Consider the following 57,671-nt stretch of genomic DNA (forward strand, 5'->3'; position numbering starts at 1 on the left):
CGCGACTCTATCCACTAGCATCTGGCTTGCTATATCGCCAGCACTGTGTCCACCCATTCCATCGGCAACCACCCAAATATGCTGCTCTGTCATATCCAACAGAGCATCCTCGTTATAAGGGCGTACTTTTCCTGCGTGCGATTTAGCAAAGGTAAAATAGTTCCAATTCATTCTTCTATCCTACCAATTCCACTTTTTCCAGCCGCCATCAAGCATGGCTGAAAACTGACCAATTGAAGGAAATCCACTAGTAATGAACATGCATGGTTCAACCTTCGTTGAACCTTCAGTCCACCAAAAACATGGTTTACTCAATTTTTCTTTAATGAGGTAATTCAAAAGCGTATTTTGATCAGTATTGCCGTGATCATGAAAAACTGTAGATATTTGGCTTTGATAAAGAAACTCTAGAGGCCTCACTTCACTTGTTACATTCGCAACGAGGTCATTTTTTTCTTGAGTACTCTTATGCCAAACATCAAAGACAAAGTCGTCCTCAAGTACTGAAAGAGCAAGAGCGGCACTGTCCTCTGTCCAAGCTCTGTCACCCCAATATTGCGCAGCTTCACCTTTTACGGCACGAGCTATAGTAAAGAAAAAGTATCTACCGCATGCATCAACACTAGGAATCATGCTACCAATGTAGGTTGAGTCTTCTAAATAGCTAATATCCAAAGCAAAGTGCCACACAGGAGCCGTTAAAAAGTGCTCATTCCAGCTTTCACCCAGTTGTTCCCTGCTGACTGCAATAACCGCCTGTTGCCAATCATGCCAACGCTCCGAGAAATCTTGTGATAAACCATCTTTCACAAAGTCCCCTTTTGCGGGCATTTTACCGATATAGCCCCAGCCTGATGTTATAAGGTTCGTGGACATCTGAACCTCTCCATTTCATTTGACCAAAAAGGATTAATGGCACTAGAAGGAATAAGCTCTAGCTGCACCTTATTTCCCTTTAAATCAATCATAACTATATTGTCTTTACGCGATTCTGGCCTTGCTTTAAGTGATTGATCCAAAAGCTTGAATATGCCCCACTCACCTTCATAGGTATGCGCAATTTCGCGTTTAGATTCAGGTGGTGTGAACACAATTCGAGTCTGATCTTGACCGGCAGGCCAACTCAACGATTTAGCTCTTGCTGGTCCATGCTTATAAACCAAATCTTGTCCACCCAACTCTAAGACAAATCGAGTAATGTGCTGGTCTAGATAAACAGGCTTCATCCCAAACTCTACGCGTAAGGAATTATCAGATTCAAAGAAAGACTGCCTGATACGTTGCGCTCTTTGAAAGACCATTAGTGTTTCTGGGCGAACTCCAATTTCCTTTTCTAATCGCCAACGACTTTTCGAAGTATCCACAAACGGTTCGAGGTATTCTTGGAAGAATGCGTCAAGCGTACCTCCATAACCAAAGAATCGCTTAAAGTCTTTCAATCTAACTTCTCTGCTCGCGTTGGGCTCGAATGGATATCTGCCAGCAATAGTCCGCTGATAAGGGCGGACCACTTGTGTTACCCAAAGTTGATTTAGATGATCCTTCGAACCGCTCTCCGCAAACTTAACCGACTCTTGAGAAAGCTCACCTAGCCATTGATTAAATGGTCTCGGCAAAAGTTCTTTAGCACGAGCAAAGGAAGCTGCGACATCTTGTGTAACGGTTCCATCTAAAATACTTTTGTAGGCAATTTTCTGATTGTTACCAGAGCTTGATAAGTCACTTAAATACGAACGCAAGTTAACCATTGCTTGTTGAATATCATCAAAGTCTTGCTCACCAAGGCGTAAGATCTCTGAAAAATGCGATTCGACTTCTTTACCTGGCAGAGCAACATTGAAACCGTTTTCTTCAGGTAAATACATGTCTAGTCTATCTGCCGTATTTGAAAACTTAACTTTGGCAACTTTACCAGCAACTTCAGAAGCGGCTTTTTGATTTTCTGACAATGATACTTTTGATAGAGCAACCTCTTTTTGGATTGCTCTCAACAAAGATTCGATTGGTCTTTCAACTCCAGATAAAACCCTCGCTTGCTCTGTCGCAAGTTCTAGGCTCGGAGCCTGCTTCAATTGAATATCTTCGATCAACGTTTTCCATTCATTAACATAATCTTGATAGTATCGAGACTGAACGCCTTGGATGGCACTATCTTGATCAATTTCATGAGCCTTAAGATCGTCACCATAAACCCAGTTCTCTTCCATTAAGCTTTTTACTGTACGGTTGATCTGAATCTGAAAAATGCTATGAAAACCATTGTACGTGTAGAAACCCGAAATGCCTTGTGATAGCGGTTTTCCACTAGCTCGCTCGAACTGCTCAAGCCCTTTAGGTCCCAATACATCAGTCAAGCGAAATGAAGGTACATGACTCTTAGAAAATTGTATTTTCATTCGCTGATAAGCACGTTCAGGTAGAGACATTTGAGTCAACACTTCTCGAGCACTCGTCACGGCAGCAGTGTTGTAAGTAAAGCCTTGTCCATCGTTGCCTAATAAATATTGAGTGTGCTGTAGCAAACGTCTTCTTAAGTCTGCGTTTAGCTCACCCGGATATTGACGTTCGAAATAAAAGTTAAACCAAGCCAACACTTCATCTTGTTGATATTTGTCTGGATTGAATAACATCAAATACGTTTTTAACGTTTCGTACAAATACTCACGATGCTGTTGATTGCTCTCCATTTCTGACACCAAGCTATCAAGAAGCAGAGGGGCGTAATATTGGGTCAAAGCATCAGAATATGCATTGTTTGCCGCCTGAGACACTTTGTCTCCTTGATAGAGACCAAACCTCTTTACAGAGTCGGCATCACCGTAGTCGCTTTGCTTTCCGAGAGGAAGCGTCATCAACCTATCTAATGTTTCTACAGCTGAAACAATATCCGCTTCAAAATCTAAACTTTGAGCGCCAATCATTGCATCAATATGGCTCGCTTGTTCATTGGTATCGACAATTAACTGTGAGTTCCACTTATAACTCATAAACCAAAGCGCAGAAGCTCCTAGCAGTAGCGTTGTACATCCAATGTAAACACCTCGACGCATCCAACCTGACTGCTTTTGATAGTGACGATTAACTGTTCCTAACAGTTGCTCTTTGAAAATAACCTTGTCAAAAAGATTCTTTACGAAATAACTATGAGAACCAGTCTGACTCTTTGCTAGAGCTAAACGATTTAACCCAAGTCCATTGGTTGATTCATTCATCAGCTTATCGACTGGTAAGCCTTCTTGAACCGAACTCAACATAAACACACCACGAATCAAGGCAGGCTCTTCAAAACTGTTTTGTGCAAAAATTTCAGCTAAAAACTCGTCAAGATTAGCTTGTAGCACTCTTAATTGCTTTGGAAATTCAAAGATAAGCGCGCGTTTATCTAAATCGTCCTCTGTTTCAAGTATTCTAAGCATACGGGCATCAAGGCGCTCCAACATGCCATGAAATTCTTTGTTGAATAGAGAAATAACGCCTCTTTCATCATCCACTTCACGAGGGAACATGAAACCAAATAATTCCTCTCGCTCTTCCTTACTTAAATCGGCAAAAAACTCATTGAAACCGGCAACTAAATCCATTTTGGTGAGCAATACGTAAATCGGAAACTGCATGCCTAACTGGTTTTTCAGTTCTTGAAGTCTCGACTTAATTGCTCGAGCATGAAGACTTCGCTCGGTTCGAGTCTGAGACATCACGCTGGCTAAACTTATCGTAACAATCGCACCATTAATTGGTCTTTGCGTTCTATACTTTTTCAACAATCCTAAGAAACCATGCCACGCTTTAGAGTCGACCTTTTCTTGACTGTCTTGTGTCGTATACCGGCCAGCCGTATCTATAAGAACTGCTTTATTTGCAAACCACCAATCACAGTGGCGAGTGCCACCTACACCGGCAATAGAGTCAGAGCCAAGGCTGTCTCCTAATGGAAACTCTAACCCCGACTGCTTTAATACGGTTGTTTTCCCCGTTCCAGGAGGGCCAATCAACACATACCACGGTAAGTCATACAAGCTTCTCTTGCCTTTGTGTGTTTTCGTCACTACTTTGACAGCTTGCTCAATACGCTCGCGCATTAAGTCAATTTCACTTGCCGCTTCTTTATCTGATAGGCTATCAACCTCAAGCAACGTTTGAATACTTTCGTCTTCTTTCACCTTTTGCTTATGCTGCTTGGTAACGTTAAATATCGCCCAAAGCAACACCAACACTAGAATAGTGACTAGCCGTTGAAAGTCACTCTTTAGGGGCTCATATCCCGCTATCGCAATAAGTGGACCAACAACCCAAATGAAAATAGAACAAGCAGCGACACCTATAAGACCGAGAAACCATCTTTGAGTAAATATTCTGCCAATTTCTTTAATACGCATCTCTATCTACCTATTATTAATTCGCGACAAGAAGGTCGATTTCAATCCGGCGGTTAATAGCTCGGTTTTCATCACTACTGTTTTCAACTAATGGTCTTGCATCCCCCAATCCCTCGGGTATCACTCGCCCTTCTAATGCACTATTCGAGATCAGTTGTTCAGACATAGCAGTGGCTCGAGCTAATGATAGGTGCCAGTTCGAGGGATATTTACTCGTGAAAATAGGCCTATCGTCGGTGTGACCAGTAACAATGATCTTGCCTTGGGTCGACTCCAATGTTCTCGCAAGCTTAGAAATAACGGGTTGGATGTAAGCGACAACATCAGCACTACCTGATTCAAATAGATCTTGAGACTTTAACGAAATTCTTACCCTGTCTTGCAGCGGCTCAACATTGATTAGCCCCTTACCGATCTCAGTTGCTAGATACATTGAAATCTTTTCTGCAATTGGCGCTGATTTTGATTCTGACGTTGCATCTTGGTTAAGTTGTTGCGGTTGAATCAAATTGACTAATTGAGAAAAGGTGCGATTGGATGCCTTATTTAGCTCATAACTAAAATACATATATATGCAGACCAATAGTGCCGCCGTTACAGAACATACAACCCAAAGAGGAGCTCTATCAGAAGCCTTTGAGCCATTCAAAATGTGTTGGTCGATACTATTGCTTAGTTCCTGAGGGACTCCTCTCCCATAAGTCTTAAGAGTAGCAATAACCTGTCTTCTCAATTTCCGGTGCGATTCCAGTCCATTTTTTTCTAAACGGTATTGACCCAGAAACCCGAGAGATAAGCACACATACATTAGTTCAAGCAAATCTAAGTTCACATCTGGTTTCGCCATGCACTTATCAAGATGCTTAAAGAACGCTTCCCCACCTTGACTGCTAGCATAGAAGGAGCTAAGTAATGAATCGTGACTCCAGAATGAATTCCCACCCCAATTGGTGTTAAGGACAACTTCATCTAGTGAACAGCATAAACAATAACGAGCTGTATCAATGGTATCCAAATCAACGTCATGCTGACGTAATCGGTTCTCATAATCTCTAAGCTTTTGTGCCAATGTCTCTTTTAGAAACAACGGATCGGAATGAGTCGCTGTCGAGCGAATTTGACCGATAATAGATAACAGGCCATTCGCCTCTGCTAGTAGAGAGTTATTCCCATAAGCGACCACTGAATCATTGTTCACCAATTCAGGACTTTTTGAGATAACTACGGTATTATCCACAGACTTTTCTGATTGTGGTTTCGATGCGGGTGCTCTTCCACCCGGTGTTGGTTTTACTATCGTTTGTTCCATACAGAGCGCGCCTATTGATTAATACTCCAAAGCTCAAGTTCAGCATTCGGAAAATGCCCTGATAGGTGAAGCGCAATACCGCCACTATCTTTTAGCCTCATCCAAAATGGCCCTTTCTTGACAACTTCGAAATAAACATAGCCCGTTTGGTAAGGAATCTGTCTCGGGACGACACTCAACGGCACTACGTTTATACCGTTGATCTGATTATTAATTAGATCGCGAATCTGTTCTGCCGGGCCAAACTTGAGTTGCGCTGGGACCAGGCGTCTTATTTCATCTGTTGTGGTGTCTGCTTTAATTGCTAGCACAAATTGGCATGACTCAAGCAAGCGTTTATCTGGAAGCGGCGTCACTTGAATACCGTATTGGCGAGGCTCCAACGGAAGTTTGGTCGCAGTTTGGTCAAGGACAACACTGAGGTACTGACTGAGTATCTGATTCAACTCGCTATAGACACTTGATACATCTAAGTGATCATACGCAAGCAAACTTGGGACTCTTTTAGTTTTATTAGAAAAAGTGGCTAACTCACCAATGTAACCTTTAAGTGTCGTCGCTAATTCCAGTGGATGTAACCTATCTAACTCACTGAAATGCTTTAACTTCGCCTCATATCGGTTCAGCATTTGGAGCATGATGAAATCAACAGCAGATGCCGATGCAGATTTACCCTTAATCAAGCGCTGTGCAATAACGTCAGCACGCATCTTTGTCATCGCGATAACGTTACGTAGATAAGCTGACATAACTTTGTCGCTAAGGAGGTTGATAAGCGGAGGAACGTACTCATCGTCTAGTATAACTTCCCCTTCAGGAGTTACCTCTTTGATCCTTAAGATAGGTAACTCCACATAACCCGCTAATTTGTCATTACTCGCTTTCAACTCTAGGTTAAGGGCTGCAACTTGGATGGTTTCTTCATCTTGTCCTGTAAGGTTATCTATCACGTCGATATCTTGAAGTACATAACGAGAGACGATCGATTCGCTTACATCCGAAACGTTTTTACCTGTAACACTTGAAAGAGGGAGAGTTATTTTTACTAACGTATTTTCAGTGTTTTTATCAATAAGTAGAGGCGAAACTGAATCGTTGGATATTAACGTATTAACCAACGTCATATCTGGCAAAACAGCTTCAAGATGCTCAAGTTCAATAAGACCATCTTTTAGCGCGTGTTTTTTTACTCGACATTTCCAAACTCCCCAATTGTAAGCCCCACCTAACTGATGTAAGCCCTTGAATTCTTGAGAGGTTGCGCGTTCTTGTTGTTGGAAGTGCTGGGGACGTAAAAACATTCCTTCGCACCAAGCCGTCTTGGAGTATTGCGTCATTTATAATTAGCCAACTAAACGTTATTTAACGACCAAAGACAGATCTTCTAACAATACTTGATATGTGTTGTAACCGGTCTTATCCACTTTAATGACTTGTCGCCAATTTGAGTTTTCAATATCTCGAAACGCTACGACAATGCCTAAATATTCTGTCTTTGGAGACATACTTGCTTGATATGTTTCTTTCTGACCTGGAGTTAATGAAACTTCATATTTATTCACTAAATCAGGTCCTAAGACTTTTTCACTTTCTTCATAAATAGAAAAAAAGTCCTGGCTTTCGAAAATGGTATTTGACGTTAATTCAAATACATACACCACTACAGGAGAAGGCCTGCCGTTTGAATCAGGATTAATGTTATGACTTGCTGCTATTTCTAAATCTGAGTATGGATCAACAACTAGGTTCGCTGCTGAGCACCCAAATAAAGCTATTGAAATTAATAACAAAATATATTGGTAAAACTTTTTCATCACCCTAATTCCTAGCCTTTGTTTTTTAATGCTAATTCATAGTGCTTAGCGAAGTCTTCTAAATAGAACGGAGACTCTTTATTGATAATATCATCGGATAACTTTTCATGAATATCCTCAAACCTCTTCCAACTTTGAGCATATTTTCTAGCTGGAATAACCATATTAATAACCGTGTCTTTCGCTAAAGCATCTGAGTATATAGAAGTAGGTTCAACAAGTGACATAACACTCGAAACCGTACCTTCAACACCTTTCATTAAGGCTTGCTCATGACTTTCGATGTCATTAAATGCTTCTTTAATGGCTGCATTTGGCTTTAAGAAGCTAGCGGTTTGACGGTTATATAAGTTATGAATCGCATCTTCTAAGTTTGCAGAAAACTTTAAAGGGTTATTTTCTGACTTACGAAATGCGGTATGACTAAGTCGATTTGTTTGTTTAAACACTGCTCTGTTATGCAGTGTTTCCATTAAACCAACTAGCATCAAAGAAAATGACTCCCCCAGTTGTTCGAACCATTCCTCTCGGTTATCGCTGGGAATCATCATTGGATCTATACCCACCCCTCTAACAAAAGCCGCAAGTTCACCCCCATTGGTATCAAAGTTGGGAGTCGATAGGTGTTCTGATTGTCGGTTAACTTTCGGTAAAGTTTCAGATACGGTGCTCTGTTTTTCGGGCTTTGGGATATCAATAAAATCATCGACTAAACCAATATCTAGCTGAAAGTCAGAAGGAACACTTTCGTTTAAGAGTTCACTAGCACTAAGGCCTAGGTCAACAAATTCTGCTTCCGATGGACTTGAGACTACTTCAGGGGGTGCGCTAGAAAGACTTTTACTTGTCTCAAGACTGAATACATCTGTATCTGTTTGAATAGAAACTGAAATTTGATAATCCCCTAAGCTAACCATATCGTCATCGCTTAGTGCTATTTCATTTCCTTGACCCACAGGAGTTACAGCATTATTTACAAAAGTACCATTAGTTGAGAGGTCTTTTATCAAGTATTTGTCACCAAACTTAATCAGTTCTCCGTGGGTTCCGGATACCACTCTTTCAGGATCTGGTAGTGTCCAATCACATTGTTCAGACCTACCAAATGTAACCTTGGCATGTTCATCACTTGATTCAAACACGAACTCACTCTCAATCTCTGGAGTAAATTTGTGAAAACTTGTTATGGTTAAAACCAACTTCATGTAAACCTCGCCAAAGACCTGCTAGATATTATTTTTAATTTTATTATTAACTGCTTTCTTATTAACAGTAAGATTAATAAAAATCTTAATACTGCCATTGAAAATCATGCACGGAATAATGAATCATTTTTTTATCAAAGCAATCACGTATTGTTCAACAATTTTAATTATCCAACCAAGTTCAAATTTTTGACACTTAGACTTTCATCAATAAAAAAACGAATGTTAGTTTGGCCGAGAAATTCTAACATAATGACTTTTCATTGAGCAGAAAGGTATATATTCCCCCATCATTTATACGGAGTTCTTGTGATGGAAGACAGTAATAAAAACAATTCTATAAATAACGAAGAAATCGGAGATAAAACTAAAATTGTAAAGACTCAAAAACGAGACAATGCAATTAAATCAACCAAACTCACTAATAATGAAACCTCCGTTAAAAATAAAAATGAAACAAATACAAAACTGTCTCAAAAAGAAAACACTCCGTTAGTTAATAAGAAAAAAAACAATAAAGATGACTCATTAAATAATAACAAAGATGTTATTAATGAAAGCTTAATAGGAACGACCGTTAAAAATCGGTATGAAATTGAGTCGGTTATTGGGCATGGTGGGCTTTGCGATGTTTACTTAGCTAAAGATAAGATTCTTGAATCTTCAGGTTCAGAGACACCCTACGTTGCGTTAAAAATATTACAGAAAGAGTTTGCTTCTCAACCAGAGACTGCACGTATGTTAATACGTGAAGCTCAACAAACTCAAAGGTTAAGCCACCCTAATATCATTAGGGTTTTTGATTTTGGTGTTGATGGCGAAATATACTTTTTAGTTATGGAGTATATTAACGGAGAAACATTAGAGAGTTTAATACAGCGTTCTAGGCCGCATGGGCTGAAGTTTAATGCAACTTTATCAATCCTAAATCAGGTACTCGATGCACTCTCATATGCTCACTCTCTTGGTGTAGTGCACGCCGACCTAAAGCCCGCTAATGTGATTTTAACGTCTGAGGGTAACGTTAAGTTGCTTGATTTTGGTGTCTCTAAAACTCATCAATTAAAGCAGGATCAATATGCGGCTAAACGTAAATCCGAAAATATTGAAACGCTTGGTTATACTCCCAACTATGCATCACTCAACCTGTTATCCGGTAAGGAACCGAACTTAAGCGACGATATGTTTGCTCTATTTTGTATTGCTTACGAGCTATTGAGTTGCAAACACCCTTACGCAAGAACTCCAGTTAATGAAGCTCTCAAAAAGAAGATCAAGGTCTCTAAACCAACTAACATGCCTGCATCTAAGTGGCCAATATTTTCAAGCGTATTTTCAACTGGCATCATTCCGAACGAGCTGACCCCTGAGCAGTTGAAACGCAAATTGAATATGCGCTATTGGCCTATCGCTAGCGGCGCGGCAGCGAGTATATTATTAGTTAGCGGCATTGTATTTGGTTATCAGCAGCAACAAGAAACCATCACCAATTTGGAAACCGTTATTAGCAAGCAAAATGATCAAATTGCCGGACAAGAGTGGCAGCTTGATACGCCAGCAGAAAAAAGTTTGGCACTGATTGATAGTGAAAAAAGCTTACATCCAGTCGTTAAGGCTGGCTTATTACGCTTACACAAGACCTATATTCTCAGCGAGTTTGAATCTGAAATTGATCAGGTTTTGAATTCTGATGCCAACAACTACCCGAATTATGATGAAATTGAGTCCATACTTGATAAAGCAAAAACCTACTACCCTGACTCACATAAAATAGAAGTTCTTGCCTTAGATATTCAGTCAAGCAAGCACTCCACGTTACTTTCGATAGCAAGGCAAATCAACAGTCAACTTGAAAAGTCTCGGTACAGTAAAGAAGATGGCAGTAAATCCATCTATGAGCTCAAGGATGAGTTAAATCAGATTCATCAAGGTTATCCTTTCACGCCAAGTTCGTTATCTAGCGATGTTTTCGGTCAGCACCTCACTGAAGCACTCCAAAAGAAAGACGCAGCTGCACTTGTTGCTCTTATTAAGGTTGGGAACACCTTCTTTTCAAACGTAGAAGAGCATCAAGAGAACTTACAGATAAGTAATGCGATGAAAGATGCAGTGCTGGAAATGAAATTATATGAGACAGCGTTAGATTCCAACAGCCCTCTACCGTTTCCAGAAGATGCCGCTAGAATCCTGTTCCAAGAAGAGTTTGAAAACTTTTATTCTCGCCTAGAAAAGGCAAGGACGACAACTCATCTCGATAACTTGGTGAAGGATGTGGATCTGTTCTCGAAAAACTTTCCTATTGGTTTTCAGGATGTTAACGATTTAAGATTCAAAACTGCTGATAAATACTTACGCTTCTCCGATATACTACTTAATAAGCGAAGGACTTCAAGCGCAAGACGCGCTATGAAGAAAGCCAACGAGCTTATGAAGCAAATAGAACAGGACTCTAAGCAAAGCTAGTAATACAAAAGGGACGCGAGTCCCTTTTTTGCCGCAGATTACTTGCCAATATGCAACTAGATTGCTAGTTTATACTTGTACTTAATGAGGAGAGTTAGCCTTGACTGAAGGAATAGTCAAAGTTGGCGAACGTCTGGCGTCCGTATGTAACGATAGCCTTAAACTAGGACTGCAAGACACTTACCGACTCAGCGTTTTACGTGGAAACGTCCCCTTTGCTACTTGTGTTAAAAACACGCGAGTTGAAGTTTTTTCATCCCTACATTTCGACCATTGCCGTTTGGATATAAGTCAAAATATCTTTAACAATGACTTTCTTTTTGTAAGTTTATCTCAAGCGACAAGCAAACTATTTCTGCTCAAATACTGGTTATGCCATTCATACCTTCGGCTAAGCCTTCTTTATCCGAAACATTCCTCTACCTCAACGTTTAATAGGGGTATACATGATTAATTTTGATGTTCTCAATACATACATGGATAACGACGTAGATCTCATCGTCACTGTTTTTTCTACATACCTTGAAGATCACACGAGTGATATAGAGCGTATAGATGAGCTATATGCAAGCAGATGTTGGTCAGAACTCTATCTATTAGCTCATAGTTTAAAGGGCATTCTAGAGAGTTTCGGAGAAGACACCGCGGTCATTGCGTTTCAAAGAATAGAAGAAAAAACCAGAAACGATACAGCGCCAGATAGCTCAGATATAGCTATAGTTACTAAAGAGCTAGCTGCAATTAATCAACAAATCTTCGCTTACTTGAAGAATATGCAATAAAGAAATTCAAGGCTTAACTGGGGGAAATATGGCAATGAATAATAGCAATTTCAGGGAGTTGATTGAGTCTCTCAAAGACCTAACACCAACTCAAAAAAGGTACTTACTTAGCCGTACAAAGATGGCGCTAGATGATGAAAGTAATATGTTAAACATCAGTGATATTCTAACACCAGAAGAGTTGGAGGCGTTACTATCACCGGCACCAACAACGAATACAAAATAACAATGATATACAACGCAACCGTCAGATTAACGCTAGGGACCAAGTGAAGGAAATCGACTTTGCTTGGTTGTTAGTTTCTCTCCCTATTCCTTTTCACTACAACAAACGTATTGTTTTCGAAACCTTTTTCCAATTTAAACAGGTCAGATAATTGAGCGACTAACATCAGTCCGCGACCAGAGGAGGACCAACTATCGTCATCCATTAAGTTAGGTGCCTCAATCTGTTTGTTTTTATGTTGGATGAACGTCTTTTCATTGATCGGCGCTCCGCAATCAGAGACTCTCAGTTCCACGAAACCGGACACTTGGTCATCCCCAACCCTACACTCCACTTCAATTGGCAGGCCTTCTATTTCACTGTAAGAATGAATATAAGCGTTATTCATGAGCTCAACGACACAAAGCTCCAATGATTGAATTGCATTTAAGGGGATTTGATGACCCATCAAAAACCGAACAACGTCTTTGCTCGCACTTCGTGAGTGAGTAAGGGAGCTCCCGTAAGTTCGTTTAAATTCGCTCTTTGACATTCTTTTCCTTAAATCGAGCCTCTCACCATGCCATTTTACCTGTAAAAGGCTGGCATCATCATCAAACTCATCTTCGTTATGCCAAGATTGTACTTTTTTAAAGACGTCTCCCACTTGGTCTTCAACTGTCAGCGTGCAAACAGCTTTTATACTCGATGCCAATCGTTGTAGTGAAAACATCTCCTCACCCTGCCTCGCTTCAATCAAACCATCCGAATAAAGCCACAATGCATCGCCCTCATCCAGACTAATTTGGTTACCGATATATTCCATCGGCTGCATTGCACCAACGATAAAGTTATCGTCACCTATCTGTTCCATCGTTTTCGTACTCGCTCGCCAAACTAAGATCCTGGGGTGGCCAGCCGTGCAATAGCTAAGTCGCCCTGATTTTGTGTTAAGAATGGCGTAAGCCATAGTAAAGTAAAGTTGACTGTTTCTAGTTTGCTGATAACGCCGATTTAGCCGTTCAATCACAGATGCAGGCTCACTTACGCAATAGCCGTCATCTCTCAACTCCATCGTGATCGAATCAGGCCCCTGACTTTGAGATAGCGTCTGTTGAATAGAAAAAGCCATCAAAGCTGGAGAAATACCATGACCAGAAACATCAAATACATAAAACGCAACATGTTGTTCATCGAGCTCCAAATACCCCAACATATCACCACCAATCTGGGAGCAAGGTTTGTAGACATAACTAAACTGTATATTTTGGATAGTTGATTCAGAAGGGAGTAGTTGCTCCATCAGATGACTCGCAGACTGCAGGTCTTGGTGAATTGTTTGATAGGCCGCATCTAGTTCTTTATTTCTCTCAACGAGTTTGTTGTGCAGTTCTAAAGTACGAAACCCCGCACGGATTCTGGCCTGAAGTTCCTCTACAGACGTCTTCTTATCTACGAAATCATCTGCGCCAGCATCAATGCCTTTCACGATCGAACTTTGGTCATTTCTAGAAGACAGTAGAACAAAGAAAATGTAACGTTCGCTAACTTTAGATTTTAATTGGCGACACAATTCAATACCATTAATTCCAGGCATCATTAAATCACTCAGCACAAACTGAATATCAGGGCGGTGGGTTAGCACCTCAAGCGCCGCTCGTCCGTCTTCAACAGCAAGCACTTCATAGCCTTGCTTTTCCAATGCACTGCTGATGTAAAGCAGGACTGTTTTACTATCATCGACCAAAAGAATGGGTTTCATCTTCCTCCTTAATACGGTTGCTTTACTGGCTAACGCAAAACACTAGTCACTGACTGCTCATTTCTAAAACGGCTGTAGTCTTCGGCTAATAATTGGTGTTGATATCGAGTGTAAGACAACGCTTCATTAGAAATTAGTATCTGATGCTCTTTTTCGATTAACTGACTTTGCAGCCTTTCAATCTGTTCATTCTGCTGTGTGTAATTGAGGTACAGTGCGAATAGACCAAAAACCGAAACCATTAACAGGGCGATTAGAATATTATTGATAGTTTTCACTTGAATATTCATGACCTCTCCTTGTCTATTATTAGACTTTCCATGATGAAAGAGAGCGTCTACGGACCAAGAGCTCGAGGCTCTAAAACGCAACGAAGCAAATTGAGGTTGTTTTTCCAATTATAGGCGATAGGAGAAAAAATAAGAAAAATCTGAAAAAATTTGAATATCCTGCTGAGTTAAGAATCGGTAAGGTAGTAGCAGCGAGCTATCATCCACTCGCTGCAATACATTAACTCTGAAATGCAGGTCTAGCTAAAATTTGGTTATACCATCGAGCAATGTTTGGCGACGTCGATAGTACATCAATTTCTAGGCCTTTAATTGCGAAACTGATCAAGATAAAGCCTGTTATATCGACAATAGTAAAATGGTCTACGGCGATAAAATCATTATGTTCAAGACGCTTGTCTAAGACAGGCAGAAATTCATAGACGCGTTGTTTTGATTCTTCGCCCCATGCTTCAACGCAACGTTCTCTGTCTCCATAAACTCCGGTCATGTTTCGAAACGCCTGAAATGCCGCATTTAGTCCTTGGAACTCCACCACACGATGCCACATTTCCACCTGAGCACGTTCAAGCTGGTTAGCACCAAACAGCGCCAGATCATTTTCAAACGCTTCATCTAGGTAGCGACAAATCGCAACGCTTTCACAGATCGTCGTACCATCATCCAATTCCAGCAGAGGCACTTTGCCGTTCACGCTTTTCGATTTAAACGGTTCAGATAGGTTATCGCCCTCACGAACGTTCAGCGCAATTCGCTCAACCTCGCCACCGATTTCCTTTAGAAAAATGCTAACTCGCTTACAACTTGGAGTCATTGCGGTTTCATAGAGCTTCATTTCACATCCTTTTATCTTTTTCTAACCGATTGGTTAGGATATACTGTAGCCAGTTTATAAACGATCAGTCAAGAACTTCACTATCAAAAATTTTCAAACAGTTGTGGGTCTGTTTGCTGAGCGAGATTTTTGATGCCGTTTGTGAGTTCACATGAATTTGGAGGCTGATACCCAAGAATAGATGGGTATTCATCATATTGGTTCAGTTCTAACGCTAGAGGTTCTCTGTACCATCCCTCCAAAGCAATTTAATTACCCGATAAGCAGACCCAGGCAGGTAATTTATGGCAAGAAAAGCCAACTTCGACCGAGATGAAAAGCTTCTCGTGGCTATGGATGTGTTTTGGCGCAAGGGCTTTGCGAACACGTCGATCTCGGATCTCACCGACGAGTTAAACATCAACCGCTTCAGTCTTTACAACACCTATGGTGACAAGCAACAGCTCTACTACGAAGCGCTCGATACTTACTTAAAAAAGGTCTCGCTACCGTCACTGAATGATTTGGAAAAAGACGATGCGTCTTTACCTGAGTTGGAATCGTTCCTTAAATCTTTTGCTGAGCTGCAACGCAAACGCAACTGTGGGTGTTTTATCCAAAATGCGTTGATTGAGCACGCTGGTGGAGACGATGATGTACTGCGTAAAGGGCATTTTTTGTTTGACCATCTTATCGACATCATTGCGGATGCGCTGACCAATGCACAAAAAGAAACCTTAGTGCCGAAAACGCTGAAACCAGAAGAGCTTGCTCGTTTTGTTCTCAACAACATGCAAGGCATGCGCGTGCTTGGCAAAGCCAAACGTTATGCCGACTTGGATACCGCGCTTTCCTGCTTACTGGTTTTGATTAGGAAATAACATGTCGATTGAAGTGATAGCAGTACGCCTTACCAAAGGCATGGACTTAAAGCTGAGCCTAGCGAAATTGGTCGAGCAGCATGGTATCAAAGCAGGCTCGATTGCTTCATGCGTTGGCTGTATCTCTCACCTCAACCTTCGTTTGGCAGGTGCAGAGAGTACGTTAACCAAACAAGAGCCATTTGAAATCGTCTCTGTGATGGGAACACTAACGCCTGAGCATCAGCACGTTCATATCTCAGTGTCTGATCGTGATGGACTAGTTTGGGGTGGGCATTTGCTGGAAGGCACAGTGATTGATACTACCGCAGAATTGATCATCCATTCTTACTCAGAACTTGAGTTTACCAGAACGATGGACGACTCGACTGGCTATACCGAGCTGAAAGTAAATCCTTCCAAATAGTAAAAAGCTCCAGAGCCATACTGTGCTGTCTCTGGAGCTTTATTCGCTTGTCTCTTACGCTAAGAATTTACTCATATCGAGCAAGCTAATTTCGAGGATCATTCTTCGGCTAAATAACAAACCTGATTATCGTCGATCGTTACTTGCCACGTTTTTAGACAGTGCGCTTCGTCTTCCAAACATTGCCCACTCTTTAAACTGAAGTGCTGTTTATACAGTGGTGATGCAACACACATCTCACCATCAATATCACCGACAATCCCTCGACTCATTACATAAGCCTTACCTATTGGGTCCCAGTCCTGAACAGCGTAAACACCGCTATCTGGAATGTAGAACAACGCCACATGCTCGCCTTCAATCAATACAGTAGCACCGATAAACGGCATTAAGTCATCAAGCTGACACAAATTCACTTTGGTTAACGCTGCCATTTACACCTCCTGTTTCACTGGAATACGCTGACCGCGCACACGCTGGTACGGCAAGACTTTGCTGCCCGACGTGCTGTTCAAGAAAGGACGGAAGCGTTGCAATTTTTGAGGATTATCCAACGTACTCTTCCACTCACATTGATAGGTATCTACGACGCGCGCCATTTGTTCATCCAACGAGTCACATAGATTCAGAGAGTCATCCAAAATCACTTGTTTAAGGTAATCTAAGCCCCCTTCCATGTTCTCCATCCACACCGACGTACGCTGCAAGCGATCTGCGGTGCTGACGTAGAACATCAATACTCGGTCGATCATGGTGATCAACTCTGATTTGGATAGGTCGGATGCAAACAAATCAGCGTGTCGTGGTCTCATGCCGCCATTACCACAAACGTATAGATTCCAGCCGTTTTCGGTGGCGATCACCCCAATGTCTTTACTTTGCGCTTCTGCACACTCGCGAGTACAGCCCGATACGGCAAACTTAAGCTTATGGGGCGCTCGCAATCCTTTGTAGCGGCTCTCTAACTCAATAGCTAATCCGACCGAGTCATCAACACCATAGCGACACCAAGTAGAGCCGACGCAAGATTTCACGGTGCGCACCGATTTACCGTAGGCATGCCCTGTTTCAAAACCAGCATCAATTAAGGTTTGCCAGATTTCAGGAAGCTGTTCTAACTGCGCGCCAAATAAATCCACGCGCTGACCGCCAGTGATTTTGGTGTACAGATCGTATTGCTGAGCAACTTCGCCTAGCACGATGAGTTTGTCTGGTGTAATTTCGCCGCCCGGAACACGAGGTACAATTGAGTAAGAGCCATCTTTTTGCAGGTTTGCCATAAAGGCATCGTTAGAATCTTGCAGAGATTGATGTTGAGGCTCCATGATGTGTTCATTCCACAAAGAAGCAAACACAGATGCTGCTGTTGGCTTACAAATATCACACCCATGCCCTTTGCCATGCAGTGCAATTAAGGTATCGAAGTCTTTGATCTGTTCCACTTGGCAAATATGAAACATCTCTTGGCGACTTAACTCAAAGTGCTCACAAAGGTGGTTGTTAACCTCTACCCCCATGGCTGCCAATTGAGTATCCAATACCGACTTCACCATATTGCTACAGCCACCACAGCCAGTACCGGCTTTGGTGTTCGCTTTAAGGTCCGTCAGGTTGGTGGTGCCAGCTTGAATCTCGGCAACTAAGTCGCCTTTTGTGACGTTGTGACAAGAACAGATGATGGCGCTGTCTGGCATCTCTCCGTCCAGCATTCCGGTATCAAACAGCAGGTTCGCCGCGTGGTCTGGCAGGACTGTTTTGTTCAAATAACACTGTAAGAGCGCATCGTAGTCGCTGTTGTCACCAACGAGAATCGCACCAAGCAATTGAGTGCCACTCGCATCAACTACCAGCTTTTTGTAGATGCCTGCGACCGCATCTTGCAAGACCATTTCTTGAGCACCTTCGGTTTGCATTTGTGCATCGCCGATAGACGCCACATCCACCCCAAGTAGCTTGAGCTTGGTGCTCATGTCTGCGCCTTTAAAACCTTCGCTTGGCATACCAGTCAAGACATCGGCAGTGGTTCTCGCCATGGTGTAACCGGGTGCGACCAAACCAAAGATCTTCTGCTCCCAAAGGGCACATTCGCCAATCGCGTATATGTTCTCATCGCTGGTTTGGCATTGGTTATTAATCACAATGCCGCCTCGCTCGCCTATTTCTAGCTCAGCCAGCCTTGCCAACTCATCTTGAGGGCGAATACCTGCGGAAAAGACAATCACATCCACTTCGAGAGGATCTTTGTCTTTAAACACCATGCGATGCTTAGCCGTTTCACCATCGCAGATTCGTTCCGTACCCGTTGAGGTGTGAACGGTTAGCCCTAGCGCTTCAATCTTCTCTTTTAGCACTAAGCCAGCACCATCATCTAACTGTACGGGCATCAGGCGAGGTGCAAACTCAATGACGTGAGTTTCTAGCCCCACTAGTTTGAGTGCATTTGCCGCTTCTAAACCCAACAAGCCGCCACCAATCACTGCGCCTGTTTTTGCGCCTTCACATGCCTTTTTGATTTGTGAAAGGTCATCAAGCGTGCGGTAGACAAACACATTGTCTCGGTCTTTACCTTCAATTGGAGGCACAAACGGGTAAGAACCGGTCGCGAGCACGAGTTGGTCGTAACCCAGCACATCTTCACCATCAAGCAGAATACGCTTTTGCTCTCTGTCGATGCCTGTTACTTGGCTGCCAAGTACGAGTTGGATGCCATGCATGTCGTACCATTCTTGGTTACTCAGCATCAAATCATCATGAGACTTACCCGCAAATAAAGAAGAAAGTTGTACACGGTCATACGCGATAAAGCGCTCTGCACCAATCACGGTAATTCGGTGCTCCAAATGTGCATTTTTCTGCACCAATTGCTCGACAAGGTGTTGCCCGACCATACCGTTACCTACCACAACAATGTGGCTTAATGCGTTCTTTACTGGAATCGTTAAAGGACTATTCATCACTGCCTCCTTATGCCGTTTGCGCTGCGGTTTTGGGCTTGCCTTCTTTCGAAGCAGGAATCTCGACTTTGGATTGCTTCTCGTAAAGGAACTTCAGCACCGCTTGTCGACACTTCTGATACTGCGCATCATCTGCCAGTGCGACACGCTCGCGAGGACGCGGTAGATTCACTTCCAACACTTCACCAATGGTCGCTGCCGGACCGTTAGTCATCATCACGATTTTGTCGGATAGCAGCACCGCTTCATCCACGTCATGTGTAATCATGATGACGGTATTGTTTAACTCGGCTTGAATCTTCATCAGTGCATCCTGTAAATGCGCACGAGTTAACGCATCCAACGCGCCAAATGGTTCATCCATCAATAAAACCTTTGGTTGAAGTGCCAGTGCTCTCGCAATGCCGACTCGCTGCTTCATACCACCCGAGATTTCATCCGGCTTTTTGTGCGCGGCATGCTGCATTTGAATCAGCTCCAAGTAGTGATTCACTTGTTCCTGAATCCACGCTTTGCCCTTTTTGCCTTCAATTTGTTTTACAGCTAGCTCAACGTTTTGATATACGGTGAGCCAAGGCAATAATGAATGGTTTTGGAACACCACTGCGCGGTCTGGTCCCGGTCCAGCTACTTCTCGTCCATCGACGATCACGCCGCCGTCTGTTGGCATGTGTAGCCCTGCGACTAAGTTCAATACCGTTGATTTACCACAGCCAGAGTGACCAATTAGGGATACAAACTCGCCTTTATTGATTTGTAAATCGACGTTGTTAAGCGCGATGAACTCGCCACCTGGCGTTGGGAATCGCATCCCTAAACGCGTTAGATCTAATAATGCTTTTTCCATGATCTTTTCCCTTATCTCAACGCTTGTTGTTTATTCCAAGACAGCCACTTTTGAAGTTGCAACATGCCTCTATCGAGCATCAATCCAATAAAGCCGATTGTGATGACTGCGACCATAATACGACCCAATGATGCCGAGCTGCCGTTCTGGAATTCATCCCAAACGAACTTGCCTAACCCAGGGTTCTGCGCGAGCATCTCTGCTGCAATCAATACCATCCAAGCGATACCTAAAGAGAGACGTAAACCGGTGAAGATCATTGGAATGGCAGAAGGTAAAACGATGGTACGAATGTGCTGCCACCACGAAAGTTGGAGCACTTTGCTCACGTTGATTAAGTCTTTATCAACGCTCGTTACACCCACAGCGGTATTAATCAGCGTCGGCCATAAGCTACACAGCGCCACGGTGATCAGAGAGTTAATGAACGACTTAGCAAACATCGGGTCATCACTCACATAAGTGGCACTCACCACCATAGTAACGATAGGCAGCCATGCCAAAGGTGATACAGGCTTGAGCAATTGAATGATTGGGTTGAACGCTTGATACAGCCCTTGATTAAGACCAAGCACGATGCCAAGTGGAATCGCGATAACCGTCGCCAGCAAAAAGCCCGCGGTTATAGTCACTAAGCTTGTTATGATTTGATCGAAGAACGTCGGTTTACCTGTGTAAGGACGAATCTTCACTTCCGCGTCTGGATTCTTCGCTAACTTCGCAGCATTGCGCTTTTCCTGACGCTCGATAAACGCTTGTTCCTTTTCTCGCTCTTGCCAATGGTCATCGACAAGGTTGCTGAACTGCTGAAAAGTTTGCACAGGCCCCGGTAGCGTACCTAATGAGGTTTGCACTTCTCTCGCTGCTAAGTGCCACATTGCCAAAAAGATCAGCAAACCAATGACGGGCAAAAGTACCAACCGACTTCGGTTCACTACCTGCTTAGCAGGAAAAAGGGAAATGACATTACTAGACATACTCACTCCTAAGAAATTTACATCCTTGTTGCCACAAGCGAATCCCCTCGCCTGTGGCGTTTATCGTTATGGTTAAACCTTGTCTTTTCCTTTAAGCCCGATAGAGAACTTCTCTAGATATTTATTTGGCTCGCGACCGTCATAAACGATGTTGTCGATAAAGTGTGTTTGTGGCGCACGGAAACCATCTTCAGCACTGAAATCTGGGAAGTCTTTTTTGCTCAACACACCATCTTCAATAAGCGCTTGAGCCGCTTGTTGGTAGATATCTGGACGGTAAACCTCTTTCGCCACATTCATGTACCAATCATCGGATTTCTCGCTTGAGATCTGTCCCCAGCGACGCATTTGGGTCAGATACCAAATCGCATCGCTGTAATACGGATAAGTGGCGTTATGACGGAAGAACACGTTGAAGTCTGGCACGTCTCGTTTGTCGCCTTTCTCGTATTCAAATGTGCCCGTCATTGAGTTGGCGATAACTTCGGCATCCGCTCCAACGTATTCGCTTTTTGATAGCATCTTCACTGCTTCTTGGCGGTTGGCATTGTCGTTTTCATCCAACCAATGTGCCGCTCGAATCAAGGCTTTCACTACGCGAATGTGCGTGTTTGGATACTTCTCAGCCCAAGCTTTAGAAACACCAAACACTTTCTCTGGGTTGTTCTTCCAGATCTCGTAATCGGTCACGACTGGTGTACCGATGCCTTTAAATACGGCTTGTTGGTTCCATGGTTCGCCTACGCAGTACCCTTTGATCGTGCCCGCTTCCATTGTTGCTGGCATTTGTGGTGGCGGTGTAACACTCAAAAGAACGTCAGCATCCAACTGACCACTGTTGTCACCGGATTCTGGTGCATAAAAACCTGGGTGAATCCCACCTGCCGCTAGCCAGTATCGCAACTCATAGTTGTGCGTCGATACAGGGAACACCATCCCCATATTGAATGGTTTGCCTTTATCCAGATAGCTGTCGACCACAGGCTTCAATGCATCCGCTTTGATTGGGTGAACAGGTTTGCCATCTGGTTGCTTTGGAATGTACTGCTTCATCTGCTCCCAAGTATCATTGGAAACCGTGATTGCGTTGCCGTTCAAATCCATACTGAACGCGGTAATCACTTCTGCTTTTGTGCCGACACCAATCGTTGCGCCCAATGGCTGACCAGCAAGCATGTGCGCGCCAGCAAGCTCACCATCGATGACTCGGTCTAAAAGCACCTTCCAGTTTGCTTGCGCTTCTAAAGTGACGTACAAGCCTTCGTCTTCAAAAAAGCCTTTCTCATAAGCAACCGCCAGCGGTGCCATATCGGTTAACTTAATAAAACCAAACTTCAGGTCTTCAATTTCTGGTTCACCCAACTCTGCCTTTACGCTGACCGTGGTGAATACCGATAACGAAATTGCTGACACTTTCAGCATCGAACTCCATTTCATTGGTTTGCTCCCATAAAAAAAGCGCCACTACTCCGAAGAGCAGTAGCGCCGTTGCTAAGTCTACAATTACCGCCGTTGATAATTGAGATAAGCGATTCAACAATAAACCCAATTCTACTAATCCAATTACTGTGCCAACTTATTTTTTACAGTAAATACAATAACTTAGATTATTCCACCGTTTCTTATTCCCTGTTATTGCTTGCTGATAGTGCAACACGCACCACGTTAGAAAACACACCCTAACCCCAAAGTGGTAGAGCAACTAATCCAACACTTCCAAAGTAGTTATCAAATTCTTGGCAACTTGTGCGAGCGTTTGGCTCGATTGCATGGCCGAATTTCTAAGCGCTTTATAAGCCTGATCTTCATCAACGCTGTGCATCTTCATCAGCAGACCTTTGGCTTTTTCCACCAGCTTGCGCTCTTCAATCTTATTGGTCAGCGATTCAATTTCCAATTGCATACTTTCGAATTTCGCTCTCACTAATGTCGCATGTTCAATCCAAGGTTGAAGTGCAAACTCACTATCATGCGGCATGAGCACATAGTCCATTTTTTCTGATAACCGATTGATATCATTAGATGATAACTGCTTTAAGACGATAAGAAGTGGTGTTGATTTTCTGCGGCAGAAATCGACGATCAAACGCAGTTCTGCCGTTGGCTGCTGCCATCCAACCACAACGCTTGCAGACGGTTCTCGTTGCATTAACGTTTCTAGTTGTGCCAATTGGCAACCGATGATGTTGTCGTAATCTTTGCTCAATAAGCCGGACAATCGAGCCTGCTCTTGGAGGCTATCACAGCATACTATGATGGGTGTTTTTGACGTTGATTGAGTCATGCACATTCCTTGTTTATATCTCACTCACTAAGAGAGACATAACAAGGAATGTGCCAACTAAAGCTGAAGCGTTTTAACTAGAGGCAAGATGTTCTTTGAAGAAGCCGAGTGTGCGCTCCCAAGCGAGTGCTGCTTCTTCCGGTGCGTAGCGTGCTGTTGAGTCGTTATGGAAGCCGTGGTTGACGTTCTCATACATTAACGCTTGATACTGTGCGTCGGTTGCGATCAATTGCTGCTCATAAGCAGGCCATGTGTCGTTAACACGCTTATCGAGCCCTGCAAAGTGAATCATCAACGGCCCTTTGACTTGCTTTTGGAGCTCTTGCGCAGCTGGTGTTCCATAAAAAGGCACACCTGCATCGAGCTCTTCAGGCATTACCGCTGCAAGCATATTGACAATGTATCCACCGAAGCAGAATCCAACCGCGCCCAATTTACCGTTGCCACCCTCGTATTGTTTGAGGAAGTTAGCGGCTGCAATAAAGTCTTGTTCGATCTTGGCTCTGTCCATCTCTTTCTGCATCGCGCGACCTTCATCGTCGTTCCCCGGATAGCCGCCGAGTGGATAAAGCGCGTCTGGAGCGAAAGCAATAAAGCCGTCTTTTGCAAGTCGTCTTGCGACATCTTTGATATAAGGGTTCAGACCTCGGTTTTCATGAATCACCAACACGGTCGGCGATTTTAAGGTCTTCTTCTGTGGCATCACCAAATAACCACGCCCTTCTCCATGCCCATTTGGAGATGGAAAGGTTTCGTAAGTTGCTTTGATGTCAGGATCGTTAAATGAAACTTGTTCTGCGAGTGCGTAATTCGGGGTTAACGCATCGACCAGTGCTGTCATGCTAAAGCCAAGCACCGCAAGGCCACCCAGCCTGTTAAGAAACTCACGGCGCGTGATTTTTCCGTGGGCGTATTCGTCGTACCAATCGAAGGCTTCTTGCGGGATTGGGTGAGAAGCCTTTTCATTAGGAGTGGTATGCTTTAGAACCATTATCCATGTCCTCTGTGTCTTACCATATGGGAATTTCTCATTCTCAAAAGCGCAGCGAGAAACGAACGCAATTGAGGCTAAAACTGCGGTTTCACCACTCTGATACGGAGCAAGGTGGTGAAACACATCATTGGCGAGCTAGGATCTTTTACCTTCTTCAAACAATAGATAATGGATTCAGATTCAACAACTTTGCGTCGTTGGTTTTACATTAATTGACAATAGTTCGTTATTGCTGGCCGCAATAGGCTTGCCAGTAAGAGAAGGCGCGTTCGAATGCTTTTTCTCTGTCGTGCATTTGTGCAAACAAGACCACTGTCATCGTAGCGAGAACCGTATTCGCCATTTGGTTCATGTCGTCTTCTGACGTCCCAAACGGGCAGTTTGCAAGCATTGGCACCTCAGACAGCATTTGTTCCGTCCAGTAATGCGATGTCACGCCGCTTGTTTGGCTTAACCATACTGTTTGGCTTACTTTCGGGTTGTATTCGGACTCACCCGATTGTCCTTTGAATGACACAACGGCATGAGCGGTTTTGCCAATCTCGAATTCGACTTCAGCATGAAGTTGTTGGAACCCAGGATGGAAGCTACCACGAATACCAACCGTCGCCTGCCCCGGATTCAGTGCTCGAACCACGGTATTAATCGGCGTTCTAAGCCCATAACGATTCTTCCAACCGATCATGGTTTCTGCTTGAGGAGCGAACGCACTGAGCGGCAGATACACAATGTTTTGTGTTTCTAACACACGCTTTGCGTCTTCTGCTGATTCCACTTTCTTGATAGCAAACTTGTCGAGGTAATCTTCGGCATGCAAACGACCAGATTGGCGGTCGTGATAGCCGTGCATCAGCACCTTATGACCATTATCGGCAAGGATCTTCGCTGCCAACAGGTGCCAAGGCTGACCTGCCGCTTCACGTTTGCCTGCATAACATGGCCAGTCAATGTCTGCACCAATGGCTGGCATGCGGGATTGGAATGCTTTCACAAAGCCAGCGATTTCTTGTTGAGTCTCGTTCTGTACGCGGATCAGCATCAACAGCATTGCCATCTGATCATCATCGCACTCACCGTTTAGGTATTCATCCATAACTCGAAACGCTTGGTCAAAGTTCAGTGGTTTTCTACCACGTTCGCCACGACCGACTGTTCTAATACATTCCAAAATGCTGCTCATATTCCCTCGTATTCCGTCACTGACTGTACGGTTTCTATTAGTTGTTCGCGCAGTTTGACAACTTCTCCCATCACAATCAATGCTGGGCTCACGCCTTTAAGTGTAATCGATAAATCATTGAGCTGATTGAGTTGTGTAACGTGCACTTGTTGTTGAGGGCTGCAACCATGAGTGATGATCGCGACTGGGAAATCTGCTCTCAAACCAGAGCCTATTAAACCCGTTTGTATTTGCGATGACTTTTCTAACCCCATATAGAAGACTAACGTTTGTCCGCTTTGCATCAGTTGGCTCCACGCCTCAAATGCGCCTGTTACCACTTGCCCTGTCACAAAGGTAACGCTGCGAGCAACGCCACGATGAGTCAGCGGAATCAAGCTGTTTGCTGAACATCCAATCGCAGCAGTAATACCGGGGATGACTTCGTAAGCGATTGAGTGTTTGACGAGTGCTAACGCCTCTTCGCCTCCACGGCCAAATACAAAAGGATCTCCCCCTTTTAAGCGTACAACTCGCTTCCCTTGCTGAGCGAGCGATACCATCAAATCACAGATTTCTTCCTGACCAATACTGGGTTGTCCGCATCGTTTGCCCACGTAAATCCAATCGGCTTGTGGCGAAGCCAACTCCAAAATATCTTTGTTAACCAAACGGTCGTACAGCAGAACCTCTGCCGACATAATCGCTTTCACAGCCTTCACGGTTAACAAGTCAGGATCGTGCGGCCCTGCTCCAACAATCGAGACAAAACCTTTGTGGTTCGCGTCGAGGTCTACTGAATGGTCTTCTAAAAGTTGGTTCAGTTTGCTTGCTTGGTCATGCTTAGAAAAGCGAGACGAGCTTTCTTGATTCTGACTCGCTTGTCCTTTCTTAAACCAAGACTTTTGATAAGGCGCTTCCATGTGCTTATCCTCTTTATGACTTACTTTATTTGAATAGCCAGACTTTGCTGGTTCGCTTGCTGTTTGCCCTTTTGATGCTGATGGCTGTCGACCATTTGTTTGATTTGAGAGACGCACGAGCCACAGTTAGTGCCGCATTTTAGTTTGTTTTGAAGTTGAGTCAGTGAAGTGCAGTCTTGTTTCTCCATCGCGTCATGTATTTGTTTATCGGTGACGCGGAAACAACTACAAACCAGTTTGGCGCAGCTTTGCGATTGAGTGATGGTAAGCAGTTGCGATAGCTCCATCGGTTTGCCAATCAAGCCGGTAAAGTTCGTGTAGCCGGTTTGAATCGGTTCACTAGACACCACCAAAACAGAGCGAATGATACGAACGTCTCCAACAAGGTCGTAATCCACCGCGAGCCAACCTTGGGCAATATCTATCGTAATTCTGCGGCTCTTTTCCGTTCGACAAAAACTCTGCTTCTTTGGTCGCTTATCGTGTGCAAAGCGCCAGATGCCCAAGTTGCTTTCTGCTTGAAATGCGCTGTAGAGAAATTTACCGGAATCAAACTGTGTACCGATGAACATACCGTAGGTTTTTACCGCCGCATCTTGCACTTCAACATAAGACGACTTAAATGCAGGCTGCCCGGAAATACGGTCTTTTGCGCTGTTTACTATAGCGTTAACACTGCTTTCACCGCCATATCGACCCGCCCAGTGCATTGACATAAATAGCTCTTGAAAACCCAAACCTTCATCAATGGCAACTTTGGCATAAATACTGGTGTTTGAAGCAGGCTGAAACAGCTTGGTGAGTTGTCCTGCTTTTAAGCGATTTTGAGTAGCAGAGAGTGTGTTCATGTACACGGTTGGTTCTAACTCAGAGGCGGCAAGGTGTGCGATATGACCTGTGCGCGTCATGGTATGCCATTGATCGCGTTGCCTGCCCGTATTGAGCCACCAGCCTTTTGTTCTTTCTAAACGCGTTGGAGATTCACTGGTCAAGACAAAACGCGCTTTTCCATCTTGGTGCGAATAGATTCCATCAGCAAAAGGACGCTCTCCTCCCCATTGTGTCGGCACCCACTCTTCGTATTCTTGCTCGGTTAAGTTGGCGTATTGAGAAAGATCTAGCTTCAATGGCGAATCTGCATTCATGCCTGTCATCGCCGCATATTCTCTGAATACCGCCCGCTCAGAAGTAAACGCAAAGCCATTTTGTGTCTTTTCCAATGCACACAAAGCTTGTCCAACTTGACTTATCGCCCACCAATCTGATTTTGCTTCACCCGGAGGCGTTTGAAACTGGCGCTGCCTTGAAAGTCGACGCTCAGAGTTGGTCACCATGCCTTGCTTCTCACCCCAACCAGCGGCGGGCAGCAACAGATCCGCAAAATGCGCTACATCCGAATCCGCTGTGATATCGGAAACAATCACAAACGGACAAATCTCTAGTGCACGTTTTACCAATTGGTTATCTGGTAAAGAGACAACGGGATTGGTTGCCATGATCCACAGAACTTTAATCTCACCACGTTCTACCGCCTCAAACAGCTCAACAGCTTTTAAACCGGGCTGAGTGGCAATTTCTGGCGAATCCCAAAACACCTGCACTTGCTTGATAGACTCTGCGTCAAAAGTACGATGAACCGCTAACTGATTGGCCAATCCACCGACTTCTCGCCCACCCATCGCATTCGGCTGACCTGTAATAGAAAATGGCCCACAACCTGACTTGGCAATTTTACCTGACGCCAAATGTGCATTAATAATGGCATTGCCTTTATCGACACCATTTTCGGCTTGGTTAACCCCTTGGCAAAACAACGTGATTGCGGTTGGGCTTTGTGCAAACCATTGGAAGAATGTCGTGAGTTTTTCTTCTGAAATCCCAATGGAAGACGTTAGATTGGTGACATCGTAACGCAAGTCAGAGACTTCTTCTGCAAGCGCATCAAACCCGTCGGTATAGGAATTTATGTATTCAGAATCAATGCATTGCTGCTCAATAAGAAACTTCAGCAGCCCATTGAAGAGTGACACATCACCATCGTTTTTAATCGGTAGATGCAAATCAGCTTGCTGCGCGGTGACCGTTTTACGCGGGTCAATGACCACCAGCTTGAGGTTAGGATTGTTTTCTCTCGCTTGTTGAATACGTCGGAATAAAACAGGATGCGTCCAAGCGGTATTAGCACCGCAAATTATCAATAGCTCAGTCTTATCAATGTCATCGTAATTGACGGGAACGACATCTTCACCAAATGCTCGTACATGAGCCGCAACCGCCGAAGACATACACAAACGGGAGTTCGTATCGATGTTTGCGCTGCCAACATAGCCTTTCATGAGTTTGTTGGCGACGTAATAGTCTTCCGTCAACAACTGGCCAGAAACATACATCGCGACGGAATCCGGTCCAAACTCCGCTTTCGCTTGATGAATCTTTTCTGCAATTAGATCCGTGGCTTGTTGCCATTGTACTTCTTGCCCTTGAGGTCGCTGCTTGGTGACAAGCTTTGGATACAGCAAACGTGAAGGCATATTCAAGCTCTCTGCCAACGCGACGCCCTTTACGCACAGTGATCCCGCATTTGCAGGATGACACGCATCCCCAACGATTCCTTTCGCATTGACCTCGACACCACATCCAACACCACAATAGGGACAAGTGGTTTTTTTGCATCCTTGCGACATAACACCTCCAGTGCGATTCAGCCCAACTTACTAGCAAAAAAAAGCCTCTCCCGAATCGAGAGAGGCAGCAATGCCTTTAACGCTGTTAGTACATTTTCAAAAAGTAATACCCTATACCGCTCTCGCCTGCTATTGAGAGCGGTGCATCGAGTTATCGATGAACGTTTATGTAAAGCAAGTGAGGTGCCAAGATTAAAAACCATTACTATACAAAAGGTTAGCTTAAAACCAATTATAGCAACGTAATGCTACGCACTGATTGTGTGCAAATTTCGGTCATTATCGTGCAGTATTACTTTACTAATTCCATGACTAACCTGGATTCTTCGTCACCAAAATAATGCGCTTCTTCTTCTAACGTTTTAAAGCCAAGGGAGAGGTATAAAGACAATGCAGGTTGGTTCTTAGGATCGACAGTCAATTTCACGCTTGAGCCTAACGTCAACGGCGCAATAACGTTTTCTAGGAGGGAACGCGCAATACCTTTACCTCTATGTTGAATATCGACGGCCAATGACATGATCCAATATTGATGTGCATTTGTGCTAGTCGTTAGCAATATATACCCTGCGACCTGCTCTCCCTCTTTTGCTACCAGTAAGGTCTCTCCCCAACAATCAAAAGCTTGCCGAAAGAAAAATTGAGGATAGGCGTGTTCTCCAAATAAAGTATTTTCGAGCTTATATATCGCAAATAAGTCCTCTTTTTGCGCAGACAAGATGTCCATTCAATGACTCCTTCTTTAACATGAATGGCAGCAGTATACCTAAATCTCATCTAAATGACGGGACACAAACATCTCAATTAAGTGCTTAAGAAATGTAATATTCTTCCTGAAAATTAGGCCTAACTCACTTAGAACATACATCCGTGATTAAGTTTTAACCGCAAAATCAAAAACCACACAGGATGAAAATTTCAACACATACAACCATTAAACGCATTAAATTTAAGAACTTTATTCTGGTTTATTGAAAAATTCATAGTTGGATAATTTACAACCACCCCAAATTCACAGCATTATTCACCAAGCTTCGCGTGTGATAATAAACACTAAAACCTTTACCATTTTCAGCATTATTATTTTTATAAAAGCGAGTTTTAAAGTGAAAGAATCTCGAAATGCCTTAAATCCTAGTGAAATAAACACAACCACAGCTTGGTCAAAACATGATACACATTGGGTTCTTAGCCTATTTGGAACAGCCGTTGGCGCAGGCATCCTGTTTCTGCCAATTAACCTTGGGATTGGTGGTTTTTGGCCTTTAGTCGCGATGGCAGTACTTGCTTTTCCAATGACCTATCTTGCGCACCGTGGCTTAGCTCGTTTTGTACTATCTTCTAAGATCAAAAACGCAGACTTCACTGATGTAGTGGAAGAGCACTTCGGCGCAAAAGCAGGCCGTTCTATTTCACTGCTGTATTTTCTTTCGATCTTCCCGATCCTGTTGATATATGGTGTTGGAATAACAAACACAGTAGATAGCTTCATGGTAAATCAGGCTGATATGGCTTCTTTACCTAGACCTTTGCTTTCTGGCGTACTAGTGTTTGCACTAATTGCTATTATGATGGCGGGTGAAAAAGTAATGCTACGGGCCTTTGCCATTATGGTGTTCCCACTTGTTGCCATTCTTGCCTTTCTATCATTTTACTTAATACCGAACTGGACCATGCCTGTCATGGATGTGCCAGAAGCGTCAGCTTTTGCTAGCACTATGTGGTTAGCAGTTCCTGTAGTGATTTTCTCGTTTAGTCACGCAGCTGCAATTTCAAGCTTTGCAAATGTACAACGTCGCCATTACGGTAAGCAGGCAGATGCCAAATCCGAAGTTATTCTTCGTCGCACTAGCATCATGCTGATTGCGTTTGTTCTTATTTTTGTATTTTCCTGTGTGCTAACACTGTCACCTGAACAATTGGCTCAAGCAAAAGAACAAAACGTATCCGTATTGTCTTACTTAGCGAACGCAACCGATAATCCATTTATTGCAACACTTGGTCCTTTAGTAGCGTTTGTCGCTATCACTTCATCTTTCCTTGGGCATTTTTTAGGTGCGCGTGAAAGCTTAAATGGTTTAATTAACAAGCATTTTAACCTACCTGAGAAGCGTGTTGATCGTATCAGCGTGGCAGCACTGTTCTTCTCAATCTGGGCGGCGGCGATCATGAACCCAAGTATTCTTGGTATGATGGAAGCATTGTCAGGGCCTGTTATTGCAATGATCTTATTTATTATGCCAATGTTAGCGGTGTATAAAATCGAGGCGATGAAACAATATCGAGGAAATATCTCTACTTACTTTGTTCTAGCAGCAGGCATTGTGGCGGTAAGTGCATTGATTTTTAGCTTCTTCAGCTAATAACTAAAGACTAGCTTGGATCTTCAGGGGAATACCTTACACAAGGTTAAGGTGATTCCCTGAATTTTCTTACTCTTTAAAAGGTAATCATCGTTACCCTTGGCTCTTAAATAAGAGCGAAAACACCCGCAATCATAAGTACTGAAGCGATGCAGGTACGGCCGATAATGCCGAAGTGCGAAGGTTGAATCATTTCATTATGCATAGTTAATCTCCTATTTATTATAAAAGCCATTTTTTATTGGCTTAATAACACTATGTCTAATATCCAGTTTTTTAACAACCCATACAAACATTAAATATTTATGACAGAAACGTAATTTTTTACACTTCACCCTGATTTCGAGCGATGAATCCGCGGCTTAAATCATTAGATTGAATCCACCGAGTATGCTCACTTACCTTCCATCGTTACCCTACCTATGCCATCTTCCAATCATTACATAAGTTTTCAATAGATTTTGTTTTTATAAATCATAATATTATAGAGATACTTCTCGTATCTCACTCCCAAAACACTTTGCCACTGGGAATCCATCCGCACTTAACCAACAAGAAATGGTAGACTTAACTGGTATTCGGTTAAGAGATCACATTTTATTAATACGCTCATGCACTTCTCAATTAAAACACTGGCTTGCGCAATTTGTACTGCACTTGGACTTTTCTTGCATCCCACCAACGTACTGGCGAGTACCGAAAAGCAAGCTTATCTGGAAGAACACATTTCAGCAGAAAGCAAGCCCATGTTAAAACTCTACTTTCGCTCGATGGGTAAGCCGCGATCAATTCAAAAAGATGAGTTAAATGCGCCACAGAATGCATCAGCGGAGTCTCTTGCTCTGTATTACTTTGCACGAAAGTACCTTAAGCGTTACGAAGGCGTTCCATTACCGAAAGATATGCCCGATTTAATCGAATTCGGTAAAAAGCACCATTTGGAATGGGTCGTCGCTGAAGCACAGCTCAATAAGGCTGTAACAATGATTGAGCAAGACGATAACTGGAACGCAGAATTGTTACTCCATGACGTTGTTTCTACAGCCCGTGATCTTGGTTATCTAGCATTAGAAGGCCGTGCTTACCGCTGGTTAGGCAATCTAGAAGTATCTCGAAATCAACTACGCAGTGGCCTAAAATATTATCGCAATGCCTATGAGTTATTAGAAAAAACAGTATTTGAAATACAAGTCGCGATGACACTGAACAACATTGGGACGGTCTACATCGACGCATCAGATTGGGCTCGGGCCAACAGCTACCTAACGCAAGCCCTCGACACTTACCTAGAGAGCGAATATCAATACGATAATAGCTTTTTTATGGGGGTTATCTACGCAAACCTTAGCATCGTTCACTCGAGCCTCGGAGATAACAAAAAAGCGGAATATTATTTCAATGAAGCCATTCGACTTTCAATGCAAACGGGGTCGGACACAGTCAAGCACCACTCTTTATCCAGCTTTTCACAAATGTTGAGCTCGGTAGGAAAAATTGATGATGCATTAATGGTCGCACAACGTTGCGTAGACCTGCCCATTCCAAAAAATCTAGAAATGCTAAAAACGTCTTGTTACGAGGCATTTGCAGAGGCTTACCTCGCAAACAAACAATACGATAGAGCTATTACAACAGCGCTTAACGTTCTAGAACAAACCAAATCAACCAGTGAATTAGAGCTGCGGCAGCGTATTGATATGCTTTCGGTACTGGTAAACGCTCATCAAATTCTTAATGACTATGAAGCTGCTTTTCATTATTTAACCCAATTAAGAGAGCTAGAGGCTGAGTTTTCTCATCATATTCATGGTGAAGAGATGATTAACATTAAGTTTGATCTCGAAGCTAAGTTAGCCCAGAAAGAACTCAAATTGCTAGAAACAAAAAATGCGCTACAAGCGTCTGAACTGCGTTCGCAGCGCTATCGAGAAATGTTCTACTTTATCGCTATTACGGCAATTGGTGTCGTTGGTTTTCGTTACGTACTGCGCGTTAGACGTATTAATAAAGCACTCACTCAAGAAAATACTACCGATCCGTTAACTCAACTGCATAACCGTCGCTATCTTCACATTTGGCTGGACAAAATGGCTCGTAGAAGCCCAGATAGAACATTTGCCTTAGCAGTTTTAGATGTTGATCATTTTAAAACCTTTAATGATCAATATGGACACGATATTGGCGATAAAATGCTGACTCATATTGCCACGCTATTTAATGAATCCACTCGCTCTGGTGACCTACTCATTCGTTGGGGTGGAGAAGAGTTTGTCCTATTATTCGAAGTACAGCGAGCTGAAGATTGCGCTAAGTTTTTGGAGCGATTGAGATATACTGTTGAAAACACGCCATTGGTGGTTGACTCTAAACCATTAAACGCGACAATTTCCCTTGGAGCAGTGGACAAACTGTCGGCACAAATAATTAAACAAGAATGGGATCAATGGTTTTTCTTGGCAGACCAAGCTTTGTATGATGCGAAGCAAGCTGGTAGAAACCAGTTCGTCATTCATCCTACATCATAAAAAAGCACACATGAAAAAAAATCTAATCATTATTACTTTTGCGCCTCTATTTCTTATGGCGTGTAGTAATCAGCAAGCATCTCAACTGGGAATGCGCAGCAGCAGTGTCAACGTATATGCCCAGCAAATGAGTAACACTCAACTATGTGAAACTCTCTACTACAACCGTGCAACTAACCAAACCAAAGTGGCGATTGGTGCTGAGTTCAATCGACGTGGATTAAACAAAAAGTGGTGTGATAAAGAATTCGATAAGTTGTACATTAAAAAGTGGATTGATAACGTGCTGCCTAAGGAAAAAGCCGAACCTAAGAAACCAATGGCAACTATTCAACCCGCTCCAACTAAATACCCCCCCTCTTGAAGCAGACGGTACACTCGTATTTTCTGCTTTTCACTTTTCATGCATGTTCGATGCGACATATAAAAACCTCATAGTTTCAGTAAATTAACAAAGACTTATGTTGTCCATCGAACTTTTAATGTAAACAAGTTGTAAATGGTTTTCGTCCTTATTCTTTGTCGTTAGCTTTGTTTGTTCCTGTTAGCGGAATATGAAACAGGAACTAAAAAATTCCAAACAAAGACATGAGGTCAAAAATGGAAATACGCATTAATCGCCTATTTGCTGCTATGTTGGCAGTAGGCATTGCACCTGCCGTCTCGGCGTTTGATCCACTCTATTCTGAACAATGGCACTTAGACAACACGGGGCAAACTGCGTTTGCGGCTAATCCTGCTGTTGCTGGGAACGACTTAAACACTAAGCTCACTCAGGCAATGGGGATTGCAGGTGTTGGTGTGAAAGTTGCCGTTATTGATTCTGGAGTGCAGATCGATCACCCCGACCTTGCAGGTAATATAGTTACAGGTAGCAGAAACTTCGTCGAAGACTCTTCATTCCCACCAAGTTATCCGGTTGATACTAATGGTCATGGCACTGCTGTAGCCGGTTTGATTAGCGCCGTCGGCAACAATGGTGAAGGCGGACGCGGTGTCGCTTCTCTCTCTTCCCTCATCGGTTTTAACTGGTTAGCCAACCAGACATTAGAAGGCTGGTTAATCTCCCATGGCATGGACCCAGCAACACGTGATGTTCGCGTATTTAACCAAAGTTACGGTTTCAGCCCTATAAACCCGATTACTTTTGATGAAAGCGACCCTCAACTAAAACTTGAAATGGACGTGATGAAAAACGTCAGCGAGAGTAACGCCTGGGGTCGAGGGGCTGTATTTGTAAAGTCAGCAGGTAATGGTTACCGTTATTTCAATGCAGGGCGATTCTTCGTATTGCCAAGTAACTTCTTTGCTGGTGGAGACAATCAAGGCTTACCGATGCACAACTCTGCTCAGTCTTATGATAACGCCAATTACTTCAATTTAGTCACTAGTGCACTACGAGCGGATGGTACGCGAGCGAGTTACTCATCTGTGGGTTCGAACGTGTGGGTTGCAGCACCAGCAGGTGAATATGGGCAAGATTTCCCTGCTATGGTCACCACTGATTTAATGGGTTGTGAAGAAGGGCAAAATACCAGTGATGGCCTTGGCATTAATGGGTTACACGGCGGAACGGAGCTCGATCCGAACTGTAACTATACCAGTACGATGAACGGAACCTCATCGGCTGCGCCGAACACATCGGGTGCCATCGCGGCAATCATGTCAACCAACCACGCACTTTCTGCTCGTGATGTACGTGCTTTACTAGCGGAGACAGCAAAAGTAACGGATAAAGCGCATCCAGGCGTACAGCTTGAATTTACTAACCATAAAGGTGAACAGGTTAGCTACGAGGCAATTGCCCCTTGGCAAAAAAACGCAGCAGGCGTAGATTTCCATACTTTTTATGGCTTCGGCGCTGTAGATTTAGATGAAGCGATGCAACGTGCTCGCATGACGAATCGTGTTTTGCCAACTCAAGTCATTACGCCATGGGTTAATAACGCTACAGAAGTAAGTGTACCCGATGCAAGTCTAGTTGGTGGTTCTTCAAGTATCGCCATTGCCGATGAGCTGACAGTAGAATCCGTTCAAGTGACATTGACACTGGACCACGCTCGTCTGCCCGACTTAGCTATCGAGCTCATTTCGCCATCAGGGACTCGTTCCGTTTTGCAAACACCGCGCAATGGTCTTGTTGGTCAATCTCTTGATTCATCGATTACTGGCTACAAAGATCAATTAATGTTGTCTAACCAATTTTATGGCGAAGATGCAAAAGGCGAATGGACGTTGCGAGCAATAGATACGAACGGCGATGAAGTCTATTCTTACATTGCATATTTCAACTCTTCCACCATCTATGACGTTCCGATGGCAAACAACGCTCAGCCCGGTGTTATTAAGAACTGGTCGATGCGCATATTTGGACACTAAGGAGTCAATAACATGAAATACAAATCATTTTCTATGCTGGCTCTCGTTATCATGACGTCGAGTGTATACGCTGAGCAACAGCTCTCTCAACAGCCTGCACCAGAACTGTTTGTGCCATCAGAAGCGGTTGAGATTAATGGCCAAGATTATCGAAAAGTGCAAACTGGCACTATTAGAACCCTATCTGAAGACGTAAAACTTCAAGCGGGTGATGAGGTGTTTAAGAATGCGTTTAGTAGCGTATCCAAAGCCACTGGACTGGTTTATATCACCGTAAACAATCCTAACGAAGCGAAAGCAGTCGCCAAAGAGTTAAAATTAGAAGTTATCTTCGCAGAGGGGGAATCAGCGGTGTTAAAAGCATCTCAAGATCAAGATCTGCTAAGTATTAGCGACTACCTAAACGCAGACAGCCGGGTAAAAGCGTCTAAAATTGAACTAAACAGCGGTAAATACCGTGCACAATAATTCTCTAACAAGAGAAGTTGGCCTGTAAAACCATGCCTCAGCGATTGCTGAGGCATTTTTATGGGTAGGAACAGATAGGCTATTATTCTTTAATAACATTTCGCATAACCAGTATGATACCTAAACACCCTACTCGCCTGCGCCTGTCATTTCTTAAACAAAATAATTTCCGTTCTTAGCTCTTCTTCCGTGGTTTCCTTCGGACTATTCAGGTAGCGTTCGATTCCTAAAGGACTGGTTTTGACTTTCATGCCACTCTGACGAACCAAGTTCATCGCTAAAGCCCATGCATTTCCCAAAAACTGATATTCACCTCGGTGTTCAACGACAAATATTTCACTCTCAGGAATGGTACCGGTAACCGCCCCTTGAGGCGCTGGTACTGAGTTATGAAGAGGAAAGCAAGTGATAAACTCGAATATTCCTTTCTGCATATTCATCGACTCGTAATAACAAAACAATTCACCATTCACGGATAGGGTTTCGTCACTAATTAACTGTTCTAGTTGCTGAACATGCTTCTCAATTACCGAACCTAATTCCTGCAAGCTAGCCACACCCTTGACCCCAATATAATGAATTTGAGGCAACGTTCGGTTACCAATTTCGACTAAGTCTGAATGCACTCTTCCGGTTTCAAGCTTACTTTTAAGCATGCGTAACCCACGTTGATAATCCATCTCTATCATCGACTTAAACATACTTTTCAGAAAGAACAGGTACCAAGGGACGCGAGATTGCATTTGCCATTCGACTAAACAGCCATTTTGTGACGGCGTCACGATTAGAGTCACCTTTCCATGGCTCTTGATTGGGCGAAAGAAATGCAGCTCCATATCTAATCGATGCTCTTGAGTACTTTCCAGTACAATCGCGCCAGTCCCAATACGCTGACCATTCCATTGATAACCAGCTCCAACGTGGCCCTGATTATCACTGAATGTCAGCTCGCAGCTTGGTTCAAGAATGATCCATGGTGACCAGCTGGGCCAGTTATTGAAGTTCTTGAGATAGCCAATAATTTCACTTTGATTCTTATTAATTTCAATACTTCGGCTGACCTGATAAGAGAGCATAACGGTTCCTCGAGTTTCCGCTTCACTAACTTCAGTCTAATTCAAATTCCAGTTTTTTCTTGTTTGACTGCGGGTTAGATGCGTACGACAAGAAAAATCCAGAGCGTTAATTCTCACTTGAATCAATACGCGCAAAGCTAAGAGCAGAACTCCACTTTTGCACTAAATCGAACACCATCATCGTCCAGTACTAACGCCCATCCCATCCGTTCACATATTCGTTGTACGATAACAAGCCCACAACCATAACCAGCGTTGTACGTCTCGTTGCCATCGTGACGATTTAGGATCTTAAGCGCATGACCTTTCAACTCAATTTCAATATCTCCCACACTATAGCTAAAGGCGTTTTTAATCAGATTGTTGATAACAATGGCCACAAAACTCTCTGGTGCCTTCACTACACCACTATGTTGTTCGTGCAAAGCGTAATTCGAATCTTGCTTGGCAAATAAAGGAGCTAGCTCTTCCAACTGTTTTTGTAAACAAGTGAGAAGCTGATGCTCTCCGTAATGCTGAGGCTCTATTTTCTCTTTACCAAGTAAGAGAAACGCTTCTGTCAGTACACGCATTTCGTCACAAGCTGACTGCATCCTCGTGATGGCTTTTTGCGCAATTCGAGGTTGATCAGGAATACGCGTCAGAATGTCTGTTGAGCCTTTTATCACCATAATTGGCGTTCTCAACTCATGTGATGCAAAACGACTAAATTCTTGTTCTCGTTTGAAATAGCCCGCGATATCGTTTTTATTATCCAGCAAAGTTTGCTCTATCTGGCGTGTTTCGCTGAACTTAGTTTCAACTTGGAAAGCGGGTTGATCCGGTGACATTTGGCTAATTTTTTCTTCGATTTGCGCTAGTGGTCGAGACAATATTCGCACCATATAAATGCCATACCCGACCATAACAAATGAAAATAAGCCACCGAGCAGTAGCGTAAACTGATGCAGCGAGCTTTCGTATTCGTCGAGGTAATCATCGGAGTCATCTTGAAATACAATGTACATAAGCCCCTTCCCTGAGGGATGGTTCAATACAACAAAGTGTTTGTCTTCTTCACCAAGCAGGTATTCGTAAAAACCAGGTGAAGTAAAAGAGAGCAACCAATCCGGTGTCGGAGCTTCACTCCAATATGAGTTGAACTCCAATACGTTTGGCAATGGCGCATCCCAGCCCTGTTTCTCGAAATTCTCACTATAAAGCGCAGCTTCAGTATCGAGCCAGTGATGTAAACTCAGCACTTCCAGTTTGTTTTCTGCCACATAAATCAGCGACCAAAAAAGAGTAAACATCACAAACGTCATGACCCCAAAACCCCAACGGATCTTGCGATAAATGCTTGGATATTCGTTATGCTTTAAGTCGGTAACCTTGTCCATGAATAGTCTCTAATCGTGATTCTTCAAAACCTTTGTCTAGTGCGGTTCTTAAACCATAAATATGGCTACGAAGTGCATCACTTCCAGGTGGTTCGTCTCCCCACACACTATCGATCACTTCTGTGCGCGAGACCGCTGCTGGAGCACGTTGGAGGAGCAATTTTAAAATTTTAGTTTGAATTCGACTCAGCTTAATTTCTTTGTCTTTTCTCGTTACTTTTCCTGTACGCGCATCTAAACAAATATCTGCAAATTTGAGCGTTCCGATATCTTGTCTTGGACCACGATTAGCCAAAGCATGAACACGCAAACTGAGCTCTTCCATCGCAAATGGCTTCATTAAATAGTCATCTCCCCCCGCTTTAAAAGCCGCGATTTTGTCATCTAGCGTATCTTTTGCCGTTAGGAAGAGAATTGGCGTTCCACATAACTTATCTTGTCGAAGCTTCTGTACCGTACTGATGCCATCGAGCTTCGGCATCATGATATCCATGATAATTACATCGTAATGATTTTCCTCGATTAACTTAATCGCAGCCTCTCCATGAAACGCACAATCGATAATCATGCCTTCGAGCTCAAGATAGTCTGCAATCGTCTCCGAGACGTTATGGTTGTCATCTACAATTAAAATTTTCATAAAATCACATTTCTTCACGATCTCTTCACGATATGCCCAATAAGATACAGGCAATTTCCTAAACTCGCTCGTAAATTGAGGTTAATACAATGAAAAAACTCGCTCTTATTTCTGTAGTAGGTTTGGCATTGTCTGGTTGTGGTGGTTCAGGTGGTGGCAGCAATAGCGATAGCACACCAACTCAACCAACAGTGAAACCAAGTGTAGCGATGGGCTCTGTTGAAGCGGTCAACGCTGAAGAAAGCACCTTAACCGTCAATGGACATACGTATCGTGTGTCTGAGGTGGTTTATGACGACACACAAGTGCAATTGGCCGATGTAAAACCAAAAATGGTGGTTCGCGTGGGGTCAGATATTCGGCAAGCTTCGAACAATGGCGTCCGAGTCACACTTGAACCAACCATTACAGGACGTGTCACAGCGATTGATCATGTGAAGAAAACATTTACGGTAAACGGCGTAGATCTGCAGTTTGACGGTTTAAGTGATGATATAGAGATCAACGACTGGGTGATGGTGTCATCCTTGCCGACTGCGGATGCGGGTTATCGAGTGTTGTCTGTGGTCGAACTCGACGTAGATAACGATTACCCAGTACTTGATAACGACTACGAACTGGAAGGCCGTATTACCAGTATCGATGAAAATGCTGGCACGTTTGAGCTTGGTACAAATATAACCGTATCTTACGACAACATTAGCCAACTTAGCATCGGCCAATGGGTGGAAGTAGAAGGTGAAATGCAAAACGGTATCTTCATGGCACATGAGGTACAAGTTGAAGACTACGACGATCTAAAAAATGACAGCGATGTGGAAGGTATCGTGACTTGGGTTGCCAAGGATTATAGTGAGTTCTCTCTAAACTACCGAGGAGCATTCTTCATCGATAACGCAACACGATTTGAAGACGGCAGCAAAGCGAACCTAAAACAAGGCCAAGAAGTGGAAGTAACGTCTGTCATGAAAAATGGCAAACGCATCGCTACCGTTATTGAGTTTGAGCAACCAGACTTTGACGATAACAACCAATGGCAAGGTAAAGAATTTGAATGTGAAGGATACGTATCAAACTACGATGCTGAAGCAAGCACATTTGAAATCGAGCGTTGCGAAAACGACGCAGATCAATTGCTAAACAACACGACCGTTGTGATTGATGCACAAACACGCTTCCAAGGCATCGAAGAACTTAACCTAAATGGTGCTCGTGTCGAAGTCGAAGGTGTGATCATTAACGACCAAAATATTGCCCGTGAAGTGGAGTTAGACGTTTACGACAACTAATCCCTTCTACGCTTAAGAAAAAGTGTCACTTCGATGGCACTTTTTCTTTTCACCTTACTTTGCTTCCCAAGCTCAAACCAACAAATTCTCAGCCAAAGCCTTTTCTCTCCGTTACACTTTACCTATGTTTCACAACATTGGTGACAACTATGAAAAAACGCAACCTCATTTTGTTAATCTTGTTTTTTGGTTCAGCCACGAGCTTAGCTAGCGTTATGGATCCTGATTGCGATGCAGAAAAGGCAGCTAAAGCCGCTGCGACAAAAGCCGTGGTTGGTGTTGGTGGTCGCTGTACGCCTAAAGAGGCACTGAAAGATACCGCAGTTGATGCAGGAAAAGACAAATTGCCAGATGAAGGGGTGGCGGGTAAAGCTGTTGATGCAATGACACCGGAAAAAGAGAAGAAAACGGTGAAAGATGTAACCAAAAAGCTCAATAAAGATTGATACGCTTTCTTGTAGTTAACTTTAATAGCGAAACTCCCCCCTCCCAAAAAAAAGAGCGCCGATTGACGCTCTTTCCGAACTCTAATAGATAACCAATTATGCGGTTTCTGCTTCACCTATCCAATGATAATGGTGGTTGGCTTTTTTCCCCACTAAACCGAGCTCTGCCAATTCTTCAAATACCTTGTCTACCTCTTCCGCAGACAGCCTAAACTGTTTAGCAACGGCTTTTTTGGTGCACGTAATTTGATGCGTTTTAAGTGCATCACTAACTTGCTCTAACAAGGCTTTCGGTTCCTTTGGTTCTTCTGGCTCCGGCGCAGCTGGTATTTCTTGCTCTTCTTCCTCTTTTATATGAGGAAGATAACCCGCAGGCGCTGGGTCTATATCGCGAACTGTTTTCAATATCATGCCCTCATTTCTGCGATAGAAATATCGGAACCGTTGCTCTTCACCAATCAAGCCAACAAAAAATGCAGCAAAGAAGTCCAAAAGAATCGAAAGAAATACAACCAAGCCAAGCTGAGCTTGCTGAGAGGTGGTACCAAATGCGTTGGCTAGGCTATCAATCAAACCAATCACTGAGCCTTGCGTAACCGGCGGTAAACTATCACGCTCCATAGCCAAGCGTTGCTGCTCTTCACGTAAGGTTTTGTTTTGATCCTGAATGCGAGTTACACCAGTCGCGATACGCTCCATCTCGATGTATTTCTGCGCTGCCATATTGTTGAGCTCAATCTGCTTATCGATTGCTGCAATCTGACGATTAAACGCTTCCACTTTCGCCTGCTCTACCGAAATATGACTTTGTGCACTATTTGTTGCACTATTAATGCCACCAATACTACCGCCAATGGAAATCGCAGCTAAGACTAAATAAAACACGAGAGCGGTTGCTGCTCCTGTGTAGTTGCGATGGGCTCGGCGCTCACCGTATTCATACCAAGCGTAAAATTTACCCGCTTCAAAAATGATCGCTAAACCACCAAATAACGTTTGCATCATCGGGTTTTCGTCGATCGACAAAAACAGCAATAGAGAAAAAATAGTCGATGCTAAAATCGCAGCACCGGTGAATGCATATACACTCACCATGGCAAATCGACCTTTAGGGTATCGATATCCAATCTGTTGTTCGTATTTCATTTGAGAAATTTCTTAAGATTAATCGCCCCTCCGACTAAGTAGGACGGACGTTTCTGGCATATACAAAGGAGCGCAGAATACCGTATCCTTTATTAAATTACTGTCATAATTCCGTTAATGGAAAACAAGTGAAGATTCGGTGTGCATTTTGAATCGATATCAGCCAAATCTAGCACGTAAAAACACCACCACGACACCCACTAACCGAAGCTTCAGTGACATATAAGAGAGATTAATTCGGTATCTTCAGAAGCGACTAAGCAAGACTGACAAGTTGAATTGGAGGTTGTGAATGTCAGCCGAATCAAGACATTAAAGCGTTAAAAATAGGCAACAAAACAAATAATGCACACTTGCATCACCTTTTAGTAAACTGATAATTACATTGTTTGGTTAATTTGTTAGTATCCCGCGCCGAAGAAGATAAGCACTCAATTGTATGGAAAACACTCTAATACAGCACAAACACCATCGCTTGCACGCTATTGCGGTTATTATCGCGGTGTTGTTTCAGTTGTATTTAGCGTCCACAGCCGCTCTTAATCCTACACAAGTTCACAGCACAACTTGGCTCAACAAAGTCCAAAGTGAAAAGGTTTTACTGTGTACCGCAGATGGTTTCAAATGGGTGGATATCAATACGTTGATTGAGGCTAACGCTCAATCTTCTTCTAAGCTCATCCAAGATCTTAACTTACACGACGGCTTCCAGTTTGAATGCCCGCTTCTTCAAGCTGTTCAATTCTTTCTTTTAGTTGCGATTGGGCTTTACCTGACAACCATCCATTGGCTGCGCCGAGTAAAGTATGCACTGACGACTTATCACTTTTCAAAATGCGATAAGCTCGTTTACAAACACATCGCGCCTAAGCACTCTCCGCCGAGTGTTTTTCCTGCCTAACAGGCATCTAATCATTGACAACTTTATTCAAAAATAACGATGACTCTGTTTGTTGTCCATTCAGAGAAGCTATTCATTCAAAAGGAAAAACACATGCTTAAATCATTTAAAACCGCCGCTATCGCGCTTATTGCTGTCATCGCTAGCCCACTGAGTTTAGCGCACGATTATGAAGCAGGAAAAATTCATATCGACCATCCATGGAGCCGCGAAGCGCCACCAAACGCACCTGTTATCGGTGGTTTTTTTCAATTAACCAACCACGGTGACAGTGAAGATACATTGATCGCAGCAGAAAGCCCTATCGCAGGGCATGTCGAAATTCACACGCATAAGAAAGAAGATGGTGTGATGAAAATGATTAAGATTGACGAAGTGCGCGTTCCAGCCAATGAGTCTGTGTTGTTTAAACCAGGCAGCTTCCATTTAATGATTTTTAACCCAACACAAACTCTTAAAGAGGGTGACCGCTTCCCTATGACATTAACCTTCAAAAACGCAGGTAAGGTTGAAGTGGAAATGGCGGTTGAGAAACAAGGCCACATGGAAAAACACATGCATCATTAATGACGCAAACAAAAGTGCCCGCTGATTTAGCGGGCATTTTTATCTCAGCTTAGTCAAAATCATTATCCAATAGGTCCTAACTCGACTCTTCAGAATAATGGTGATAAATAACGCTTGGCGAAACGGCGTCATATATCATAACAGCGAGCTCGGGCAAGAGATTCTAAATCACGCTCGTCCCTCGCTATTCAGAATGACCTTGAAAGACTTAAGATCCTAAAAAGGTTCCCTACCCGCTTAAAACTCAACCTCTCGACAAAGTTCTCCAACCATCACTTGGCAAGCCTAAATGAAATCATAAGTTTGGCAACAAAGACCCACGGTTAATCAGCTTTCTTTCTACTAGAAACAAACCTCAGCCCAACGAGCTAAGCCCGCAGCTATAAGCTCAATTGTTTATATATCCCGATTCTCCTGACTAGATACAAATCATGCACGACCGTAAAAGTCGATATATGCCACTGGATGAGTCAGCATCTCAAAAAAGTACGTGATCGACTTCTCATTGTTGGTGTTTCTCTGTTTATTAAAAACATTTGTATTACAATAATACTCTATGTTAAATAAAAAATCCTTTCCAACTCTACAAACATGAGAGAACACCATTATGTCTACTAAAATTGCATTTATTTCTGGTGCTACTGGCGGTATCGGCTTCCAAGTGGCAAAGCGTCTTGGTCAGGATGGATACACGGTCATTCTAAACGGCATTGAAGATGAAAAAGGTTCGGAGTGTGTCTCCAAACTACATAACGCAGGGATTGAGGCTGAATACTACGGTTTTGACGTTACAGATGAACATGCCGTCGATGAAAACATCAATGCTATTGGTGAAAAATACGGCAAAATCGATGTTGTCGTTAATAACGCAGGTGGTCTTGGTGGTCGTAGTCCTATTGAAGGTATGGAAACTGCTTTTTTCCGTAAAGTCATGGCTTTAAACCTCGATAGTGCATTCTTCGTATCACGCGCAGCGATTCCATTTCTAAAAAAGTCTGATAACGCATCAATTATCAACTTCACTTCAAACGCTGCTTGGAATGCAGGTGGTCCAGGTGCAGGTATTTACGGTACATCAAAAGCCGCCGTTCATACATTAACTCGCGCTTTAGCTAAAGAGTTAGCTCCGGCAGGAATTCGAGTCAATGCAGTATCTCCTGGCACTATCGATACACCATTCCATGCTCAAATCAAAGCAACCAAGCCTGAAGTATTTGCTTCTTGGGCAGACAGTATTATGCTTGGACGCCTAGGCCTGCCAGAGGAAGTCGCCTCTGCTATCTCTTTTCTGGTAAGTAAAGATGCATCATTCATTACCGCAGAAACACTGCAAATTGGTGGTGGTCAAGCTTTAGGCATTTAGTACCAATAAGTCTTTTTACCTATCAGTAAGTACGCTTTAGTACTGATTTGATAACGGCCGCAGTATGTTTGTACTGCGGCTTATCCTTATACCACCTCGCCTTTCACCCCATCTGGAACGTTTCACCCATTTTTGGTATAGACAGTATTCCTCTAGCTGAAACAAAATCACTTGTATTACAATAAATCTTATTTTTACGTTATTTAAGCCTCCTAAAGGCTTTGTTCACGATAAAATGGAAGCGTGATGAATCCGCTTTTCTTATATACACTGATGAATAAAACCCCCACAAACCTTACTTACATCTCACTTTTAGAAAAAATTCATCCCAAGCCCGCTATGCTCATAATTTTCAATTGCAAAAGCCACAATAGTCATTATGATTACTAACAAGCAATATAATCATACAATATTATTTTTGGAGTTAAAATGACTAAACCTATCATTGGTTTCATCGGCCTAGGCTTGATGGGCGGAAACATGGTTGAAAACCTACAGAAACGTGGTTACGAAGTTGCTGTAATGGACCTCAATAAAGATGCTGTTGACGCAGTACTAGCTCGTGGAAACGCTTCTGAAGCTTCTTCAGGTAAAGAGCTAGCAGAGAAAAGTGATATCGTGATGCTGTGCCTAACAACATCTGAAGTTGTCGAAAAAGTTGTTTACGGAGACATTGGTGTTCTAGCTGGCATGTCAGAAGGTAAAACACTCATCGACTTCGGTACATCTATTCCAGCTTCAACGAAGAAGATTGGCGCTGACCTTGCTAAGAAAGGGGCTGGTATGATTGATGCGCCTCTAGGTCGTACACCTGCCCACGCAAAAGATGGTTTACTGAACATCATGGCCGCAGGCGACGTCGAAACATTCAATAAGGTTAAGCCAGTGCTGGACGATCAAGGTGAAAACGTATTCCACCTTGGCACACTAGGCTCTGGTCACGTAACTAAGCTTGTGAATAACTTTATGGGTATGACAACCGTAGCAACAATGTCTCAGGCATTTGCTGTTGCTAAACGTGCTGGTGTTGATGGTCAACAATTATTCGACATCATGTCTGCAGGACCATCAAACTCACCATTTATGCAATTCTGTAAGTTTTACGCCGTAGATGGCGAAGAAAAACTAGGCTTCTCTGTCGCAAACGCAAACAAAGACCTCGGTTACTTCCTTGCTCTATGCGAAGAGCTTGGTACAACTTCCCTGATTGCAGAGGGCACTTCTAGGAGTCTACAAGCAGCAGTTGATAAAGGCCTTGGTCAAAATGACGTTCCAGTCATCTTCGACTACTTTGCAGAGCTAGAAGCTTAGTCACACTCAGTTGTAACTAAAAGCCCAGCTACCAATGTAGCTGGGCTTTTTTTGTTTTTCCCCAGACGCTCATCACTCCTTGATACCCTAGCCACTCCTTTAAAGTTTTGCAGGGCAGCCTCTTCCAATTCTCTTATATATTTTCCACTCACACTTCAAAACCTCTCTCCTATTTCTGGCGTACGCCTCATTAAAGCTACGTCTGATTTAATGCTTTTTCTTTGCTAAGAAGGCACACATATTTATTTAAATAGACAAAGCATCAGGTTTGGGGTGTAAAGTGTAAACACGGCGTGCAAAGAAAGTTAGATTGCTTTTTCGCTTTAGGCTGACGACTCTAATGTGAATATAGTCGCACCTTATTGGGAGTTCCCCAATACAACGAATAACAACAAACGATGCGCCACGCTTTCTCAGTCAGCTTGATCAAAAAATCCCACGGCTTTAACACCGCGGGATTTTTCATTGAGAGTCTTTAACTTTGGTTAGCTTTTCGCGTTAGCTAACTTTGGGCTTTTAGGCCCTCGGGCTGCGTTCACCAATAGAACACCCACCGAGAGAACAATCGCACCACACAAGATAAACAGTAGTCGACCAGATGGTTCATTTGGAATTAGAGCCATAGCTAGGATACCGAAGCCCGCTACGCTGATAAGCTTACCAAGCATGCCGCGCTGTTTTGTATCTAGGTTCTGCTGCTCTTCGCTGTCAGCCACAAGTGGCGTATTCCAGTTCTCGAACAATTGGTCCACTTCTTTCTCACGTTCAAGTGATAGACCTTTGTAGAAGCGCGTTGTCAGCAAGAAGAAACCACCGGTGAAGATAACGTGTGCCGCTAAGCTCAAGCCAACTTTTAGGTCTGCCCACTCACGTCCTGTAAACGCTTGCTCTAGACCGAATAGGCGCTCTACATCTTCTGCTTGTAGTGAGATACCGAAGATGTAAGAAACAAAGCCACCAACAACCAGTGTTGCCCAACCAGCCCAATCCGGCGTCTTACGAATCCACATACCAAGTAGTACAGGAATCAGCATTGGGAAGCCAATTAATGCACCGACGTTCAGTACGATATCGAACAGGCTCAAGTGACGTAGTGAGTTAATGAATAGACCGATACCAATGATGATGAAGCCCATCACGATAGTCGTTGCTTTACTCACGATAACCAGTTCTTTTTGCGACGCTTGTGGACGCACAATCGGGCTGTAGAAGTTCATCACAAAGATGCCCGCGTTACGGTTAAGACCAGAGTCCATTGAAGACATGGTCGCCGCAAACATTGCTGACATCAGAAGACCCACCATACCTGCTGGCATTACGTTTTGTACGAATGCTAGGTAAGCTGCATCACCACCTACTGAGCCGTATTGCTCTGCGAAATCAGGCATAAATGCCGCAACGTACCAAGGTGGTAGGAACCAGATGATAGGACCAACAATCATCAGCACACATGCAAGACCTGCAGCTTTACGTGCGTTTTCACTGTCTTTTGCACATAAGTAGCGGTAAGCGTTGATGCTGTTGTTCATGACACCGAACTGTTTAACAAAGATGAACACAACCCAAAGGATAAAGATACTGAAGTAGTTCAGGTTGTTACCCAGCATGAAGTCGCCGTGGAAGTTCGACACGATGTTGCCAATACCGCCACCATGGAAGTATGCCGCCACCGCACAAGTGATCGTCACTGCCATGATAACCAGCATCTGCATAAAGTCAGATGCAACAACTGCCCAAGAGCCACCCGTTACCGCCATTAGCATTAGCACTAAACCCGTAACGATGATGGTCGCTTCCATAGGAATGTTGAAGACCGCTGCCACGAAAATCGCAAGACCATTCAACCAAATACCGGCTGAGATCAAGCTGTCTGGCATACCAGCCCAAGTGAAGAACTGCTCTGAAGTCTTACCAAAACGTTGACGAATTGCTTCAATCGCCGTCACTACACGTAACTGACGGAACTTTGGAGCAAAGTAGAGATAGTTCATGAAGTAGCCAAATGCGTTGGCTAAGAATAGGATTACAACAACGAAACCGTCATTGAACGCGCGTCCTGCGGCACCTGTAAACGTCCATGCTGAAAATTGCGTCATGAAGGCGGTAGCACCTACCATCCACCATAACATCTTACCGCCCCCTCGGAAGTAGTCACTGGTTGAGGTAGTGAACTTACGGAACATCCAACCAATTGCAACTAAGAAGAAGAAGTAGGCAAGAACAACAAGAGTATCAATAGTCATTTTTTCAGCCTTTCAAGTTTGATCATTTTCTAACGTCTAGACTACTCTTCTCACAACTCCATTTGTACTACAATAAGCTTTAATTGTGATCTAAAGCATAAGTTATTCAACGAAAAGAATACGTCAAACCCCTTACTTTCTTAGACCAATGGCTTTCTAGGAGATAATTGCTACTCAGAACACCTCAATATATTGTAATACAAATTGTCTAGTTGAAATTTATTAGAGTATGGAATATTTTTCTTCTTCGCGCTTTGTCTGAAGATCAAAAATGCGCGGCATTTCTTTGAAGGAAACGTAATGAGATGTTTCGAAAAAATTTGATAGAAAGTAGGATTTATATGAATGCGATTCTTAACTCTCGCCTCTTTCAAACTTTCAAACACAAAAAAGCGAGCACTGAGGCTCGCTTTTCATTCTTTCGCTAGTTTTATCGGGGTGTTACGACACTTATGCTACGTGAGCTACTGCGTCGCGAACCAGTGTCCCTAGTTCATCCCACTTACCTTCATCGATAAGTTTTGTTGGAACCATCCAAGTACCGCCACATGCCAGTACTGAAGGGATAGACAGGTACTCGTCTACGTTACCTAGGCTCACGCCACCTGTTGGCATGAATTTCACTGGGTAAACCGCCGTTAGTGCTTTAAGCATACCAACGCCGCCAGATGGCTCAGCAGGGAAGAACTTAAGTGTACGCAAACCCATTTCCATCGCTTGCTCAACTAGGCTTGGGTTGTTTACGCCAGGTACGATAGCCACGCCTTTGTCTAGGCAGTATTGAACCGTGCGAGGGTTAAAGCCAGGGCTTACGATAAAGTCCACACCAGCTTCGATCGCTTGGTCAACTTGCTCGTTAGTCAAAACTGTACCCGCGCCAATCAGCATTTCAGGGAACTCAGCGCGCATCGCTGCGATTGCGTCCGCTGCACACTCTGTGCGGAACGTGATTTCTGCGCAAGGCATACCGTTTTCAACCAACGTGCGGCCTAGAGGGATCGCATCTTCTGCTTTGTTGATGGCAATAACAGGAATTACTTTTAGGTTTGCTAATTGTTCGTTTAATGTCGTCATAAGAGTGTACTCGTCGTCGTTAACTTGAGTTCAATAAATCACTGCGGAGCGCCGATTACTCAACGCTCCGCAAAAGAATTACAAAGGAAGATCTGGCATCACTTCACGTGGAATGATGGCACCTTTATGTTGAATTACCGCGCCAGCCATACAGTGGCCAGAGTAAGCCGATTCCGCTGCATTGCCGCCAGTCAAACGCTTCGCCAAGAAGCCCGCACTGAAAGAATCACCAGCCGCTGTTGTATCAATCACGTTGTCGACTTTGTTTGGCGCCACGTATTGCGCTTCGCCATTCGCCACAACCAAGCAATCTTTGCTACCACGTTTGATGATGATTTCATCCACGCCCAGTGCAGAGGTTCTCTCGATGCACTGTTCTAGATGCTCGTCACCGTAAAGCATTTGCTCATCTTCAAATGTGAGCAGTGCGATATCTGTGTGCTTAAGGATCTTAAGGTACCAAGACATGGCATTCTCGCGGCTCTCCCACAATTTAGGACGGTAGTTGTTATCGAAAATAACCTTACCACCTTGTGCCTTGAAGCGCTCAAGGAAGCCAAACAGTTGCGTCTTACCTTCTTCAGTAAGGATCGCTAATGTAATACCGCTCAAGTAAACCGCATCGTACGAGTAAAGTTTGTCGACTAATTGCGGAGACTCATTTTGCTCGAATAGGAACTTAGCGGCCGCTTCGTTACGCCAGTAGTGGAAGTAACGTTCGCCAGTTTCATCGGTTTCGATGTAGTAAATACCTGGTTGCTTTTCTTTAACGGAAAGAACCAGACTAGTATCGATGCCCTCTTCTTGCCATGCTGATAGCATTTCTTGGCTAAAAGGATCGTTACCCAGAGCCGTTACATAGCTGGTTTTGATATCGTGAGCTTTGGTCAAACGAGATAAATACAGTGCGGTATTCAACGTATCACCACCGAATGACTGCTTTAGCTGACCTTCCTTTTTCTGTAGCTCAACCATACATTCGCCAATGACCGCGATGTTTAATGATTTCATGTTGTCACCTTAGCAACTGAGGTTGCGCTATAGATTATTTTAAGAAGTCTTCACGAGCTGGGTTGAAGATGTCTAGAAGAATGCTGTCTTGCTCTAGTGCAACCGCACCGTGCATCATGTGCTTACGAGCAAAGTATGCGTCGCCTTCTTTAAGTACTTTCTTCTCGCCTTCGATTTCTGCTTCAAAGCTACCACGTACTACGTAGCCGATTTGATCATGGATTTCGTGAGTATGCGGAGCGCCAATCGCACCTTTGTCGAAACATAGGTGAACCGCCATTAGGTCATCTGTGTAAGCAACAATTTTACGTTTGATACCGCCGCCTAGCTCTTCCCACGGGTTCTCATCTAATACAAAGAAAGAATTCATCGTCATACTCCTAAAAAGTCTCTATTAAAGCGAACCCTACGGCACTTCATTCTTAACCATGCTTTTATTAAAAGGTTCTCTTAAAAAAGCGTCGTATTGATAAAAGTGAAACGCGAAGCGAAAGGGTCTGCTGTCGAATTGGTAACGAGCATATCCGATCTATTTTAATTGTCATACAATATATCTAAAAATATGTGATATTCATCAAACGGTGCTCGTTAAAGCATTCCACTTAACGATTGATAACGCCGAAACATCAGCCACAACAAGGATTACCACAACAATACAAATCAATAAGTTAGCTAAATTCGCGTGATTTCACTCTCCCTTTTTGCCACAAAAACTACACCCAAACTTAATATTGTATTACTTTATAGGAAGTTTAAGAAAACAACACACTTCATCTGAGGGTGGTAAAGAAATGACTACACAACCGATTTTGTTGACTGAAGCAGAAGTCGAACTACTAAGAAAGGAAGTCGGAAAGCCGAGCTTAATGGGCAAATCCATTGAAGCGAATCGCAAGGAACTTGAAGCCTTCATGCGTCTGCCTCTAGACGTACCAGGTCACGGCGAAGCAGGTGGCTACGAGCACAACCGCCACAAACAAAACTATACCTACATGAACTTAGCGGGTCGTTTGTTCTTGATCACTCAAGAAGAAAAGTACGCGCAGTTCGTTAAAGATCTTCTCGCTATTTACGCAGAGAAGTACCTCACTTTTGATTTCCACGTACAGAAAAACACTAACCCAACAGGTCGTCTTTTCCACCAGATCCTTAATGAACACTGTTGGTTAATGTTTACTAGCCTTGCTTACTCTTGCGTGGCATCAGTGATGACGGAAGAAGAGCGCACAGCCGTTGTTGAGCGCATTTTCGAACCAATGCTAGACATGTTCACAGTAAAATACGCGCACGATTTCGACCGTATTCACAACCACGGTATCTGGGCAGTTGCGGCTGTTGGTATTTGTGGTCTAGCTATTGGTAAACCTGAATATCTAGAGATGTCGGTATACGGTCAAGACCGTGATGATACCGGTGGCTTCCTAGCGCAAATCTCACAACTGTTCGCCCCTTCTGGTTACTACATGGAAGGCCCTTACTACCATCGTTATGCGATTCGTCCAACTTGTGTATTTGCAGAAGTAGTACACCGTCATATGCCTGAAGTAGACATCTACAACTACAAAGACAAAGTGATTGGCAACACAGTACAAGCGATGCTGGCAACGGCTTACCCGAATGGTGAGTTCCCTGCCCTAAACGACGCATCTCGTACCATGAGCATTACCGATATGGGTGTTCAAGTTGCGGTGAGCGTTTACAGCAAACACTACGGTATGGATGACAACATCCTAGGCATGGCGAAGATTCAAAACGCAGTTTGGATGCACCCATGCGGTCTAGAACTTTCTCAAGCCTACGATAAAGCCATCGCAGACCGTGAAATCGGCATGCCTTTCTGGCCGAGTGTGGAGCTTAACGAAGGTCCAACGGGTAACAACGGTGCACAAGGCTTTATCCGTATGCAGGATAAAACCGGTGATGTGTCACAGCTTGTGATGAACTACGGTCAACACGGCATGGGACATGGTAACTTCGATACGCTTGGCATTACCTTCTTCAACCGTGGTCAAGAAGTGCTGCGTGAATACGGCTTCTGTCGCTGGGTAAACGTAGAGCCTAAATTCGGCGGTCGTTACCTAGACGAAAACAAATCGTACGCACGTCAAACTATCGCGCATAACGCGGTAACGATTGATGAGCAATGTCAGAATGGTTTCGATGTAGACCGCGCTGATTCAGTACACGGTTTGCCTCACTTCTTCAAAGTAGAAGGCACTGAAATCAACGGTATGAGTGCGTTTGCGAACGACCATTACCCGAATACAGACATGCAGCGCAGTGTGTTCATGCTTAACCTCGATGAGCTTGAAGCACCGCTACTGCTAGACCTTTACCGCATCGAAGGTGAAGGCGAGCATCAGTACGACTACTCTCATCAATACGATGGTCAAATCGTACGTACTAACTTTGATTACCAAAGCTTTGGTGAACTGAACACGCTTGGCGATGACTTCGGTTACCAGCACCTTTGGAATGTAGCAAGCGGCAAAGTGCAAGATACGGCGCTGGTTAGCTGGCTACGAAACAACACCTACTACACTTGGTTAGGCACAAGCAGCAGCGCGAAACAGAACGGCGATAATGAAGTGATCTTCACTCGCACTGGCGCCAATGACCCAAGCTTTAACCTACGTAGCGAGCCGGCATTCATTCTGCGCAGCAAGGGCGAATCGACGCTATTTGCTTCTGTGCTAGAAACACACGGCTACTTCAACGAAGAGTTTGAGCAGTCGGTGAATGCACGTGGTCAGGTGAAAGATATCCGCGTCGTGGGTTACAACGCCGTTGGCAGCATCGTAGAAATCACGACTGAAAAATCACTGGTTACTGTGATGATCAGCAATGTTCTAGGCGCTGACGACCAAACCCCACACCAAGTAGAATTGAACGGTAAAACCTACAGCTGGAATGGCTTCTACTCTCTAGAAGTAAACGCATTCGGGCAGGAGAAATAATAATGAGCTACCAAACCCAGTCTTACCAACCGCTATTAATGAACTTTGAAGAAGCGGCAGAACTAAGCAAAGCACTTGGCACGGATAGCCTATTAGGAAATGCACTAGCACGTGACATCAAACAAACTGACGCTTACATGGCTGAGGTGGGCATTGAAGTTCCAGGTCACGGCGAAGGCGGCGGCTACGAGCATAACCGTCACAAGCAAAACTACATCCACATTGATCTAGCGGGTCGCCTATTCCTTATCACTGGCGAACAGAAATACCGCGATTACATCGTCGACATGCTAACGGCTTACGCGAAGGTATACCCGACGCTAGAAAGCAACACCAGCCGTGACTCTAACCCTCCGGGTAAGATCTTCCACCAAACTCTGAACGAGAACATGTGGATGCTATACGCGTCTTGTGCGTATAGCTGCATTTACCACACGTTGGAAGAAGAGCAAAAAACACTGATTGAAAACGACCTGTTCAAACAAATGATTGAACTGTTCGTAGTCACTTACGGTCACGACTTCGACATCGTACACAACCACGGTCTGTGGGCGGTAGCAGCAGTAGGTATCTGTGGTTACGCAATTAACGATCAAGATGCGGTAGACAAAGCGCTTTACGGCTTGAAACTGGACAAAGTGAGCGGCGGCTTCCTAGCTCAGTTAGACCAACTGTTCTCGCCAGACGGCTACTACATGGAAGGTCCTTACTACCACCGTTTCTCGCTACGTCCAATCTACCTATTCGCAGAAGCGATTGAACGTCGTCAGCCTGAGCTTGGTATTTACGAGTTCAACGACTCAGTCATCAAGACCACGTCTTACGCAGTATTTAAGACGGCATTCCCAGATGGCACTTTGCCAGCACTGAACGATTCATCGAAGACGATTTCGATCAACGATGAAGGCGTAATCATGGCAACGTCAGTATGCTTCCACCGTTACGAGCAGTCTGAAACGCTACTTGGCATGGCAGACCACCAGCAAGACGTTTGGGTTCATATCTCAGGTAAAACATTGTCTGACGCAGTTGCAGCCGCAGATAACATCAAACCATTCAACTGGGGTAGCCTATTCGTGACTGACGGTCCAGAAGGCGAAAAAGGCGGCGTAAGCATTCTTCGTCACCGTGACGAACAAGATGACGACACAATGGCGCTTATCTGGTTTGGTCAGCACGGCAGCGATCACCAGTACCACTCAGCGCTAGACCACGGTCACTACGATGGTCTTCACCTGAGCGTGTTTAACCGCGGTCATGAAGTGCTGCACGATTACGGCTTTGGTCGCTGGGTAAACGTTGAGCCTAAATTTGGCGGTCGTTACATTCCAGAGAACAAGTCTTACTGTAAGCAGACAGTCGCGCACAACACAGTAACAGTTGACCAAAAGACGCAAAACAACTTCGACACAGCCCTAGCAGAAACCAAGTTCGGCTCTAAGCACTTCTTCAAAGCTGATGACGAAAAGCTGCAAGGCATGAGCGGTCGTATTTCTGGTTACTACAACGGTGTAGACATGCAGCGCAGCATCATTCTTGCTGAATTGCCAGAATTCGAAAAACCACTTGTGATTGATGTTTACCGCATCGAAGCAGATCAAGAGCACCAATACGACCTGCCGGTGCACTACTCTGGTCAAATCATCCGTACGGATTTTGAATACGATGTAGAAAGCACGCTACGCCCAATGGGCGAAGACAACGGCTACCAACATCTATGGAATGTAGGTTCAGGCCAAGTTCAAGGCAGCTCGCTTGTTAGTTGGTTGCACGACAACAGTTACTACTCGCTAATCACAAGCGCAACAAACGGCGGCAAAGTGTTCTTCACTCGCACTGGCGCAAATGATCCAGACTTCAACTTGAAGAGCGAGCCTGCACTGATCCTACGTCAATCTGGTCAGAACCACGTGTTTGCTTCTGTGCTAGAGACACACGGTTACTTCAACGAGTCTATTGAAGCATCGGTTGGCGCTCGTGGCCTAGTAGACTCAGTAACCGTCGTTGGCAACAACGAAGTGGGCACCGTGATTCGTCTGCAAACCACAACAGGCAACGCTTACAACTTCGCTATCTGCAATCTAGACGAAGACAAGCAAAACGCGGCACATCGCGTTGAATTCGACGGTGTGGCTTACACTTGGGAAGGCGTATTCGCACAAATTTAATCTTTAGCTAGTCACTAAAAATTAATGTAAAAATCGGGAACTAATTCAAAGCCGGACGTCATGTTCGGCTTTTTTTGATTGTTTACATGACTCTACATGAGCTTATCAATTAGCGTTTAATCATAGTAAAACCGTTAATAACTCTTAGAAAAACAGACATAACTTAACCTTACGCCTTATCAAAGACACCACTTATAGATATAGAACTCTTCTGAGATTTAATTAACACTTTTACTATTTAACTTATGACTAAACTACTCCCCAACAACACCAAAATGATATTGTATTACAAATATTAAATAGTGTAAGAGGCTTACTACTGTGTTTATAAAATCAACTAAATTGCTTCTAATAAGCTTCTCTGGGCTTGGATTAATAGGATGTGGAGGAAATACCTCCCCTACAAGACAAGATGATAAACCAAATATTCCACACCAAGAGCATGTAGCACCATACTCAATAGCAAAATTTCAAAACATATTGAGAAATTCAGATTTACAAGTATCAGATCCCGATGGGAAGGAGGGAAATAAAACCAGTGACGTCAAAAATGGAGCATTCTCGGATTATAAGAGTGACCACTTTTACGCAGAAAAGGATTCCAATTACCTTGTCTTTAAAATGTCGAACTACAAAATGCGCTCAGAAGTTCGTGAGCGAGAAAACTTCAACATTTCAGAACAAGGCGTCTTTAGAACTTTGTATGCAGATGTTCGATTACCAGAGATTAACCTTGCAATGGCTAGCTCCCCTGCAAACCATGATGAAGTCACTTTCCTGCAAATTCATAACAAAGGCACAGATACTTCTGGTACAGGTGCTATCCCACACCCTTTGTTACGAATCGTTTGGGAACAAGAACGAAACAGTATCACTGGTCATTACTGGGCGGTAGTAAAGAACAATGCCATAGATTGCAGTCTACCTTCTAGCGCATCAGATTGTTATGCAACATCATACGATCGTTATGATTTAGGAAAAGCCGATCTCAACGCATTCACGCGATTCGAAGTAAAAATCGGAGAAAACACATTAACCATTAAAGTGAACGATGAGCAAAAGGTAAATGTAGATGTATCCTACTGGCAGCACCTCCTGAGCTACTTTAAAGCCGGAGTTTATAACCAGTTTGAAAACGGTGAAGCAAAGGTACAATTTAAGCAGTTAGGACTAACCAAAACTGACCATACTGATTCAATAGCTTGGAATATTGACGATTGGAAATTAACCATTCCT

The 57,671-nt window shown here is 43.7% G+C and carries 48 protein-coding genes (2 of these 48 running past the window's edge); 19 read left to right on the plus strand and 29 right to left on the minus strand.

The genetic code is table 11. The annotated features are described in order from the left end of the window. The 7 genes in view from R7F07_RS11140 to tagH are tightly spaced (at most 21 nt apart) and all read right to left on the minus strand, a layout consistent with a single transcriptional unit that may run on beyond the window. Positions 1-171, minus strand: the beginning of a protein-coding gene (locus tag R7F07_RS11140) for a PP2C family protein-serine/threonine phosphatase (RefSeq protein WP_005375947.1). The gene continues 624 nt to the left of window position 1, outside the view; the window shows 171 of its 795 coding nt (coding positions 1-171); its start codon is at positions 169-171; its stop codon lies off the left edge, out of view. Between the two features lie 9 nt (positions 172-180). Next, positions 181-876, minus strand: coding sequence for a type VI secretion system-associated protein TagF (tagF, locus tag R7F07_RS11145; RefSeq protein ID WP_005387528.1), 696 nt, complete (start codon positions 874-876; stop codon positions 181-183). Next, complete coding sequence (gene tssM, locus R7F07_RS11150) at positions 858-4,376, minus strand: type VI secretion system membrane subunit TssM (RefSeq protein ID WP_047100988.1); 3,519 nt, start codon at positions 4,374-4,376, stop codon at positions 858-860. Before tssM ends, tagF begins: the two co-directional genes overlap by 19 nt. A 16-nt stretch (positions 4,377-4,392) precedes the next feature. After that, positions 4,393-5,685 (minus strand): type VI secretion system protein TssL, long form, encoded by a 1,293-nt coding sequence (tssL, locus tag R7F07_RS11155; RefSeq protein ID WP_005375939.1) that lies wholly within the window; start codon positions 5,683-5,685, stop codon positions 4,393-4,395. An 11-nt stretch (positions 5,686-5,696) separates the two neighbouring features. Next, complete coding sequence (gene tssK, locus R7F07_RS11160) at positions 5,697-7,022, minus strand: type VI secretion system baseplate subunit TssK (RefSeq protein WP_080276943.1); 1,326 nt, start codon at positions 7,020-7,022, stop codon at positions 5,697-5,699. A 21-nt stretch (positions 7,023-7,043) separates the two neighbouring features. Continuing rightward, the gene (tssJ, locus tag R7F07_RS11165) at positions 7,044-7,499 is read right to left on the minus strand and encodes a type VI secretion system lipoprotein TssJ (protein WP_005375933.1); all 456 of its coding nucleotides are present in this window, start codon (positions 7,497-7,499) and stop codon (positions 7,044-7,046) included. An 11-nt stretch (positions 7,500-7,510) separates the two neighbouring features. After that, a complete protein-coding gene (gene tagH, locus R7F07_RS11170) occupies positions 7,511-8,704 on the minus strand; it encodes a type VI secretion system-associated FHA domain protein TagH (protein ID WP_054576751.1) in 1,194 nt (397 codons plus the stop codon). 312 nt (positions 8,705-9,016) lie between these two features. Here tagH and R7F07_RS11175 point away from each other — a divergent pair, with 312 nt between their 5' ends. The 3 genes from R7F07_RS11175 (at position 9,017) to R7F07_RS11185 (ending at position 12,175) form a co-directional block, all read left to right on the plus strand. Next, a complete protein-coding gene (locus R7F07_RS11175) occupies positions 9,017-11,167 on the plus strand; it encodes a serine/threonine-protein kinase (RefSeq protein WP_171342579.1) in 2,151 nt (716 codons plus the stop codon). Between the two features lie 446 nt (positions 11,168-11,613). Beyond that, entirely contained in the window at positions 11,614-11,949 is a 336-nt protein-coding gene (locus R7F07_RS11180; protein ID WP_017820226.1) for an Hpt domain-containing protein, read from the plus strand. 34 nt (positions 11,950-11,983) lie between these two features. Next, positions 11,984-12,175: a hypothetical protein gene (locus tag R7F07_RS11185; RefSeq protein WP_025767706.1), complete on the plus strand. Its 192-nt coding sequence runs from the start codon at positions 11,984-11,986 to the stop codon at positions 12,173-12,175. Positions 12,176-12,245: 70 nt separating this feature from the next. Here R7F07_RS11185 and R7F07_RS11190 read toward each other — a convergent pair whose 3' ends face one another. From R7F07_RS11190 to R7F07_RS11200, 3 genes are all read right to left on the minus strand, one after another. Beyond that, positions 12,246-13,916, minus strand: a complete 1,671-nt coding sequence (locus R7F07_RS11190) for a SpoIIE family protein phosphatase (RefSeq protein ID WP_171342578.1) — start codon at positions 13,914-13,916, stop codon at positions 12,246-12,248. A gap of 29 nt (positions 13,917-13,945) precedes the next feature. Beyond that, on the minus strand, positions 13,946-14,206 hold the full coding sequence (locus R7F07_RS11195; RefSeq protein WP_005375908.1) for a hypothetical protein: 261 nt from the start codon (positions 14,204-14,206) through the stop codon (positions 13,946-13,948). 220 nt (positions 14,207-14,426) lie between these two features. Then, positions 14,427-15,041: a glutathione S-transferase family protein gene (locus R7F07_RS11200; RefSeq protein WP_005375905.1), complete on the minus strand. Its 615-nt coding sequence runs from the start codon at positions 15,039-15,041 to the stop codon at positions 14,427-14,429. Positions 15,042-15,325: 284 nt separating this feature from the next. Here R7F07_RS11200 and R7F07_RS11205 point away from each other — a divergent pair, with 284 nt between their 5' ends. Together R7F07_RS11205 and R7F07_RS11210 are read left to right on the plus strand one after the other, a co-directional pair. Beyond that, on the plus strand, positions 15,326-15,901 hold the full coding sequence (locus tag R7F07_RS11205; RefSeq protein ID WP_039976503.1) for a TetR/AcrR family transcriptional regulator: 576 nt from the start codon (positions 15,326-15,328) through the stop codon (positions 15,899-15,901). Between the two features lies 1 nt (position 15,902). Beyond that, positions 15,903-16,307: a PPC domain-containing DNA-binding protein gene (locus tag R7F07_RS11210; RefSeq protein ID WP_054701378.1), complete on the plus strand. Its 405-nt coding sequence runs from the start codon at positions 15,903-15,905 to the stop codon at positions 16,305-16,307. Between the two features lie 98 nt (positions 16,308-16,405). Here the strand turns inward: R7F07_RS11210 and nirD are convergent, their stop codons facing one another. The 11 genes from nirD to R7F07_RS11265 all read right to left on the minus strand — a co-directional run bounded on the left by nirD (position 16,406) and on the right by R7F07_RS11265 (position 29,856). Next, positions 16,406-16,741 carry a nitrite reductase small subunit NirD gene (gene nirD / locus R7F07_RS11215; RefSeq protein WP_171342577.1) on the minus strand — a complete coding sequence of 112 codons (336 nt, stop codon included), beginning with the start codon at positions 16,739-16,741 and terminating at the stop codon, positions 16,406-16,408. Further along, positions 16,742-19,261: a nitrite reductase large subunit NirB gene (nirB, locus tag R7F07_RS11220; RefSeq protein ID WP_318110494.1), complete on the minus strand. Its 2,520-nt coding sequence runs from the start codon at positions 19,259-19,261 to the stop codon at positions 16,742-16,744. A gap of 10 nt (positions 19,262-19,271) precedes the next feature. Next, positions 19,272-20,108: an ABC transporter ATP-binding protein gene (locus R7F07_RS11225; RefSeq protein WP_171342575.1), complete on the minus strand. Its 837-nt coding sequence runs from the start codon at positions 20,106-20,108 to the stop codon at positions 19,272-19,274. An 11-nt stretch (positions 20,109-20,119) separates the two neighbouring features. Then, positions 20,120-21,085, minus strand: a complete 966-nt coding sequence (locus R7F07_RS11230) for an ABC transporter permease (RefSeq protein ID WP_171342574.1) — start codon at positions 21,083-21,085, stop codon at positions 20,120-20,122. Between the two features lie 72 nt (positions 21,086-21,157). Continuing rightward, positions 21,158-22,522: a CmpA/NrtA family ABC transporter substrate-binding protein gene (locus R7F07_RS11235; protein ID WP_171342573.1), complete on the minus strand. Its 1,365-nt coding sequence runs from the start codon at positions 22,520-22,522 to the stop codon at positions 21,158-21,160. 265 nt (positions 22,523-22,787) lie between these two features. Then, positions 22,788-23,369: an ANTAR domain-containing response regulator gene (locus R7F07_RS11240; protein ID WP_171342572.1), complete on the minus strand. Its 582-nt coding sequence runs from the start codon at positions 23,367-23,369 to the stop codon at positions 22,788-22,790. Between the two features lie 73 nt (positions 23,370-23,442). Next, positions 23,443-24,360: a dienelactone hydrolase family protein gene (locus R7F07_RS11245; RefSeq protein WP_171342571.1), complete on the minus strand. Its 918-nt coding sequence runs from the start codon at positions 24,358-24,360 to the stop codon at positions 23,443-23,445. Positions 24,361-24,589: 229 nt separating this feature from the next. Beyond that, on the minus strand, positions 24,590-25,543 hold the full coding sequence (locus tag R7F07_RS11250; RefSeq protein WP_171342570.1) for a glycosyl transferase family protein: 954 nt from the start codon (positions 25,541-25,543) through the stop codon (positions 24,590-24,592). Beyond that, entirely contained in the window at positions 25,540-26,445 is a 906-nt protein-coding gene (gene cobA, locus R7F07_RS11255) for a uroporphyrinogen-III C-methyltransferase (RefSeq protein WP_171342569.1), read from the minus strand. The genes R7F07_RS11250 and cobA overlap by 4 nt, the downstream gene beginning before the upstream one ends. Positions 26,446-26,465: 20 nt before the next feature. Continuing rightward, on the minus strand, positions 26,466-29,129 hold the full coding sequence (locus tag R7F07_RS11260) for a nitrate reductase (RefSeq protein ID WP_171342568.1): 2,664 nt from the start codon (positions 29,127-29,129) through the stop codon (positions 26,466-26,468). 292 nt (positions 29,130-29,421) lie between these two features. Beyond that, positions 29,422-29,856 carry a GNAT family N-acetyltransferase gene (locus R7F07_RS11265; protein ID WP_054574324.1) on the minus strand — a complete coding sequence of 145 codons (435 nt, stop codon included), beginning with the start codon at positions 29,854-29,856 and terminating at the stop codon, positions 29,422-29,424. 379 nt (positions 29,857-30,235) lie between these two features. Between R7F07_RS11265 and R7F07_RS11270 the strand changes: the two genes are divergently transcribed. The 5 genes from R7F07_RS11270 to R7F07_RS11290 all read left to right on the plus strand — a co-directional run bounded on the left by R7F07_RS11270 (position 30,236) and on the right by R7F07_RS11290 (position 36,864). Further along, entirely contained in the window at positions 30,236-31,492 is a 1,257-nt protein-coding gene (locus R7F07_RS11270) for an aromatic amino acid transport family protein (RefSeq protein WP_158155229.1), read from the plus strand. A gap of 611 nt (positions 31,493-32,103) precedes the next feature. Continuing rightward, positions 32,104-34,017: a tetratricopeptide repeat-containing diguanylate cyclase gene (locus R7F07_RS11275; protein ID WP_171342567.1), complete on the plus strand. Its 1,914-nt coding sequence runs from the start codon at positions 32,104-32,106 to the stop codon at positions 34,015-34,017. 10 nt (positions 34,018-34,027) lie between these two features. Next, a complete protein-coding gene (locus R7F07_RS11280) occupies positions 34,028-34,381 on the plus strand; it encodes a hypothetical protein (protein ID WP_171342566.1) in 354 nt (117 codons plus the stop codon). 236 nt (positions 34,382-34,617) lie between these two features. Next, positions 34,618-36,396, plus strand: coding sequence for a S8 family peptidase (locus tag R7F07_RS11285; protein WP_017820240.1), 1,779 nt, complete (start codon positions 34,618-34,620; stop codon positions 36,394-36,396). A 12-nt stretch (positions 36,397-36,408) separates the two neighbouring features. Further along, complete coding sequence (locus tag R7F07_RS11290) at positions 36,409-36,864, plus strand: hypothetical protein (protein WP_171342565.1); 456 nt, start codon at positions 36,409-36,411, stop codon at positions 36,862-36,864. 146 nt (positions 36,865-37,010) lie between these two features. Here the strand turns inward: R7F07_RS11290 and R7F07_RS11295 are convergent, their stop codons facing one another. The 3 genes from R7F07_RS11295 to R7F07_RS11305 form a co-directional block, all read right to left on the minus strand. After that, complete coding sequence (locus tag R7F07_RS11295; protein WP_171342564.1) at positions 37,011-37,940, minus strand: SRPBCC family protein; 930 nt, start codon at positions 37,938-37,940, stop codon at positions 37,011-37,013. A 137-nt stretch (positions 37,941-38,077) separates the two neighbouring features. Next, positions 38,078-39,319, minus strand: coding sequence for a sensor histidine kinase (locus R7F07_RS11300; RefSeq protein ID WP_171342563.1), 1,242 nt, complete (start codon positions 39,317-39,319; stop codon positions 38,078-38,080). Beyond that, positions 39,291-39,959 (minus strand): response regulator transcription factor, encoded by a 669-nt coding sequence (locus tag R7F07_RS11305; RefSeq protein WP_025767686.1) that lies wholly within the window; start codon positions 39,957-39,959, stop codon positions 39,291-39,293. Before R7F07_RS11305 ends, R7F07_RS11300 begins: the two co-directional genes overlap by 29 nt. A gap of 89 nt (positions 39,960-40,048) precedes the next feature. Between R7F07_RS11305 and R7F07_RS11310 the strand changes: the two genes are divergently transcribed. Beyond that, positions 40,049-41,248, plus strand: a complete 1,200-nt coding sequence (locus R7F07_RS11310) for a DUF5666 domain-containing protein (RefSeq protein ID WP_171342562.1) — start codon at positions 40,049-40,051, stop codon at positions 41,246-41,248. 149 nt (positions 41,249-41,397) lie between these two features. Then, the gene (locus tag R7F07_RS11315) at positions 41,398-41,694 is read left to right on the plus strand and encodes a hypothetical protein (RefSeq protein WP_005375845.1); all 297 of its coding nucleotides are present in this window, start codon (positions 41,398-41,400) and stop codon (positions 41,692-41,694) included. 96 nt (positions 41,695-41,790) lie between these two features. Here R7F07_RS11315 and R7F07_RS11320 read toward each other — a convergent pair whose 3' ends face one another. Further along, on the minus strand, positions 41,791-42,840 hold the full coding sequence (locus R7F07_RS11320; RefSeq protein WP_171342561.1) for a Preprotein translocase subunit SecY: 1,050 nt from the start codon (positions 42,838-42,840) through the stop codon (positions 41,791-41,793). 439 nt (positions 42,841-43,279) lie between these two features. Between R7F07_RS11320 and R7F07_RS11325 the strand changes: the two genes are divergently transcribed. The 4 genes from R7F07_RS11325 to R7F07_RS11340 all read left to right on the plus strand — a co-directional run bounded on the left by R7F07_RS11325 (position 43,280) and on the right by R7F07_RS11340 (position 46,982). Further along, on the plus strand, positions 43,280-43,741 hold the full coding sequence (locus R7F07_RS11325) for a hypothetical protein (protein WP_005388493.1): 462 nt from the start codon (positions 43,280-43,282) through the stop codon (positions 43,739-43,741). A gap of 93 nt (positions 43,742-43,834) precedes the next feature. After that, the gene (locus R7F07_RS11330) at positions 43,835-44,308 is read left to right on the plus strand and encodes a copper chaperone PCu(A)C (RefSeq protein WP_085568981.1); all 474 of its coding nucleotides are present in this window, start codon (positions 43,835-43,837) and stop codon (positions 44,306-44,308) included. 607 nt (positions 44,309-44,915) lie between these two features. After that, positions 44,916-45,671, plus strand: coding sequence for an SDR family NAD(P)-dependent oxidoreductase (locus R7F07_RS11335; protein WP_171342560.1), 756 nt, complete (start codon positions 44,916-44,918; stop codon positions 45,669-45,671). Positions 45,672-46,100: 429 nt separating this feature from the next. Next, on the plus strand, positions 46,101-46,982 hold the full coding sequence (locus R7F07_RS11340; protein WP_054574330.1) for an NAD(P)-dependent oxidoreductase: 882 nt from the start codon (positions 46,101-46,103) through the stop codon (positions 46,980-46,982). Between the two features lie 485 nt (positions 46,983-47,467). On the opposite strand, the gene R7F07_RS11345 is transcribed toward R7F07_RS11340, so the two are convergent. The 4 genes from R7F07_RS11345 to R7F07_RS11360 all read right to left on the minus strand — a co-directional run bounded on the left by R7F07_RS11345 (position 47,468) and on the right by R7F07_RS11360 (position 51,680). After that, entirely contained in the window at positions 47,468-49,225 is a 1,758-nt protein-coding gene (locus R7F07_RS11345; RefSeq protein ID WP_017821226.1) for a sodium:solute symporter family transporter, read from the minus strand. Between the two features lie 450 nt (positions 49,226-49,675). After that, positions 49,676-50,299, minus strand: a complete 624-nt coding sequence (locus tag R7F07_RS11350; RefSeq protein ID WP_171342559.1) for a bifunctional 4-hydroxy-2-oxoglutarate aldolase/2-dehydro-3-deoxy-phosphogluconate aldolase — start codon at positions 50,297-50,299, stop codon at positions 49,676-49,678. Between the two features lie 78 nt (positions 50,300-50,377). Continuing rightward, on the minus strand, positions 50,378-51,310 hold the full coding sequence (locus R7F07_RS11355; protein WP_167415983.1) for a sugar kinase: 933 nt from the start codon (positions 51,308-51,310) through the stop codon (positions 50,378-50,380). 34 nt (positions 51,311-51,344) lie between these two features. Beyond that, positions 51,345-51,680 carry a cupin domain-containing protein gene (locus R7F07_RS11360; RefSeq protein ID WP_005450851.1) on the minus strand — a complete coding sequence of 112 codons (336 nt, stop codon included), beginning with the start codon at positions 51,678-51,680 and terminating at the stop codon, positions 51,345-51,347. Positions 51,681-52,101: 421 nt separating this feature from the next. Between R7F07_RS11360 and R7F07_RS11365 the strand changes: the two genes are divergently transcribed. The 3 genes from R7F07_RS11365 to R7F07_RS11375 form a co-directional block, all read left to right on the plus strand. After that, a complete protein-coding gene (locus tag R7F07_RS11365) occupies positions 52,102-54,267 on the plus strand; it encodes a heparinase II/III family protein (RefSeq protein WP_138940339.1) in 2,166 nt (721 codons plus the stop codon). Positions 54,268-54,269: 2 nt separating this feature from the next. Further along, the gene (locus R7F07_RS11370; RefSeq protein WP_138940340.1) at positions 54,270-56,435 is read left to right on the plus strand and encodes a heparinase II/III family protein; all 2,166 of its coding nucleotides are present in this window, start codon (positions 54,270-54,272) and stop codon (positions 56,433-56,435) included. A gap of 321 nt (positions 56,436-56,756) precedes the next feature. Then, positions 56,757-57,671 carry the 5' portion of a polysaccharide lyase family 7 protein gene (locus R7F07_RS11375; protein ID WP_171342558.1) on the plus strand. Its footprint extends 837 nt past the window's final position, so 915 of the gene's 1,752 nt are visible here — the first part of the coding sequence; the start codon lies at positions 56,757-56,759; its stop codon lies beyond the right edge, outside the window.

This window comes from Vibrio sp. YT-16, assembly GCF_033337405.1.
Taxonomy (GTDB): domain Bacteria; phylum Pseudomonadota; class Gammaproteobacteria; order Enterobacterales; family Vibrionaceae; genus Vibrio; species Vibrio alginolyticus.

What these genes read in the sequence shown, in the direction of transcription:
- R7F07_RS11325 (WP_005388493.1), top strand. Translation starts at nt 43,280, where the DNA reads ATGGAAAACACTCTAATACAGCACAAACACCATCGCTTGCACGCTATT.
- R7F07_RS11300 (WP_171342563.1), bottom strand. Translation starts at nt 39,319, where the DNA reads ATGGACAAGGTTACCGACTTAAAGCATAACGAATATCCAAGCATTTAT.
- R7F07_RS11195 (WP_005375908.1), bottom strand. Translation starts at nt 14,206, where the DNA reads ATGAATATTCAAGTGAAAACTATCAATAATATTCTAATCGCCCTGTTA.
- R7F07_RS11285 (WP_017820240.1), top strand. Translation starts at nt 34,618, where the DNA reads ATGGAAATACGCATTAATCGCCTATTTGCTGCTATGTTGGCAGTAGGC.
- R7F07_RS11250 (WP_171342570.1), bottom strand. Translation starts at nt 25,543, where the DNA reads ATGAGCAGCATTTTGGAATGTATTAGAACAGTCGGTCGTGGCGAACGT.
- R7F07_RS11185 (WP_025767706.1), top strand. Translation starts at nt 11,984, where the DNA reads ATGAATAATAGCAATTTCAGGGAGTTGATTGAGTCTCTCAAAGACCTA.
- R7F07_RS11320 (WP_171342561.1), bottom strand. Translation starts at nt 42,840, where the DNA reads ATGAAATACGAACAACAGATTGGATATCGATACCCTAAAGGTCGATTT.
- R7F07_RS11345 (WP_017821226.1), bottom strand. Translation starts at nt 49,225, where the DNA reads ATGACTATTGATACTCTTGTTGTTCTTGCCTACTTCTTCTTCTTAGTT.
- R7F07_RS11370 (WP_138940340.1), top strand. Translation starts at nt 54,270, where the DNA reads ATGAGCTACCAAACCCAGTCTTACCAACCGCTATTAATGAACTTTGAA.
- R7F07_RS11315 (WP_005375845.1), top strand. Translation starts at nt 41,398, where the DNA reads ATGAAAAAACGCAACCTCATTTTGTTAATCTTGTTTTTTGGTTCAGCC.
- R7F07_RS11260 (WP_171342568.1), bottom strand. Translation starts at nt 29,129, where the DNA reads ATGTCGCAAGGATGCAAAAAAACCACTTGTCCCTATTGTGGTGTTGGA.
- tagH (WP_054576751.1), bottom strand. Translation starts at nt 8,704, where the DNA reads ATGAAGTTGGTTTTAACCATAACAAGTTTTCACAAATTTACTCCAGAG.
- R7F07_RS11245 (WP_171342571.1), bottom strand. Translation starts at nt 24,360, where the DNA reads ATGGTTCTAAAGCATACCACTCCTAATGAAAAGGCTTCTCACCCAATC.
- R7F07_RS11175 (WP_171342579.1), top strand. Translation starts at nt 9,017, where the DNA reads ATGGAAGACAGTAATAAAAACAATTCTATAAATAACGAAGAAATCGGA.
- tssM (WP_047100988.1), bottom strand. Translation starts at nt 4,376, where the DNA reads ATGCGTATTAAAGAAATTGGCAGAATATTTACTCAAAGATGGTTTCTC.
- R7F07_RS11280 (WP_171342566.1), top strand. Translation starts at nt 34,028, where the DNA reads ATGAAAAAAAATCTAATCATTATTACTTTTGCGCCTCTATTTCTTATG.
- R7F07_RS11210 (WP_054701378.1), top strand. Translation starts at nt 15,903, where the DNA reads ATGTCGATTGAAGTGATAGCAGTACGCCTTACCAAAGGCATGGACTTA.
- R7F07_RS11190 (WP_171342578.1), bottom strand. Translation starts at nt 13,916, where the DNA reads ATGAAACCCATTCTTTTGGTCGATGATAGTAAAACAGTCCTGCTTTAC.
- tssJ (WP_005375933.1), bottom strand. Translation starts at nt 7,499, where the DNA reads ATGAAAAAGTTTTACCAATATATTTTGTTATTAATTTCAATAGCTTTA.
- R7F07_RS11365 (WP_138940339.1), top strand. Translation starts at nt 52,102, where the DNA reads ATGACTACACAACCGATTTTGTTGACTGAAGCAGAAGTCGAACTACTA.
- R7F07_RS11200 (WP_005375905.1), bottom strand. Translation starts at nt 15,041, where the DNA reads ATGAAGCTCTATGAAACCGCAATGACTCCAAGTTGTAAGCGAGTTAGC.
- R7F07_RS11355 (WP_167415983.1), bottom strand. Translation starts at nt 51,310, where the DNA reads ATGAAATCATTAAACATCGCGGTCATTGGCGAATGTATGGTTGAGCTA.
- R7F07_RS11180 (WP_017820226.1), top strand. Translation starts at nt 11,614, where the DNA reads ATGATTAATTTTGATGTTCTCAATACATACATGGATAACGACGTAGAT.
- R7F07_RS11335 (WP_171342560.1), top strand. Translation starts at nt 44,916, where the DNA reads ATGTCTACTAAAATTGCATTTATTTCTGGTGCTACTGGCGGTATCGGC.
- R7F07_RS11240 (WP_171342572.1), bottom strand. Translation starts at nt 23,369, where the DNA reads ATGACTCAATCAACGTCAAAAACACCCATCATAGTATGCTGTGATAGC.
- nirD (WP_171342577.1), bottom strand. Translation starts at nt 16,741, where the DNA reads ATGGCAGCGTTAACCAAAGTGAATTTGTGTCAGCTTGATGACTTAATG.
- R7F07_RS11230 (WP_171342574.1), bottom strand. Translation starts at nt 21,085, where the DNA reads ATGTCTAGTAATGTCATTTCCCTTTTTCCTGCTAAGCAGGTAGTGAAC.
- cobA (WP_171342569.1), bottom strand. Translation starts at nt 26,445, where the DNA reads ATGGAAGCGCCTTATCAAAAGTCTTGGTTTAAGAAAGGACAAGCGAGT.
- R7F07_RS11235 (WP_171342573.1), bottom strand. Translation starts at nt 22,522, where the DNA reads ATGAAATGGAGTTCGATGCTGAAAGTGTCAGCAATTTCGTTATCGGTA.
- tagF (WP_005387528.1), bottom strand. Translation starts at nt 876, where the DNA reads ATGTCCACGAACCTTATAACATCAGGCTGGGGCTATATCGGTAAAATG.
- R7F07_RS11340 (WP_054574330.1), top strand. Translation starts at nt 46,101, where the DNA reads ATGACTAAACCTATCATTGGTTTCATCGGCCTAGGCTTGATGGGCGGA.
- R7F07_RS11360 (WP_005450851.1), bottom strand. Translation starts at nt 51,680, where the DNA reads ATGAATTCTTTCTTTGTATTAGATGAGAACCCGTGGGAAGAGCTAGGC.
- R7F07_RS11295 (WP_171342564.1), bottom strand. Translation starts at nt 37,940, where the DNA reads ATGCTCTCTTATCAGGTCAGCCGAAGTATTGAAATTAATAAGAATCAA.
- R7F07_RS11310 (WP_171342562.1), top strand. Translation starts at nt 40,049, where the DNA reads ATGAAAAAACTCGCTCTTATTTCTGTAGTAGGTTTGGCATTGTCTGGT.
- R7F07_RS11265 (WP_054574324.1), bottom strand. Translation starts at nt 29,856, where the DNA reads ATGGACATCTTGTCTGCGCAAAAAGAGGACTTATTTGCGATATATAAG.
- R7F07_RS11225 (WP_171342575.1), bottom strand. Translation starts at nt 20,108, where the DNA reads ATGGAAAAAGCATTATTAGATCTAACGCGTTTAGGGATGCGATTCCCA.
- tssL (WP_005375939.1), bottom strand. Translation starts at nt 5,685, where the DNA reads ATGGAACAAACGATAGTAAAACCAACACCGGGTGGAAGAGCACCCGCA.
- R7F07_RS11350 (WP_171342559.1), bottom strand. Translation starts at nt 50,299, where the DNA reads ATGACGACATTAAACGAACAATTAGCAAACCTAAAAGTAATTCCTGTT.
- R7F07_RS11275 (WP_171342567.1), top strand. Translation starts at nt 32,104, where the DNA reads ATGCACTTCTCAATTAAAACACTGGCTTGCGCAATTTGTACTGCACTT.
- R7F07_RS11290 (WP_171342565.1), top strand. Translation starts at nt 36,409, where the DNA reads ATGAAATACAAATCATTTTCTATGCTGGCTCTCGTTATCATGACGTCG.
- R7F07_RS11330 (WP_085568981.1), top strand. Translation starts at nt 43,835, where the DNA reads ATGCTTAAATCATTTAAAACCGCCGCTATCGCGCTTATTGCTGTCATC.
- tssK (WP_080276943.1), bottom strand. Translation starts at nt 7,022, where the DNA reads ATGACGCAATACTCCAAGACGGCTTGGTGCGAAGGAATGTTTTTACGT.
- nirB (WP_318110494.1), bottom strand. Translation starts at nt 19,261, where the DNA reads ATGAATAGTCCTTTAACGATTCCAGTAAAGAACGCATTAAGCCACATT.
- R7F07_RS11305 (WP_025767686.1), bottom strand. Translation starts at nt 39,959, where the DNA reads ATGAAAATTTTAATTGTAGATGACAACCATAACGTCTCGGAGACGATT.
- R7F07_RS11205 (WP_039976503.1), top strand. Translation starts at nt 15,326, where the DNA reads ATGGCAAGAAAAGCCAACTTCGACCGAGATGAAAAGCTTCTCGTGGCT.